The following is a 57,671-nucleotide window of genomic DNA, read 5'->3' as shown; positions in this document are numbered from 1 at the left end:
AGATATATCCCCATTATTGGTCCAGTGGCTATTGCGGGAATTTTGGCGAAGAAAAAGCATATCCCCTCTGGTGCAGGAACTTTACAGCTCGATACCTTGACGTTTGGGATACTAATGTTTGCCGTAATTCTAATCCTAGTAGCTCTTGCCTTCTTCCCAGCCTTAACGCTTGGTCCATTAGCAGAACATTTTTCTTTGAAATAAAAACTTGAGTTCAGATAAATGCTTTTATCCCAACACTCAATCGACAATATGAAAACGACATCCAATGCGCTTTTTACCCAAAAAATGGTAAAAGAAGCTCTATCAGCAGCATTTTCAAAACTCAGTCCCAAACAAATGTACCACAACCCTGTCATGTTTACGGTTGAAATCGGTACGGTGGTGATGTTTTTGGTAAGTATTTATAGTATTTCTCAACCCGACCAAGGTTCGTTTGTCTATAATGCTATTGTATTTTTTGTTCTTTTTCTGACCTTATTATTTGCCAATTTTGCCGAGGCTATCGCCGAAGCACGTGGCAAAGCACAAGCAGAGTCTTTGCGTAAAACTCGTGAGGAAACACCAGCCAAATTGCTCAAAAATGACCAAATACAATCGGTGAGCTCTTCAAGTTTGACCAAAGGGGACTTATTTATTTGTGAAGCTGGCGACATAATTCCAAGCGACGGAGAGATTATTGAGGGTTTAGCGACGATCGATGAATCAGCCATTACGGGTGAGTCTGCGCCTGTGATTCGTGAGGCAGGTGGCGATAAATCTTCGGTGACAGGTGGTACAAAAGTACTTTCTGATAAAATTAAAGTACGAGTAACCACACAACCAGGCGAAAGCTTTTTAGATAAAATGATTGCTTTGGTGGAAGGGGCTTCTCGCCAGAAATCGCCCAATGAAATCGCCTTGACTATCTTATTGGCTGGTTTTACCTTAATTTTTATCATCGTCTGCGTGAGTCTTAAACCATTTGCTGACTACGCCAATACGCCTATCACGATTGCGGCATATATCTCTCTTTTTGTTTGTTTGATTCCTACAACCATTGGGGGACTTTTATCCGCCATCGGTATTGCAGGGATGGACAGAGCTTTGCGTGCCAATGTGATTACCAAATCAGGTAAAGCCGTTGAAACAGCGGGTGATATAGATGTTTTACTGTTGGATAAAACTGGGACAATTACGATTGGTAACCGTAAAGCCACGCATTTTTATCCTGCTCCAAATCAAAAAACGGAAGATTTTGTGGAAGCAGTTGTGCTAAGCTCATTGGTCGATGAAACCCCAGAAGGTAAATCAGTCATAGAATTGGCTAGTCAAATCGGCTATACGATTCCTAAATTACCGATGGAAGCCAAAGCCATTCCTTTTACCGCCGAAACTCGTGCTTCTGGCGTAGATTTAGGTAATATTAGTATCAGAAAAGGTGCTATGGATTCTATCAAAAATTGGGTTGAAAAAGCAGGTAATTCTTTTCCTGACGAGGTAGTGGAAAGAACCAAAAGTATTGCCAGTAATGGCGGTACGCCTTTGGTTGTGGCTCAAAATCAGCAAGTTTTAGGTATCATCGAATTACAAGATATTATCAAAACAGGTATCCAAGAACGTTTTGAACGTTTGAGAAAAATGGGTGTAAAAACCGTAATGGTAACAGGCGATAACCCATTGACTGCTAAATATATTGCTCAAAAAGCTGGGGTTGATGATTTTATTGCAGAAGCCAAACCTGAAGACAAAATGAACTACATCAAAGCCGAGCAAGCCAGTGGTAAACTCGTGGCCATGATGGGTGACGGTACCAACGATGCCCCTGCCCTAGCCCAAGCCGATGTGGGTGTGGCCATGAACTCAGGTACTGCCGCAGCTAAAGAAGCAAGTAATATGGTGGATTTGGACAACGACCCAACCAAATTAATCGAGATCGTAGAAATCGGTAAACAGCTGTTGATGACTCGTGGTACGCTTACCACTTTCTCGATTGCCAATGACGTAGCGAAATATTTTGCGATTGTACCAGCCTTATTTGTAGCAAGTATTCCAGCTTTGCAAGCTTTGAATATCATGCGTTTGCATTCGCCTGAAAGTGCTATTTTATCGGCAGTAATTTTCAATGCCATTATCATCCCAATTCTGATACCATTGGCCTTGCGTGGCGTCAAATATCGACCAATTGGAGCCTCAGCTTTGTTACAAAGAAATCTCTTAGTATATGGCTTGGGCGGCGTAATTGTACCTTTTATCGGTATCAAATTACTTGATATGCTAGTATCAGTTTGGTTTTAAATATGAATGAAGAATTGTGAATTGTGAATGAGCAGTGTACGAAGGATTCTAAAAATAATTTAGGATATCGGATATTGGATTTCGGAAGTGTAAGCTTCTATATTTTGTAAAAATTAAGGTATTTTACTTTATTTCCGAAATCAGAAATCCCAAATCTACAATAGCTTGAAATCCTTAGTTCAGTGCTAATCCATACTTCTTCATTCTCCCTTAGCTGTTTAACAAACTCTAAACTTCAATTTCAGCCCTTCAACTGAAGTTTGAATATCATATTACTCATTGGAGTAGGCAAAATTTTGCAGGTTTCATCTTTTTGTCTACTCAGTTAAAAAATTATTACCATGAAAAATCAACTTTTCACAGCCATCAAATTAAGCCTTGCTTGTTTTATTTTGTTGGTAGTTATATATCCCTTGGCAGTTTTGGGAATCGCTCAACTTACACCTAATAAAGGTGATGTAGCATTTGTTAAAGTTCGTGATAAAATCGTTGGAGCTCGTCAAATAGGACAGGTATTTACCCAAAACAAATACTTTTGGGGTCGCCCTTCGGCAGTAAACTATGACTCAGGAGTATCGGGTGGTTCAAATAAAGGTCCTTCAAACCCCGACTATATTCAAACCGTTCAAGCTCGACGCGATACTTTTTTGGTACATAATCCAGGTATCAAAGCAAGCGAAATCCCAGCAGAATTACTGACAGCTTCAGGGAGTGGTCTGGACCCACATATTTCTTTACAAAGTGCTTTAGTTCAAGTCGCTAGAATCGCCAAAGCAAGAAACCATTCTACAGAAATTATTCAAAAAGTAGTGATGAATAGCCTCGAAAAATCTCCTGCGGGGACTCCTTTTGTGAATGTACTTGAACTTAATTTGGCTTTGGATAGATTGTAAGTGCTATTGTAGAATTGTGAAGGATTTCAACCAATTTCGGATTGGGGATTTCTGATTTCGGAAATAAGGTTAAATACCTTTATTTTTAAGAAATGTAGAAGATTACACGTCCGAAATCCAATATCCGATATCCGAAATATACCGTTTTTCTTATCGTTAACATTTCTGCAGTAGCGGCAACCCTTGCGGTTGCCCAGCTCAACATGGCAACCGCAAGGGTTGCCGCTACTGCAAATTCATTTTAAAAACAACCATGCCTTAGCCTTTGAGGCTAAGGCAATTTGAAACAAAACCATGAAAAAATTACTATTGATTTGCGCCTCAGTGCTAATGTTTTTGAGTAAAGGATTGGCTCAAACAAACAACTCTACCATGACTTGGTCGGGTTATGTAGATGCGTATTATGCCTATGATTTCAACCAACCCGACGACCATCTACGTCCTAGTTTTTTATACAATCATAATCGTCATAATGAGTTCAATATCAACCTAGCGTATATCAAAGGAGCTTATTCATCCAATCGTACTCGCGCCAATTTAGCCATTATGGCAGGTACTTATGCTCAGTACAATATGGCTGCGGAAAGTCCTTTGTTACAGCATATTTTTGAAGCAAATGTAGGGATAAAATTGAGTCAAAAACACGAAATTTGGCTCGATGCAGGTATTTTGCCTTCGCATATTGGTTTCGAAAGCGCTGTTTCAAAAGACTGTTGGACGCTCACCAGAAGTATCCTAGCCGAAAACTCCCCTTATTATGAGTCAGGTGCTAAACTTAGCTATGCAAGCCCCAATCAGCAATGGACAGCCAGCGTATTGGCACTCAACGGTTGGCAACGAATCAAACGACTAGATGGAAATCAAACTGTTAGTCTGGGAACACAAATTACTCATAAGCCCAATGAAAACTTAACCCTCAACTGGAGTACCTATTATGGCAATGAAGGAATCAATGGAATTAACCAAAAACGTTATTTCTCAAACCTTTACGCGATTTATCAACACGAAAAATGGGGATTCATCGCAGGTTTTGACTATGGTTCACAGCAAAAAGCAAATACAGATGTTTACAATAATTGGTATTCGCCTGTGGCGATTGTCCGTTATCAATTAGCCTCCAAAATGCGTCTAGCCGCTCGATACGAATATTATCAAGACAAAAATGGGGTAATAATACAAACCAATACCCCTGAAGGATTCCAAGTAACAGGTTATTCGCTCAACTGGGATTATCAAGTAGCCGAAAATGCTGTTTTTAGAATTGAAGCAAAAAATTATCATGCCAATTCAGCCATTTTCACCGAAAAATCCCAACCTAAAAATGACAATTTAGCTATTACCAGCTCAATTGCAGTGCAGTTTTAAAATAGGGTTCAGGCAAGAGGCACTAGGCAAAAAGGGAATTATTTAGGTTGACACTATTCCCTTTTTGCCTATCCCCTGACCCCTCAAAAAGCAACCTTTATGTCCGACTCAAATACTGCCGCCTATTTCTTGGAACTGATTAGGGCGTCGAAAAGAGGAAAACTCAAAATATACATAGGAATGTGTGCAGGCGTAGGCAAAACCTATCGTATGCTTCAGGAGGCGCATAGTCTTTTGAAAAATGGGGTAGATGTCAAAATTGCTTTCGTCGAAACGCACCTTCGTGTAGAAACCCATGCCTTGCTCGATGGTTTGCCAATCATTCCGAGGCGACAGCTATTTTACAAGGGCAAATTGTTGGAAGAAATGGATTTGGAAGGCGTTTTGCGTATTCATCCAGAAGTGGTGATTGTCGACGAACTCGCTCATAGCAATATAGAAGGTTCGAAAAACGAAAAGCGCTGGCAAGATGTGGTGCAATTGCTAGACGCTGGAATCAATGTGATTTCGGCAGTAAATATTCAGCATATCGAAAGTTTGAACCAAGAAATTAAACAAATTACCGAGGTTGAAGTCACCGAAAGAATCCCTGATGCGATTTTACAACAAGCCAACGAGGTGGTAAATATTGACTTGACCGCCGACGAATTGATTGACAGATTGAAAGAAGGAAAAATTTATGAACCTGCCAAAATAGAGACAGCTTTAAAAAACTTTTTCCAGTCTGCTCATATTCTTCAACTACGAGAATTAGCTCTCAAAGAAGTAGCGCACCAAGTAGAGCGAAAGGTAATCCATGAGGTAAGCACCACAAAACTGAGCCCTCAGCGATTTTTGGCTTGTGTTAGCTCCAATGCGCCAAGAGCCAAAATGATTATTCGCAAAACTGCTCGTTTGGCTTCATATTACGATGCCAAATGGTTTGTTTTGTATGTACAATCCGAAAGTGAAGCAGGCGATAAAATTGATTTATCCATACAAAGACATTTGATTAACAACCTTAAATTGGCAACTGAATTGGGCGCTGAGGTAGTCAAAATCAAACACAACGATGTCGGCTATACGATTATGAGTTTTGCCGATCAGCAGCAGATTACAACAATATGCTTGGGCAAACCAATTATTGAGGGTTTTAGAGGCTTAAAATCAGCCTACTTTTTTACCCAATTACTAAAAAAATTATCTTCGAGTCCGATTGATTTAATATTACTGTCATGACTATCAAAACCAAATTACAACTAGGGCTTTTGTTTTTATTCGGGGTAATTGTCTTGCTTGGAGGCATGGGCATGTATTATCTCAATCAACTCAAAGAAGAATCAGCCAATATCCTCACCGATAACTATGAGTCAATAAGCTATGTCCAGAAAATGCAGGAAAGTCTTGATCTCAACACCCAGACAGATAGCTTGGCGATGATTACATTTGAAAAAAATCTTCAACAACAAGAAAAAAACATTACCGAAAAAGGAGAAAAAGAAGAAACAATCGAATTGCGAAAAATATGGAGTTTGTACAAAACTCAGCATGACCCTCAATTTTTGCCTAGTATAAAAGCGCATCTTTTTGAAATAGCCACAATTAATCAAAATGCTATTTTTAGAAAAAATGAGGCCGCACAAATGATTTCTCAAGAAGCTCTTAACTATTTGAAAATCATTACTATTATCTGCCTTTTAATTTCATTTACTTTCGTCATCAATTTTCCTGCCTATCTAGCTAGCCCAATCAAACAACTAACCGAGGGAATTAAAGCGATTACTGCCAAAAATTATGAGCAAAGATTGCACTTTAGCTCGAATGATGAATTTGGAGCACTTGCGACAGCTTTTAACTTAATGGCTCAAAAACTCGATGAGTATGAACACTCTAGTTTGGCTCAAATTTTATCAGAAAAGAAAAGAATTGAAGCTATTATCAACAAACTAAATGATGCGGTCATTGGGCTAGACGACCACCAACATATTTTGTTTGTCAACTCTGTTGCTTTGGATTTGCTACACCTCAACCAAGATGAATTGGTGGGAAAATCAGCCTTGGATGTTGCACTTCACAGCGATTTGATGCGAAGCTTATTAAACCATTCTACTGATAATCAAGAAATTAAAATCTATACTGGCGGAAAAGAATCCTATTTTTCGAAAGAATGGATTTTGGTAGAAAATGAAGAAAAGCTTTTAGGGAAAGTGATTATTCTCCAAAATATCACCAAATATCATGAGCTTGATGCCGCCAAAACAAACTTTATTGCTACGATTTCGCACGAACTTAAAACACCTATTTCATCTATCAAAATGAGTTTGTCTTTGCTCGAAAATCCCAAAATTGGAGAGCTAAATGCCGAGCAACAAGGATTGTTACAAAATATCAAAGACGAAAGTCAGCGCTTATTGGGTATCACTGGCGAGCTTTTAGATTTGACTCAGGTAGAAAGTGGTAAAATCAATCTTGCTTTCGAAGCGGTTTCACCGATTCAGATTATTGATTATGCTAGCATGGCTGTAGGATTTCAGGCACAACAAAAATCTATTGAATTCCAAATCGACCTTGCTCCTGCCCTGCCTCAGGTATGGGCGGATGCTGAAAAAACCGCTTGGGTTTTGGTCAACCTACTGACCAATGCCATACGCTATAGTGAGGTACAAAGTAAAATTTTGATTTCTGTCGTTCAGGAACAAAATCAGGTGGTTTTTGGCGTACAGGATTTTGGTAAAGGGATAGATGCTAAATATCTAGATCGGATTTTTGATAAATACTTCCAAGCGCCTAATAGTCCCAAAGGTACAGGGTTGGGCTTGGCAATTGCCAAACAGTTTATTGAAGCACAACAAGGGCAGATTCAAGTAAAATCAGAGTTTGGACAAGGAGCTATCTTCCAATTTTCCTTGCCGATTTATCAAGGATAGATTGAGCGGTGATTTAGCGTATTAATAGACAGTTGTAGTCTAATCTGATAAAGTTGAGAGACTAAAAAAATAAGTCCAAGACTAAGTCTTGAACTAGTTATTTGCAATGAGTGATTATTATAGAATTAGCATTCTAGCTGTAGAGACGCAAAGTATTGGTCTCTACTAGAAAATGTAGATTAAAAATAATCACTCATTCGCTCAATCACAAATCACTCAATTTAGAATGACTCGTGTTTATCACTAGCGATACTATTTCTTTTCAATCAACTTTACTGCTGTCAAAAGCCCCGAAGGCAATAGAGGTGAGTTTGCTTGATAAAAAGGCATAGTTGTAAAAGTTGTTTTCACCTTTGTTTCAGGTTGAGCATCTCCAATCAGGCGATTTACCCAAAGGTTTGTTACCTTGATTGTCAGAGTATTATCCCCAACTTTTAAAGCCGAAGAAATATCCAATTTGAAAGGTTTTTTCCAAAGTAATCCAACACTTTTTCCATTAACCCATACTTCAGCTATATTTTTTACTTCACCCAAATCTAACCAATATTGAGACCCTGAGTTGATAGCAGAAACCGCCAATGTATTTTCATAAGTAGCAGTACCAGAGAAATACTTGATGTCATTGTCAGTATTTTCTGACCAAGAACCTAGTTGAGTGAGATTAACGTTTTTCTCTCCAAAACTTACTTTCCAAGGACTTGCGATAGTGGTCGAATGTACTTCTTTGAGTTGTGTCAAACTGTTTTGTGTTTGGTCTGTATTTTCTTTAAAAACAATAAAAACAGCATCCCATGACTCAAAATGGATAGGAATAATAGTTCTTCCCTCCTTGATTTGATAAGATACCTTTTCGATAGTACCTGTTTGGGCATTCCATAGTTCAGGCGTTTTTCCTGTTACTCTAAAGCTTATTTCGGCATCAGTTGGCTGTTCACTGCGATTGTTTAACCAATAAATCTCAGATTCGCCAGAACGGTGTCTAAACAAAATAGAATGGTTGGTTTGTGCAATACGAACATCTGCTTGAGGAAATGCTTGTTTTTGAGCAGCTTCCCAGTTTTCGACCACATTGTTCTTTTTCCAAATCTCATCTACCAATTTCTGGAACTCCAATTCACTATCCGATAAGGTTGGTGATTTCAAAGGTTTTTTGCCAATAATCAATACGCCAGCATCCGCCAATTGTTTGATTTTGCGAAGTGTTGCAACGGTTATATATTGAGCATTATCGTCAATCTTCAAGACCGAATATTGGTTTCCCGCCAAAGATACCAACTTTCCATTTTTAGCCGAAATAGCATCTTTTAGGGCTGAAGCATTCACAAAATCAAACTCATACCCTTTCGGAATAGTCGGTAATTGTTGTTGGCATACAGAGGTAACATTTTGATTTTCACCATAGAAATACAAGATATCTGCTATATTTCTTCCTTGCTGTAATAAATAGCAGCTTCTTCCCAAATATTCCATCCAAGCCTTACCACCTTGCTCTGCCCAAGTTTCGTGACGAGTAAAATATTGTCCGAATGGTCCAAGTGAAAACCCAGGTTTTTTGTCATCCAAAGGTTGGTGCACAGAGGTATGAATCACAAAGCGATTCAAGCCTGAAGCTAGTTCCAAATCAGCAGTTCGTTTTAATTTTTCAGGGTGAAAACTAAAAGCATTTCCAACCGAAGTCATAGATTCGGCAGCCACAATAGGTTTACCATAAATATTGGCCACCGATGCAGACTCACGAATATCGGCTTCGCTTCTCGGTTCTTCGTCGGAGCCTCCTGCCAAACTGCCTGGCGTCCACATAGCCGACATAGGAATATCTGCATTCTTTTTCACATCCATACCGTCTGCCAGATAAATACGCTTATTTTCATGCGATTCGGTATAGCGTTTCATTCCCCGCTTTTTTAGCTCCTCTCCTATCACATCATAGTGATTTTCAGCAATCAATTCTCCAATTGTTTTTCTAAAATCCCATAAAAATCTTTCACTTGCTTCAGCACTTTTTATTACACGACCTGTCAGCACTGGAAGCCAACTTTTGATATCATATCCTCTTCTTTTCTGAAATTCTTCAGGAAAAGCCTTTGTCCAAGTCATGTGTCCTGCTTCATAACTATCCAAAATCATATATTGCAAACCCTTAGCCCCCATCTGTCCGCCAGTAGCATCCTTATACATGTCAAGATAGGTATTGATGTATTGTCGAACGGCATCTTTATCTAATTTATCTACCTCCAAGCCAGTTGCTTCAGGAGAGGCTGGGTGATTCTGGCGACCTGTCAACGAATATCCAAACCTCATGATAACCCATTCTCCAGCAGGAACTTGCCATTGAATTGCTCCGTCACCTGTCATCTTTGAAGTCAAGTCTACTACCTCTGTTGGCAAAATTATATCTGATGCATTTTGGGTAGAAAAAGAGGTTTCTTTCCAAGGAGTAAAACCCGCTTTATCCTCAAATTGGTCGATTCTGTCACTGCTGTACAACACAAATTCAGCGAGATTTACCCCTTCTGGTTTAGCGGCTTCGGCACTTCCAAACATCCCTCCAAAAATATTAGGTGTTGGAGGCAAAGTTTTATAGGCTAATCTCCAATATTTGGCTGTAGTAGCAGGAAAAGCAATCGTGTTATGAGGAACAATACTTCCCGAAACTTTGGCAATTTCTTTGAAAGTAATACCATCTTGGCTCACTTGTAGACTCCTATTATTGGGACCACCTTCAAACTCCTCTAAAGGCGTATGTACAGCCCCTGATACCGAGAAAGCTTTAAATGTTTGAGGTTTTTCAAACTCATATTGTACCCACATATCTTGTCCAATCTCGGTAGGTGGCAAAAATGAATATTTATCTAAATCATTGTCGGTCAAATCTTTAAGAGAAAAACTTCCCCCACTAGACGTTACCTTTGGGTTCAGTTTTGTAAAATCAGCCTCTGCTTTGGGCTTTTTAAAAGCAATTACAAGTGCATCTTTATAATACTTGGGTAATACAGCTGGCACGCCTCCTGTCAACGAACTTACAGCGCTAGGCACGTTTCCAAATTTTCCTGTAATATCGGAAGGTTGTGGCAGTTTTCCCGTAAAATTCTTACCACCAGATACGGTTATTTCAGTCCACACATATTTCTTCATCCCATCCTCAGGTTTTACCCAAGGACCACCCGTCACACTCCAGCCTGGAGAGCCAGCAATCGCCATTTCAAGGTTGTTTTGAATCGCCAAATTGGTCGTAAATTGAAAAGCATCTTTCCACTCAGGCGTCATAAACACCAATTTTTGAGGTACGACTTGAGGAGTAAATAGATTGGCATCAAAATTTTGAAATCCCCCAATTCCTATGCGTTTCATCCAATCTAAGTCTTTTTGGATACCAGTATTGGTTACATTGCCATTCATCCAATGCCACCAAACTCTTGGTTTGGCATCGCTAGGAATGGTTTGAAAGTCAGCCTTGTTTTGGGCAAAAGAATCCCATGCACATAGTCCGAAGGCTATGGCCAGCATTTTACGATAATGATTCATAGTTCTATTGTTTTTGAAATTGTCAGGATTGACTTTTCAACATTAAGGTTTTATTCGGAAGAGTCTATTTTTAATTTTTTAACTCATTTTTTTAAACTTTTCTCATAAAAAAATAGATTAAAAGGGCAATGGTAAATAGTTTGTACCTTTTTAATCCATCGCCCTAAAGGTTTTTTATCAAGGTAAAGCAAAGGCTACATAGAGATTTCCTTTGGGTGTACCCAGTTTTGTGCCCCCACAGGCGAGAACAATGTATTGTTTTCCTTTCACCGCATAAGTAGAAGGTGTTGCAAAGGCAGCGGCAGGTAGTTGCGTTTCCCACAAAAGCTTGCCTGTATTTTTATCAAATGCCCTAAAATAACCATCTTTGGTAGCGGCGATAAACAACAAACCACTAGCGGTTACGACAGGACCACCGTAATTTTCAACACCCGTATTCTTGATTCCTTGTTTGGCAAGTAGAGGGTCAAAACCTAAAGGAATTCGCCACTTAAACTCCCCTGTATTCAAATCTATAGCCGTAAGTTGTCCCCAAGGCGGTGCAATAGCTGGCAAACCACGATTATCCAAAAATTTGTTATACCCATCACTTTTGAAAGGAATATAAGGCTCATTATCTGCTTGACTAGAAGCACTTACCTCTTTTTTCTCCTCTCCTACCAAAAACGAAACAATGGCTTGCTTGTCACTAGCCGAGATAGCCGTAAAACCGGGCATCATTCCTTTTCCAGTACTAATAATTCGGTTGATATAGGCTTTATCGTATTTCTTTTCAATACCCAACAAGGACGGATAATTACTCTGAGGATTCCCCATTCGATCTTTGCCATGACAAGCCGAACATTGAGCATAATATAATCTCTCTCCTGTAGTCATTTGACTCAATTGAGCTTTTTTGGGTGACTCAACCATTTTGAGAATCCATGCCATTTCATTAGAGTTGACATAAAGCGTTCCTTCTGGATCGGCCGCAGCGCCACCCCACTCAGCGCCTCCATCATAGCCGGGTAATAGCAATACGCCTGTTTTGTTACCGGGCTGATATATCGCTGTTTTGAGTTTTTTTAGCTCTTTTATTAACTCCGCTCGGTTTTCAGCATAAGGGCTAATCTGAGCTTCGGTAATTGTATTTGATTGTCGAGCGTATGGTTTAGGTTTGCTCGGAATCGGTTGGGTTGGCGATGTTATTTCTCCTGCTAAACTTGACTTAGGCACAGGTATTTCATTGATTGGAAAAATAGGTTTTCCTGTTTTTCGCTCAAACACATACACATATCCTTGTTTGGTTACCTGCGATACCACATCGATTTTTTTGCCTTTTTGCGTAATTGTCAACAAATTGGGAGGTGCTGGTAAGTCTCTATCCCAAATATCATGGTGTGTTGTTTGAAAATGCCAAATGCGCTTGCCTGTACGAGCATCTAGTGCCAATAAACAGTTTGAGAAAAGATTTTTTCCTTTTCTATTTCCTCCATAAAAATCATACGCCGCCGAGCCCGTTGGCACGAATAAAATACCATTTTCTTTGTCTACAGCCATTCCAGCCCAGTTATTGGCACCGCCAATTTCTTTATTTTGATAGGCATTTTTAGGAAAAGTCTGGTAGCCATATTCATTAGGATAAGGGATAGTATGAAATGTCCAAGCCAACGCACCAGTCTTCACATCAAATGCTCTGATATCGCCTGGAGCAGCATCTGCACCTTCCGATAAACGCACGGGCATAATAATCAAATCTTCGAAAACTGTCCCGGGAGTATTGGAAATGATAAACTTATTTTGGGCGATTTCTGGTAATCCTTTATGTAAATCGATTTTACCATTCTCACCAAAACTATCAATTGGTTTACCTGTATTGGCATCTAATGCCCACAAACTTGGTCCAGTGGTAAATAAAATTCTTTTGTCATCTCCTTTTTGCCAATACGACACACCTCGACTGGTACTTGACCAATGTTTGAGCGGGTCGCCAAATTTCCATATTTGTTTACCCGTTGAGGCATCTAAAGCAAAAGCTTGCACAGAAGCACTCACGCCATACAGCACCCCATCGATGATTAGAGGGTTTACCTGCATTTGTCCAGAGTCAGGAAGCGCATACGTCCACGCTACTTTGAGCTGACCCACGTTTTCAGGGGTAATTTGTCGTAAAGTCGAATAGTGATTACGATTGGCGCCACCGAGGTAGTCACTCCAATCATTTTCTGTTCCTTGATTTTTATTCATCCAAGCCCAACTTAGCATAGCTATAACCGAGAGCAAGGAAAAACTAAGTATTCTGATTTTCATAAATTTGATAGTAAAAACTTGGGGTTATTGATTATTAGATTACCAACAAAGGTAAATTTTATCACAAAAAAATTATACTTATTTGTTGGTGAGTTCTTCTTTAGCCAATAAATAACAAGTTTTTACCAACCCATATATGAATCAATCACCTAAAACAATTGTGGATTTGGGATTCTTGATTTCGGAAATATTGAAAAATACGTTCATTGTTAAAAAACATAGGGTCACACTTCCGCAATCCAATATCATTATGATTTTGAGCAACTTAAAACTATAAATCCAAACATATATCTATTTTTATAACTGAGGTTTTTCTTGTAGTTGAGTCACAAAAATTAACCCCAGCATTGCTAATAATCCCGAAACACCCAAAAATGCGCTAGCGTTGATTTGGTCAGAGAGAATACCTGACAAAGCTGGGATAAGCACACCACCTACAATTTCGCCTACCCCCATAATCAAGCCCATAGCTTTGGCTCTTAGGTGTGCTGGCACTGCTTCTGAAGGTATTACGGCGGCAACCATAGCCAAACATCCCATCATAAAATACGTGACAAACATAGCAGGCAATTGGAAAGCCGAACCAGCCAACGCATATACAGCAAGCGGGTACAATATACCCAATGCCATGAATACGAACATGACGGGCTTACGTCCTATTTTGTCGGAAAGAGCAGGTACAACAATCGACGATAGCAAGCCAGATACGCCCAAAAGTCCCATCGTTTTTCCCATTTCGTTGGGAGTCATGCCTTGAACGGTGACAAAGTATTTTGAAATAAAAGGCAAGGTAGCAAACCACCACCCAAATACACAACAGGCCACAGCGATACCCCAACGAACGTTGTTATACTGCCAAAGTTCTTGGATATTGATACTTTTCTCTTCTTTTACGGCAATACTCTCGGCGGTTGAAGCCTTGATATAACGCCATGCCAACAAGCCTAATACCAGCCCTGGTACACCTGCCACATAAAAAGCATCGCGCCAGCCGATTTGCTCGGCTATTTTTACCAATACGACTGGAGCTAAAATAGACCCAAACAAAGCTGAGCCTACGCCTTGTAAAATACCAGCATTTAGCCCCAAACGATGGGGAGACGATTCTTTTTCTACAAAATTTTGTGCTAAAGGTATCACAGCCCCTTCCGAAAATCCCATCAATAAACGAGCTGCAAACAAGGTGACAAAACTACTTGCCATCCCCGATCCTACCGAACACAAAGAAAAAACACCTACTGCTACTAAAAAAACGGTTTTCTTTTTGGCATTGGCTTCTGCCCAAGCTGTTGAAAAATAGCTGGAAAAAGCCCAAGCCAACGACAACGCTCCTGCCAACAGCCCTATTTGGGTATCGCTTAAAGATAAATCTTTGGCCACATAAGGAATCAAAAAGTTGAGGGCTAATCTATCAAAAAATAGACAGCCAAAGACCAAGGCCATCAAGGCTACTAGTCCGTTTTCATAGGTAAGTATTTTTTTCATGGTTAAAAAGAGATAGTACTACCCTGTCATTTATTCCGTTGGAAAATCGTACTCTCCTCCGATGACCTTAAACAGGGTTATTTCGGGTTTATGCTTGGTTTTGAAGGCCTATTTTTTCGATTATTTTGCCGTCATACTGGGCTGACTCGGTATCGCTGTGGCAGAGCCTTTTTAAATCCCTTTATACTTCTGAATCAATTTTTTGTATTCAAAAAAGCTTTGTTTGGGAATGCGTTCTTGTGTTTTGAAATCGACATAAATGAGTCCCAAACGCTTGGTATATCCCGACACCCATTCAAAGTTATCCCAACCACTCCAAACCATATAACCTCCTAGATTTACCCCTTCTCTTTTTGCTTTTAAGGCATAAGCCACATGTCGTTTGATATAGTCGATACGCAAAGGATCGTTTACTTTTCCGTTTTTCACAACATCTTCTCCTGCAAATCCTGTCCCGTTTTCAGTGATATACACTGTCGGATTACCATAGTCCTTCTTCAAGCGTATGAGCATTTTGTACAAATATTCAGGCATAACAGGACCAACATTCGACTTGATGGCATCAGGATTATTGTCTAGCCATTTCAATGACATAGCAGAATCTTCGCCCTTTACTACTGCTGGAGCATAGAAATTTATGCCTAAAAAATCAGGCTTATTCTGAGCAATGAAGGTCAAATCACTCGCACTTGGCTGAAAACTAGGGTTGTATTTTGCTAAAGAGTCCATCGCCATTTGGGGATATTTTCCTTTGTATAATGGGTCTAAAAACAAGCCATTAATCAGAATATCTTGAAAATTTGCGGCTTTTACATCGGCTACCTTACTGGCGTTCCAAGCAGCCCCAGGATTTACATTCAGTACGATGCCAATTTGCCCTTTCAACTGTAATGAATGATACAATTCAATGGCTTTAGCGTTGGCAATGAGTTGTCTATGAGCCTTTTGCATTTGGCTCATATAGTACTCTTTAGGAGGAATATGCTTGCTTTCTTGTTCGTGAAGCATATTTTCTACTAAAAAGAACTCAATGTAAGGCTCATTGAACGTAATAAAATGTTTGACTTTTTTACCAAATCGTTTCATGACAATCGACGCATAATTGATATACCAATCAACCATAGCAGGGTTACCCCAACCGTCTTTTTGCATCAAAACAACGGGATAGTCGAAATGATAAATCGTCACGAATGGTTCTAAACCCGCCGCAAGCACATCGTCAATCAATTGGTCATAATGTGCCAATGCTTTTTCATTAACAGCCCCCGTACCATCGGGAATAATGCGACTCCAATCCAAAGAAAAGCGGTAAGAGTTAGCACCAAGCTGCTTGAGCAATGCCAAATCTTTGAGGTATTGCGTGCGGTCATACATGTTGATGGACACATTACCCGTTTGTTTTTCCCCAATAGTAAATTGCGTTATACCCACTTTATTGGTCAAAAAATCCCATTTTGATTCTCCTTTACCATCGGTCTGGTAAGCACCTTCTACCTGATAAGCGGCCGTGGCTACTCCCCAAAAGAAAGGCTGTTTTTTTTGTCCAAAAACTAAAATATTCGTACAAAAGAGTAAAAAACTCAAACTTATTTTTAGTTGCTTCATCTTTCTAAACATTGATATAAGAAACAGGAAAGGTTAGATTAATCACATAGCTATATCATGCTGATTGTGAGTACTTTCAAATAACAGATATACAATTAACTAATACCATCTCCTTACTTAGTTGAAAAAGAGGTGCGTTACACCTCTTTTAAGAATCTTAGAATTTATAACTCGCCGTAATAAAATAGGCACGAGGCATCGAACCTTGGGTTGAATACACGGCATTAGGATTGGCAGCTACATACTCTTTGGTAAACCCTTGACGGTTTAGTGCCGCAGGAAACCCACCAGGACCAGACCAGCCCAATACACCATACACATTGGTTATGTTATTGATATTTCCCTGCAAACGCAATTTTGGATTAACATCATACCCAATGCTCCAATCCAATTGACCAAATGCTGGCATTTTGAAAGCATTCGGAATATTGGCTTGTCGTGAACCCATGTAGTAATAGTTGAACGAGGTATTAAATTTGCCTTTTTGATACATCGGCGTAAGACCAAACATGACTTGTGCATTGTTGTCTGTTTCGTTTCCTGAAAAATCTAATAGCACATCTTGACTAGCGTTTACACCGCTCGAAATCCATGTTTTATACTCGATAGCTTTAGAGTTTTGAAACGTTGCCTGAGCTCTAAGGCTAAGATTTTCGTTGAATGCCACAGTACCTTCCAATTCGATCCCGTAGGTACGATACTTTCCATATTGTGTGGTTGGATTATAGTTTTGTCCGTTCGAGTCTTGAAACGCAAATTGTAAGTTTGGCACATTGCTCAAGTAGCTATAAAATGGTGTCACATTCAAGCTAAAGCGGTTTTTCTTCAGTTTCAAGGCTGCTTCTATTTGTTGTATATGCTGTGCGTCGGTATTCAAACTGTTAATCAAAAACTGGCTAGTTGCACTGAAAAACTGACCTATTTCTGGGGCTTTTTTACCATCAGAATATCGTACATATACCGCTGCTCCCTCATTGATTTTATAGTTTAACCCAGCCGAAAAAGAGACTGTATTAATCGTTTTATCAAAAGGCAGTGGTGTTCCTGCCGTTCCACCGCCATTGTCATACACGGTCAATGGGTTGCCGTCTGTGCCACCCCAAGCAGGATTATTTTCGTTTGCATTTCGGGTAACTGGCGTATTTGAACCTTTGTAATTGGTATGTTCATAACGAAGTCCCCAGTCCAAATTTAGGTCTGGTGTAATAGACCAGTTATGTCCTAAAAACAAAGCCATTTGGGATTTTGTAGCATCTGAAGTAGTTACTCCTCCCCTTCCCAAATCCATAAATCCATTCGGGTCTGTGATTTGATAAGTTTTACCATCTAAACCATTCAATTTAATATCTACCAAATGTGGTTGGTCTTGGATAGTGCCTACACCTACTCCCGAATCCTCTTGTCCGCCCGCACGTGTTACATGGGATGATGCTGCAAATCCACCAAAGTTGAAACTCATATTGCTCAACTTCTTCGTGAAGGAAAATTGATCCATCCATTCATCGATTTTGATATCTTGATAAAATAATGGCAAAAAGAATAAGGAGTTTTTCTGTACGTTTGCACCAGGGAAATTATTATTAGCGCCTGGGATAAATTGAAAACCTGCAAAATTTCCATTGATAATATTGGGCACAACTGTCATTGTACCAAGGCTCTGCCCTGTTACTTTGTCAGTAAACACATAGGTTCCCAATTTGCCTGTTTGAATTAGGTGAGGTAAAGCGTAGAAAATAATTCCATCCGTTGCAAAAGGGGTCACAACCGCTGGCACGCTTCCTGTCATGTGTTTCGAAGATATCTTTCCATCATTCTTAAAAGTCCAATCATTACCCAAGTCCTGTACCCAGTTTACGCCAAAAGCTTTATCACGATTATAATATTTATCTTTCGAGTTAAATGTTGCCGTACCTGTATTATTGATAGGAATAGTTAAGGAAACGGCTGGCAAATTATAAGAATCTGTCGTAGAAAGCCCTGACATCACTTGTGGATTGTTCCAACCTTGTGTCGGAATAAACTCAGACTGCGCATTACGGTCGTCAAGTACCTTTACAAACATTTTCAAACTACCAGATTTGTAATTTTTTACCACATTTGCTCTCAATTGTCCACCGTTGTTGCTTGCATAACCTGGGTATCTTGCCCCATCCGAAACCCTGTAAAATCCACCAACTTGATAGGTCCATGAGCCATCTTTACTAAGTGGACCACCCATCGTAGCATCTATACGATAAAAAGGATTTTTGCCATTGCCTTCCAAACCAAGTTTGGTTCTTACTTCACCTTGAAAGGTACGACCTCCTGTTTTTGATACATAATTAAAAATACCGCCAGGGGCATTAGCGCCCAAAATTGAAGCCGTTCCGCCTCTTACTGCTTCCAAACGCTCGGTCATAATATCGGCTCTCAGGTAATTATCTGTTCCATAATTGACGTTCATCAATGGTAAACCGTCTTCTTGCATTGATACATAATAATACCCCGAAGCATTATCAATCGAGTTGGCAGCAATACCTCTTGAATATACCGTATTGGCAATTTCTCCTCTGGCATTGTTGACATATACGCCTGGGATATTTTTCAATAAATCTGCCGCACTGGTAATCGCCAAAGAAGATATTTGCTTAGCATTCATCGTAGAAATAGCGACAGAAGATTCCATCTTTGTTCTTTTGTCAAATACCCCCGTTACGATTACCTCATCGAGATTTTCGGTAGCTTCACTTAACGTAATATCTATCATTTGTCGATTGCCTACTTGTACAGATTGGCTTTGATATCCTACAAAAGAAAATACCAAAGTTTGGCTACTATTGGCTTCGATTCCAAACTTTCCATTGGCATCCGTAGTAGTACCTTTGCTGGTGCCTTTAATGGCAACGCTTACGCCTACCAATGCTTGACCTGTGGTCGCATTTATTGTTCCTGTGACTTTGCGCTGTTGTGCAAAAACCGATAGATTGATTAATGTCACCAGAAAAACAAAGAAAATTCTTTTCGTAAATGAATTATTTCCCATTTTTTTGTAATTGTGTTTGAGTACTACATGAACCAAACCGTTTGTCCTCTGCCACTTCCCACGGTATTGGAGGACTTCAAGCTGATAAAACCTGACCGTTTTATCAGCTTTTTTTGTGATTTAATGATTTACACATCCTAGTCACTTTATAACAGTTCGAATAATTTGTTGTACAAAACTAATTACATTAAAAAAGGAAAAATTAGCACAAAACGGTGATTAATATGCAAAATCCGTTATTTAGAAAGAAATTCTTTCCTTGAAGCGATTCTTTTGGAGGAATCTCCATGTTGAGCAGCGAGATTTTTTTTAATACAGTCCAAAGATGGTCATTATTCATCGTCTAGAAATATAAAAAAGCTCCGTAGATACCAGAGAACCCAACATGGTTTGTTCTCGTTGGTATCTACGGAGCTTTTCTAGTTTGTTGGAGACAACTTCAACAAAGGCTAAATCATATTTTACAAAAAACTAAGGTACTTTTCAATATTTCCAAAATCAGAAATCCCAAATCTGCAATAGCTTGTAATCCTTCGTACAGTCCTAATCCGACATAAATTACAACAACGATTGCCTAAATTCTTTGGGAGAAAGCCCGATTTTATTTTTGAAAAAACGACTAAAATCACTTGGATTTGTTTCTGAAAACTTAAATGCAATTTCACTAATTGACAAGCTTGTTTGCTTGAGCAACACCTTTGCTTCCAGAATAATCATATCGGCCAGAAGTTCTTGAGATGTTTTACCAATAGTAGCTTTTACACATTTGTTGAGATGATCGGGCGTAATTGCCAGCATAGAAGCATATTCCGAGACTTTATTGGTCTGGTAGATATATTGCGATAAAAGGTCTTTATAACGCTCGGTAACACGTAAAGCGGCGTTTTTGGAAGCAACCTTTGTACTTTTTTTAATAACGCTTAGTTCATTGAACAATGCCAAAAGATAAGCTGCTATCAATTGAGTATGAAAACTTTTATTGGAAAGATATTCTGCCTGCAATCGATCCAAGATATTCATAATCGGAGGAAGCATCTCTTCTGCCACTTCGATAATAGGGTCTTCGGCAAAATGCCAAAAAGAAAAATCTTCGTCGAATGGGCTGTGAGGAAATAATTTATTAAAAATTTCTGAGTCAAAATGGCAAAAATACCCTTGCGCATCTTCACTCATAAATTCGTGTGTGGAAATTTGATAGGCAGGTAAGAAGAAAAAAGTATTTTTACTAAACTCATATTTATGCAAGCCTTTACTTCTGACAGAATGCCCCTGAGTCAATAGAATAAAATCAAATACCGTTTTGCGGTGCGGCTGTAGCGGAAACTTGATTTTAGCACGCACTTCTTCTATTTTGTTGATGTGAAAAAGATGGTGAAACTCTGTCACATTCATTTTCCACTCAGTACCAAAATGATGAAGATTTAGCTCCCTTGGTGACATAGGAACTAATTTTTGTTTATTCTCTTGCATAGTTTTCAGGTTTGTGAGTTTAGCCAAAGTCAAAATAACAGGGATAAAGCGCCTTTGTGCCTTACCCCTTTTCTCTTACATCTATCTTTGATTAATTTGGGCATCAACTACCGCAATAGCCACCATATTGACAATTTCACGAGTGGTCGAGCCTAATTGTAACAAGTGAATTGGCTTGTCTAGTCCCAATAATACTGGACCTATTTTCTCGATATTGGCGATTTCTTTTACCAAATTATAGGCAATATTCGAAGCCGATAAATTCGGGAATACCAGTACATTAGCACCGCCGTCAACCAAGTCGCAGAACGGATGATTTTCTTTCAATAAATCCAAATTAAATGGCAAGTGCGCTTGCATTTCGCCATCTACAATCATTTCTGGATTACGTTCTTTCAAAATACCTAATGCCTTTCTCATTTTGATGGCATCGTCGCCATCGGCACTTCCAAAATTGGAATAAGTTAGTAAGGCAATTCTTGGCTTGATATTAAACTTTTCTACCTCTTTAGCAGCAAGTTCAGCAATCTCGACAATTTCTTCTGCCGTTGGATTAAAGTTTACCGAAGTATCTGTCAAGAATAACGGACCAAAACGGCTCATCAAAATGTACATACCTGATACTTTTTTGACTCCTTTCTGACGACCAATCGTTTGCAAAGCAGGGCGAATCGTATCTGGATAGTTACGTGTCATACCACCAACCATCGCATCGGCTTCACCTGTTTCGACCATCATACAACCGAAGTAGTTACGACGGCGAATTACCTCTTGTGCTTCTATCTTGTTAAAGCCTTTGCGTTTACGCTTGTTAAAAAACAACTCGCTGAATTTCTGTAAACGAGCCTGCTCTGTTTCTGTCTGTGGCTGATGCGAATTGATGATTTCGATACCTTCTAAGTTTAACTGGTTTTCGATCGCCAATTGCTGTATTTTTTCGACACTTCCTAACAAAATTGGAATGGCAATGCCTTCTTCTTTTACTTGTTGTGCCGCTTTCAGAACCGTCAAATTTTCGGCATCCGCCAATACTACACGCTTAGGGTCTGTTTTGGCTTTGTTGATAATGACTCTGGTCAAGGTATTATCCAAGCCCAAACGTTTTGACAAATGGGTTTCATACGCTTCCCAATCTGTTATAGGACTTTTGGCTACGCCTGTATCCATGGCTGCTTTGGCTACGGCTGGTGCTACGGTTGTCAACAAACGAGGATCTACTGGTTTGGGGATAATATACTCACGACCAAAAACGATATTATCTTTGCCATAAGCCATATTTACGACGTCAGGAACGGGCTTTTTAGCCAAATCAGCCAATGCTCTTACGGCCGCCAATTTCATTTCTTCATTGATTACTTTTGAGCGAACATCCAAAGCACCACGGAAGATATACGGGAATCCTAATACGTTATTGACTTGGTTGGGATAATCGCTACGTCCTGTCGCAAAAATCAAATCTGTGCGGGTAGAAGTAGCATCTTCATAACTAATTTCTGGAGTTGGATTAGCCATGGCAAAAACGACACAATCAGCACCCATACTTGCCAACATTTCCTTCTTTAAGGTATTTCCTCTTGAAAGCCCTATGAATACATCTGCTCCTTCCAAAGCATCTGCTAATGTGGTTGAAGCCGAAACTGTACCATTAGCAAATTCTTGTTTTTTCCCATCCAAATTATCACGGTCTGGATGAATCAAACCCTTTGAATCAAACATAAAAATATTCTCTTTCAAAGCCCCTAAGCTATGATATAAGCGAGTACAAGAGATTGCCGAAGCACCAGCACCATTTACAATGATTTTTACTTTGGCTATGTCCTTTCCTACTAACTCTAAGGCATTGATTAATGAAGCAGCACTGATAATAGCAGTACCATGCTGGTCATCGTGCATTACGGGAATATTCAACTCCGCTTTCAGGCGCTCTTCGATTTCGAAACAAGCGGGTGCTGAAATATCCTCTAAGTTTACACCACCAAATGTTGGTTCTAAGATTTTTACGGTTCTAACAAACTCATCTACATCTTTGGTATCTAACTCTATATCAAAAACATCAATGTCTGCATAAATTTTGAACAAAAGACCTTTTCCTTCCATGACAGGCTTTCCAGCCACAGCACCTATATCGCCGAGTCCAAGTACTGCTGTACCGTTTGAAATAACTGCCACGAGGTTTCCTTTTGCGGTGTATTTATAGGCATCTTCAGGATCCGCAGCAATAGCCAAACATGGCTCTGCCACACCTGGTGAATAAGCCAAAGTCAAGTCATGCTGTGTAGCAGTTTCTTTGGAAGGAATCACTTCAATTTTGCCTGGTCTTCCTTTTGCGTGGTAGTTAAGAGCTTCTTCTTTTAGGTTTTTCATTATAATAAGACTTCTATTGGTTATAGTGCAACAAAATAATTGGTAATTTTTTAAGATAAATTAGCACAAAACTGCATCTAATATGCAGAATCAGTGCTTTTTTACTCTATTATCTGCATAAATCTTTATAAAACATCCACTAATCTGTCTTTCATCAGATTTTAGTGTATTTATCTTAAAAAAGTCATATAAACAAAAGTGTTGCTATTTGGGAAAAAGAAGAGCTTTAATTGGTATTGGGGTGCACAATGCTAGTAGCTAGCGGTAGATGTTGTTGGAAGGGGTATTGAAGTAAATGGCGGTAAATGGAATATTTGGAGTAAAAACAATAGGTCTAACATCGTCAGCTCAGGATTGAGTTTTGCCTGAGCTGGTACATTTATTCTTTATATCCTAGAGCAGCGAGCTCTTCTCTTGTCTTCTTTACCTTAGCATTGAAATACTGGGTCATTGTATCATATTCTTTGGACATGGTGGATAGAATAGAAACTTTTAACCCTTGGATGATGTCTCGTTGTAAATTTTCTTCTAGGTTCTTTTGTGAGTCATAAAAGTTATTTGCCTGTATTCGCTGTACCAATTCGTCTCGTAAGGTCGAATTTTGACTTAATAACTTTTGTACTAACTCGGCTTCTTTAATTTTATACTCTTGCCAAATATGCTGAAACTCGGCTTTTTTCGCTTCAATCAATGCCGTATTTACTTGCACTTTTTTAGCTTCCTTTTTGACCTTTGTTTTTGTTACCTCATACTTATCATAAAGATTGGGAGTACTCACCATCGTATTGAGCATTCCTCCGATATTATTGACGGTATTGCCTGCCTTGATATAATTGATGGTATAGGCAATGCCTTTCTCGATTTGCTCAATCGGTAAATCCTTAAGCCATTTTTTTACTTTGGCTTTAGTAACATAATTGCTTACCGTTGCATAAATGCGTTCAAGCTCCTCGGCACTGGTGTCTATTGCCTTTACTTCTTTGGGCTTGATTTTCTCTCCTACTTTTTCTCGCTGATTGTTAGGATTATCAAAAATATTGAAGGTAATGGCAACCACTTTCTTTTTCAAAATATCTTCTTCAAAAGTAAAATAAATGTCAGTATGCTTCAATAAGTCTTTTTCTGCTCTTTTAATCAAACCTTTGAAATGGCCATAAAGTTGGTATTCGTTGGGCTCGATCGAAAGAAGCGTTTTGAGTTCGTCTACCCTAAATTTTCGCTTTCCAATTTTTTGATATTGCTTCAGTAACTCAAATAAACGAACCGAGTAAATACTCGACAAGCTCAGAATATTTCTGATATCATATACCAAATATCGTTCTTTTAATTCGAGTAAGAAGGGTCTAAGGGCAGGGTGAAAACTCAGCTTGATGTAATCTCCTCTCCCACGCTCTTCAGGGGTAGCTGTGGAAGCTACGAGGTGGGTTGTAAATTGTTCTTTGCGTCCATCATCTAGCGTTCGGATAATACCTACTTTTTTGTCTAATAGCTTTTCACCTGCCGATTTGATACTATCATAGACTTGTCCAGAATCGTGTAATCCAAACTCTCGCACAATATCTCCTGCATTGATTTGATATTCTCTAAAGTCTGTATCTTCATGCTTAATCAGAGTAAGCATAAATGCAAATACTCTTGTCTCCCAGATATCAAACTTATATCTAGCCTCTACAAGCTCATTAGCTTTTCGGATGAGCTTAATATCTGAATCAATGATGGGTAATTCTTTCTTTTTAGGTGGCATATCTAATATTCCAGAAATATATAGCAATACAAATATATCTATCATAGCTAATTTTACAACTGATAGATACTCTTTATTTTTAGATCAAAAGTTGTTTTCTGATAAAAACTCCGAACTTTTTGTGATAGTTGTGCAAATTTCAAGCATATAAAAAGCCTCTAAAACACCTAAAAACGGCATTCTCAAAATGATTATGAGCGCAAAAAAGTTTTCCGAATTATTTGTGATAGTTGTCCTAAAACTATGCTCTAAAAGACCTTGAATAAATGCAAAAATATTTCAGTATTAGCCAATTTTTATCTTCCGAATTATTTGTGATAGTTCCGAATTATTTGCGATACTTAATTCCATTTTTTTCCGAATTATTTGTGATAGATAAGGGGTATTTTTGCTCCGAATTATTTGTGATAGTTCCGAATTATTTGTGATAGATTTCCGAATTATTTGTGATAGATGTGGATAACTTTTCCGAATTATTTGTGATAGTTGCCGAATTATTTGTGATAGATGACCTATTTAATAAGATGATTTTCAATTAGTTATGAAGCCTGAAAGTATTTAAATATTGTTGTTTATTTTAAAAAACAACAACAATAGTGTTTGTTGTTTCTATTTTAATTTTTCAAAAACAATAAAAAACAAAAAAATTGTACTAGAAAAAAAACTTTCCTTTATCCCCCAGTTGCGCGCGCCCCCCTTAATGGTTTTCACTCACAAAAGGTCTCTAAAAGCCAAGATGCTCAGACAATGTATGCCTGTAATTTGAGGAAGTTGCATAAAGTGTTGATATAGCATACCACTGAATGAATAGAGGATAACAAGGATATGTTTGTTTAGTTTTTCAAACAAAATTATACAATATGTTTGAAAAGTTAAGCATGGTAAGTAATTTAGCATCGTACAAAACTTCAAACCGATGCTTACACAAGAAACATTACTTAAGTTTTTGAAAAGACGTTCAGCTTTATCGATTGCTACCCTAGAGAGAGAAGCCTCATTACCCAAGAACACCCTTTCGGCGGTTCTTAATGGCTCGCGCAATCTGAATGAAAAGCACTTGGCTGACCTCTATCCTGTTGTGACACAATACGGTTTTAACCCTGAGGTTTTTGAAAAAGCACGCGTAATTTCAATCATCAATCATAAAGGCGGTGTAGGAAAGACCACAACTACGGCTTATTTGGGCGAAGCTTTGGCGAATAAGGGCTTTAAAGTGCTCTTGATAGACATTGACCCACAAGGAAGCCTAAGCGAGGTTCTAAACGTAAATGTGGGCGAAACACAGGTGTATCATTCCTTACTTAATTTGGAAGTTCCGCTCGCCATTCAAAATGTACTGCCCAATCTTGACATTTCGCCGAGCGATATTGAGCTGAGTACTGCCGAAAAAGAACTTTCCAACAAGATAGGTGGCGAACTACGTTTGCGAGTGGCAATCAATAAAGTTTCGAAAGATTATGACTTCATTTTGATAGATTGCCCGCCTTCGCTCAATATTTTGACCATTACGGCGATGCAAGCCTCGAACAGCTGTTTGATTACGACCCTACCAGAACAACTTGCTTACAAAGGACTTGTGGTGTTGTTGGAAAGAATCTCGGAAGTAAGAGCATTGTTAAACCCTTCGCTAGAATTGGACGGCATTGTATTTACGATGGTAAAAAATAATAGCATCCACCGTGAGTATAAAGAGCTCATGAGACAGCAATTTTCGGGACTGAGAGTATTTGACTCAGAAATAAAACATTTGATTGATTTTCAAAAAGCTATGGTTGAGCATCTGACTATTAGTGCTTTTAACAAAAGTTCGGAAGCTGCAACCTCCTATCAAAGTCTCGCTGACGAGTTTTTACAATCATTGTACAGTCGTAATTAATCAATTCTCTTAACCTATGGCAAAGAAATCTTTAGCAGAAAAGATGGCTGAAAATAGTCAGGCGCTTCTTCAAACCTTAAAACCCAATACCATCAATAGTTTTAGTACTACCGAAACTATTAAGAAAAATATTGTTGTCCTCGATGAACTACGCGATCTGATTCCTCCCTTGTTAGAAGTAGAATATTTGGCGCTGAAAGACAATTTGATAAAACATGGTTGTAAAGACCCTTTAAAAATTTGGCGTACCACCAAACACGTGGTAGGACAAACCAATGCGCCAGATGATGAAATATATGTACTGATTGACGGACACAACCGCTACAAGTTGTGCACAGAGCTGGGGATTTCTTTTAATATTCAAATTGACAATTTTGAATCGCTAAAAGAAGTACGAGATTTTATGATTGACTTCCAGTTGAGTCGTCGTAATATTACTCCGCAGCAAGCGTCATATTTGAGAGGATTACGCTATAATTCAGAGAAAAAAGAACTAGCTGATAACCTCAAAGGAGGTATTGTCCAAAACGAAAATTTGCCTAATGGGCAAAATGTCCATCTGGGAGAAAATCCTAAAAAAACCACTGCTCAAGAGCTTGGCGAGTACTTCAATGTGGATGAAAAAACGATTCGAAGAGATGCTGAATTTGCCAAAGGTTTAGAACGACTAGACCCTGTATTTCGCAAGGAAGTGTTGAATGGAAAAGTCAAAGTTGAAAAAACAAAGATTCAAAAACTAGGCAAAGCCAGTGAAGAGCTTAGTCCAATTACCAGCGTAGACGATGTTATTGCGGTTTATAATCAAATGGTAACAACAGAGCAGAGTAAGGGCGAAGAAACTCCAGTAAAATCTAACTTGGAATTACAATATGAAAAGCTCAATAAACAGCTTTTAAAGGCTTGTAAAGCGAAGAAAGTAGATAAAGGTAGTGTGCAAAAATTGAAAGAAACATTTGAAGCATTTATTAACTCAATCTCACAAGGATAGGTGAATGCAGAATGGAGAGTTAGTAGTTTACGAAGAATTTTAAACTATTGCAGATTTGGGATTTCTGATTTCGGAAATGTAATCCCTAGTTTTTGACCAACGATTCCGATTAGTAGGTGAATTTATTCACCCTTGACTATCATTTGAGAGTAACGAGATTTATCTATTTCGTTACTCTTTTTTTATATCTGTACACCTAAAAAATTTAACTGTAAGTAGAATTTGTATAACTTTCCCTTTTTTAATAACTTAATTTTGATTAGCTCAGCAGAGCCAAATCACTGACTTAACTGATTATACAGACCAATTATTTTTACTTAATATATCCAACCTTTTAACAGAACAATGAATAGAAGAGATGTTATAAAAAATGTAGCCTTGATGTTGGGCGGTGCGTTTTCTGCTCCTACACTCATGGCGATGAATCATTGGGAGAATCCGACCAAATCTTATCCTAGCGGGGCTACTTTTAGCTTGACTCAAACACAACGCAGTATCGTAGCCGAAATCGCAGAGTTGATACTTCCCAAAACTACAGCTCCCAACGACGTTTCACCTGGTGCAAAAGATGTTGGTGTTCCTGCTTTCATCGAAATGATGATGAAAGACTGCTATTTGCAACCCGAACAACTGAGTTTTATGGAAGGTTTGGAAAAGATGGAACAAGTGAAGTTTTTGGAGCTCAACGATAATGAGCGAAAAGGCATACTCAAATACTTGGAACAGGAAACCAAAGCTGAAATGAAAGCCCGCCAAATGAAACAAACCAAAATGGGAGACAACGACGATCATGAAGATATTAAAAAAGTAGCGAAAGGATTACCGTTTTGGCGACTCATAAAAGAGCTGACACTTTTGGGATACTTTACTTCAGAGGAAGGAATCAAAGCTTCTTTTGAGTATGTACAAATACCAGGAAAAGTGGAGAATATCAAGTTGAAACCCAATCAAAAATCGTATGCTTACTAGGTGAAAATAATAGAAATGTGATTCATAAATGGTGAATTGTCATGACCTAAAATAGGGTGCCAGTCAACAATATCGAGTTCAATTCTATTCTTCTGATAAAGCATTTTTAACTGTTAAATCGCTGAAAATAATGTATTTGAATATAAAAGCTACTAAAAATAACACCTTTGATGCAATCGTGGTTGGCTCGGGTATGACGGGTGGGTTTGCTGCTAAGGAATTAACTGAAAAAGGATTAAATGTATTAATGATTGAGCGTGGTCGTGAAATAAAACACCCGCAAGATTATGATACTGCCATGAAACAGCCTTGGGAAGTAGAACATAGAGGTAAGGTTACGGCGCATTCGGCTGAAGAACTTTGGGCAAATAAGCGCTTTGGCAATTTGGCTAATGATGAGTCAGGTCCGTTTTTTACAAATGATAAAGACAATCCATACATCGAAAAACGTCCTTTTGACTGGATTCGTGCATACCATACAGGCGGAAAATCGATGCACTGGGGACGACAGTCGTATCGTTTCAACAAAGAAGATTTTGAGGCTAATGCCAAAGAAGGCATTGGTATCGACTGGCCTATTCGTTATGATGATTTGGCTCCTTGGTACACTTACGTAGAAAAATTTGTAGGCGTTAGCGGACAAAAAGAAGGGCTTGATGTATTGCCTGATGGTCATTTTTTGCCAGCTATGCCACTATTTGCTCCCGAAGTGCATTTCAAGAAAATGATGCTTGAAAAATTTAATCGTCCTGTAACAGTTGGACGTGTGGCCAATCTCTCTCAACCACAAGAATGGCATACCAAACTGGGGAGGGCTTCCTGTCAATATCGTAACAAATGTGTGCGTGGATGTCCTTATGGAGCCTATTACAGCTCACTTTCAGGAGCAATTCCAGCCGCTAATCTGACCAAGCGCTTGAGTATGTTGCACGATACCATTGTAGCCGAGATTCTTTATGATGAGCAAAAACAACGAGCTACGGGTGTACGTGTAATCAATCAAAAAACAAATCAAGTAGAAGAGTATTTTGCTAAAATTATCTTCTTAAACGCTGGTGCCATGAACACAGCAGCCTTGATGCTCAATTCAAAATCAAACCGTTTTCAAAATGGTTTGGGAAATGACAGCGATCAAGTGGGGCGTAATATCATGGATCACCATTTGGGCGTAGGAGCTACAGCAACGGTAGAAGGTTTCTTGGACGAATATGTCTATGGTCAGCGACCTAATGCACTTTACATCCCTCGTTTCCGCAACTGGGGCAATGACAAGCAATCTTATCTGAGAGGTTTTGGCTATCAGGGTGGAGCAAGCCGTGAAGGTTGGAGCAGAGGCGTAAATGCCGATGGTTTTGGTAGCGACTTCAAACAAAGTTTGACCAAGCCAGGGCAGTGGACAATTGGTTTTGGTGGTTTTGGCGAAGTGTTGCCCAATCCCGAAAATCGTATGTATCTCGACCCAACCAGAAAAGATAAATGGGGCGTTCCGATGATTGTGTTCGATGCAGCTTTTGGTGAAAATGAAATTGCAATGCGTAAAGATATTATGAACTCCGCTATGGAAATGATGGATGCCGCAGGCTTTAAAAACATTGCAGGATATAACCGACCAGAAGTACATTTAGGATTAGGAATCCACGAAATGGGAACAGCACGCATGGGGCGTGATGCCAAAACTTCTGTTTTGAATGCCTTCAATCAAGTACATTCGGTAAAAAATGTTTTTGTGACTGATGGCGCAGCAATGACTTCGTCATCATGTGTAAATCCATCGATTACCTATATGGCTCTTACTGCTCGTGCAGCCGATTACGCTGTCAAGGCTTTGAAGAAAAGAGAACTTTAAGAATAATTTAAATCAGGTTTTGAAAGGCACAAAGAAGACACTCACTTTGTGCCTTTTTTTATTTCATTTTCGAAAAAATTAATGGCATACTTTTAGCATCAAGCGTGCTCATTTCTACCAATTTAAGAGATTTTACCATGTGTAAAGTTGCCTTTTTGTAACGTAGAAAATGAGGCGTTTTCAAGTGAGCTTCATACGCTTCTCGGCTGGCATATATTTCCAAAAGTCGGAAAGTGGTAGGATGCTCTTTTTGAAACATCGGAAAAATTGAAATAACGCCCGTTTCCAACTTGACAGACATAGATGATTCTTCTTTCAAAATAGCCATATATTCTTCCAAATAAGTAGAGTCAATCTCTATTTCGGCAATACGAACCATCATGCTTGAAGAGGGCGCCGTTTGTGCATTTACGGCTAAATGGGTCATTAATGCGAGGGCTAGTGTTAAACAAAATGTTCTCATATTTACGTTGTTTGATGAATACAAAATTCGATTAAATTTTAGCGAAACTCTTATACAAATTACACCACTTCTTACCAAAATTCCTGATTCACTAGAAATAACTCATAGAACAATTATCTTGGACTTATAAAAAATCAAGATATGGAAAAACTGACCAGTGTAACCCAATTCAATACCATTAGAGGACAAATAACGCACCACCCGATGATGACGGTTTTGGACCAATCACAATCTTGTATGGTATGGTCAAAGCCCTATTTGTCGGAGTTATTTATCATCTTTTTGAAAGATATTCGTTGTGAGGATTTCAAATATGGACGTACCCATTATGACTATGAAGGAGATACGTTATTGTTTATTTCGCCAGGACAAATATTTGGTATTGAGTCAGTTGAAGAAAAAATGATTCAGCCAACAGGATGGGTGATAGCCTTTCATCCCGATTTTATCAGAGGGACACATTTAGGAAAAACGATTTCGAGCTATCCTTTTTTTCATTACCATTCTCATGAGGCTTTGCACGTCTCATCGCTTGAAAAAGAAATGATTGTCGACAATATGCAAAAGATAAGACAAGAATTGGAAGGACGAATCGATAAGCATAGTCGCATGATTGTGATTAATGCAATTGAGCTATTGCTGAGCTATTGTACACGCTTTTATGATCGCCAATTTATTACACGAGAAAACCTAAATCGAGATGTTTTAGCCAGATTTGAGCACTTACTTTTTGAGTATTTTCAATCCGAAAAGCCACAAATAATCGGAACACCAACGGTAAGTTATTGTGCAGAGCAACTACATTTTTCAGCTAATTATTTTGGAGATTTAATCAAAAAAGAGACGGGAAAGACAGCGCAAGAATATATCAAAGACAAAATTATTGAGATTTCAAAAGAGCGGATTTTAGATATATCTCAGTCAATCAGTGAAATAGCCTATGAGCTAGGTTTTAAGCATCCACCACATTTTACTCGATTATTCAAACAGAAAGTAGGTATTTCGCCTGTCGAATATCGGTCTATTTCTGTGTGATTACTCTTTTTCCAAAGTAAACTGAAGCATTTGTTTGCTTTGGAAAAAGAGTGAAATTTTAAACAGCATTATTCTTAAATCGATACAAATAAGGGGCTTTATTTTGGGCTCCTGTAAATTTCTTTTCCAGACGCTCCAACACATCAAGATCAAGGATTTTCTTTTGAAAGTTGCTAGCAGTGAAGGCTTTAGCATATACCGCTTCATATAATTCTTGAACTTCCTTCATGGTAAAAGTCTCAGGAAGAAGATTAAAGCCTATCAGTTTTTCATCCAAATTTTGTCTTAACGACTCCAAGCCATAGCGTAAAATTTCGTTGTGGTCATACACCATTGTAGGAATATCGTCGATACTTCGCCATTCTAATCGCTCGTCGAATTCGCCATTTTTGGGACTCACTTTCTGAATATCAACCAATGCGTAAAAACCAATACAAACAAATCGACCAGTCATCCAAGCAGTAACTTCTGGGTCAAATCGCTCGGCATCAAATTTGGGTAACTCGTCCATCATGACCGCATTGAAAGGATGTCCCACAATGCGATGGTCGTCACCAAAAACTCTAAACTGCTCCAAATAGATATTTTCAAGCCCTGTTCGCTCTTTGAGAACTCTTGTGGCAGCGCCATTGATACTTTCTGTTTTTCGAATATACCCTCCTGGTAACACCCAACTCTCTTTTCCAAACTTGAACTTAGAAATGAGCACTTTTAAGGTTTTTTGCTCATAGCCAAAAATTACGCAATCCATCGATAATTGCGCTATATAGTTTTCAATATCAAATCTCTTCATCAACAAATCATTTACTTCATTCTCTTTCTGCAAAGGTAAAGGTATTCTGAAAATTAAAATAGTCATTTTCAAATATTAGATATGAATATTTTTTATTATATATTTTTTATAAAATAAAAACTTTCTATACATTTGCTCAAGAATCAGAGATTGATTTCTCCTTCAAATCATTTTTTAGATCCATTTATTAATAACTATGAAAAAAATAAATACACTTCAAATTGCTGTAAATCAGACAAAAGCCTTTGCTATTGCCATGATTTTAGGAAATAGTACTCTTCTCTTTGCACAGAACAAAGTCGATACGACAAGCTATGTGCATACTTTGGATATTCAAACAGGAAAAATTGATACCCTTTGGTCTGCCAAAGCTCATTTTGAGGCGCCCAACTGGCATCCAGACAACTATCTGGTGTTGAATAGTAAAGGGAAAATATACACTTTTGACCTTGCCTCTAAAAAAATGAACCGACTCAATACGGGCTTTGCGACAGCTTGTAACAATGACCACGGTATTTCGCCCGATAAAAAATGGTTGGTAGTGAGTCACCATGACCAGACAGACCCTTCCACAAAGCCGTACAAATCAGCTATTTTTATCCTACCAATAACAGGAGGTACGCCCCGAAGAGTGACTTCTGAAGTGATGTCTTTTTGGCATGGCTGGACACCCGACGGGAAAACGCTGGCTTATTGTGGTGAAAGAAATGGAAACTACGATATATATACGATTGGAATTGAAGGAGGAACAGAAAAACGCCTAACCAGCACAGAAGGCTTAGACGATGGACCCGATTATTCGGCTGATGGGAAATACATTTATTTTAACTCATACCGTACTGGGCACATGCAAATTTGGCGAATGCTTGCCGATGGCACACAGCCAGAGCAATTGACTTTTGATGAAAACTCGAACTGGTTTGCTCATCCATCACCTGATAATCAATGGATTGTGTATATTGCCTATACTTCAGACGAAAAACAAAATCACTTGTTTGGCAAAAATGTCAAACTGCGTCTGATGAATCTCAAAACCAAAGAAATTAAAGATATAACACCTGTATTTTTTGGTGGACAAGGTACGATTAATGTGCCTTCATGGAGTCCAGATAGCAAGAAAATTGCTTTTGTGAGTTATAAAGTTCAATAATTTTTGAACTGCCCTTGTTGGAGACAACTCCAACAAAGGCTAAGAACTAATCATTCATTCCCTCAATAACAAAATAACCCCAAACATATTCCTATTCTATGAAAAATAACAATGATGCTGCTTCGAGAAGAAGATTTTTGCAACAAATTGGTGCCACAACCCTCATTTCAGCTGCTTCGCCATTTGCTTCACTGGCTAATCAAGGCAAAGCCGAAGAACGTATTTTGCAGTACAATAAAAAAATTACTGCCAATGACAAAATCCGTATTGGCGTAATTGGCTATGGCGTACAAGGACATTTTGATTTGAGTACCGCACTCAAAGTGCCTGGTGTTGAATTAGCTGGTATATGTGACTTATATACAGGAAGAATTGAAAACGCTAAAGAGCAATTCGGCAAAGATCTTTTTACCACTCGAAATTATAAAGAACTTTTAGATAGACCCGATATTGATGCCGTTTTGATTTGTACGACAGACTGTTGGCACGCGCGCATTACCCTTGATGCCCTTGCTAAAGGTAAGCACGTCTATTGCGAAAAACCGATGGTGTACAAAATCAGTGAAGGTCATCCTGTGATTGAGGCGAGCAAAAAATCAGGAAAAGTATTGCAGGTAGGTAGCCAGCGTGTGAGTAGTCTTGGTTATGCCAAAGCTAAAGAATTATTGGCGGCTGGTGAAATCGGAAAGCTCAATATGGTAAATGCCGTTTACGACCGCCAAAGCTCGATTGGTTCGTGGGAATATACCATTCCCAAAGATGCGGATGCCATGACCACCAACTGGGATAAGTTTATAGAAGTAACTGAAAAAATGGCATTTGATGCTAAAAAATTCTTCTGGTGGCGAGCCTTCAAAGAAGTTGGAACGGGTGTCGCAGGAGACTTGTTTATTCACCTGTTGAGTGGTACGCACTTGATTACCAACTCAAAAGGTCCTGAAACTATTTTTAGTACAGGACAATTTAGCTACTGGAAAGATGGTCGTAATATGCCAGACGTAATGTCGGGTGTGATGCAATATCCAGATTGTGCTGAGCACGATGCCTTCCAGCTGACTTTACAGGTAAACTTTATCAGCGGTACAGGAGGACAAGAAATTATAAAACTCATTGGTTCTGAAGGAGTTATTGAAGTAATGGGCAATAACATTACCATCAAACATAGCATCATGCCAGAAGCACCAGGCTTTGGAGGTTATGATTCGTTATTTACTTTTTCAAAAAGTATGCAAACCGAAATGCAAGCCGATTATGATGCTAAATGGACAGCCGAACAGCGCAAAAGAAAAACGAAAGACGATATTGTTTTCAAAGTACCAGCAGGCTACAGCGACCATCTCGACCATTTTACCAACTTCTTTGATTCGATTCGTACAGGTAAACAGGTAGTCGAAGATGCCACTTTTGGGTTTAGAGCGGCAGCTCCAGCGTTGGCGTGTAACGAAAGTTATTTCTCGAAAAAAATCATTCAGTGGGATCCTGTGAAAATGAAATTAAAATAATCTATGAAATCATATTTAGTCTTAATCTGCTTGCTTTTACTCTCCTTTGGCACTTGGGGACAATCGAAAAAAGACTCTGTAGCCATTCGTGAACTTCTTGAAAAAGAAGCTTCTACATGGCGAGAGGGTAATGTTAAAGCTCATGCAGATTGTTGGGCAGTAAAACCCTACAGTCGTATTTTGATTTCGACCAAGGAAGGAAAAACCATTGACCTTGACCCAAAAATCATTGTTAATCCTCCTGCCAACTTGATGGGCAATGGCGGTCATGCGATTATTTCCAACGTAAAAATGAGTATCATTGGGAATAGTGCTTGGGTAAATCATGACGAAGAATCCGTTTCAAAAGACGGTCAAAGTAGCTTTTCGTATGAGATGCGACTTCTCGAAAAAATCAATGGTGCTTGGAAACTCGTGGGACAATCAGTGCATTCCTATAAGTAAAAAAAGAAGTACTGAGCTGGCTAAACAAAAATCTTTGTTAGTAATATTTTAGAGTATTTGAAGGCTCTTCGGAAAGAATCATTTTTCGAAGAGCCTTCAGTTTTTACAGTGCTAAAAAAGTAAAGAGACCAAATAGCTTTATCTTTGTTCCGATGACTAAACTATTCCCATTTCTTACTTTTAAACAAACTGAAACGATGAAAAAAACGAATACTTTTTCTCGAAAAGATTTCCTTAAAAACTCTACTTTAGCCCTTACGGGACTTTCAATGACGCAAGAATTTTCTCAACATAAAATATCTTCCGACAACACTGCCCAGCTATTAGGAAGCAAATTGACTTATAAAAATGTTCGACTAGAAATAGGATTTGAGTACGAAGAAGGAGAGGTGATTGCGACCAAAACGGATTTATTTTTAGTTGAAATTGAAAACGGAAAAATCAGTAAAATAGCGCCCAATCAGCCCCAAGCAAAGGCGATTGATGCCAAAGGACATTTGATGTTACCTTCGTTTCGAGACATGCACATTCACTTGGATAAAACATTTTATGGAGATAAATGGCAGGCTACTCGAAAAAGAACCAATGGCGTAAAAGGAATGATTGCTTTGGAACAAAAAATGTTGCCTGAACTTCTAAAAACGTCTACCCAAAAGGCCGAAAAACTCATTGAGCTGTTACAGTCAAAAGGAACTAATTTTGCCCGAAGCCATGTCAATATCGAACCTACCTCAAAACTTCAATCTTTGAAGAACTTACAAAAAGCCCTTGAAAATAAGAAAAAAACCTTTGGTGCTGAGCTCGTTGCTTTTCCGCAACATGGGGTATTTTATACTGACTCGGTGCCTTTTTTGAAAGATGCTGCTCAAATGGATATTGATTTCATTGGTGGCGTTGACCCTTATACCATTGACGGAGCTATCGAAAAAACCATTGATTTTACCGTTCAGCTAGCCCTTGACAACAACAAAGGAATCGATATTCATTTACACGAATCGGGCGAATCGGGACTCAAAACTGTTGAATATTTAATCCAAAAAGTTAACGAAAATCCTGTGCTCAAAGGCAAAACTTTTGTCAGTCATTGTTTTGTTTTAGGAAAATTAGAAAAAAACAAACAAGAAGAAGTCGCCGAAAAGTTGGGAGCTTCTCAAATCGGTATTGCCTCAACTATTCCTATTGGGTCGTTGATAATGCCTATTCCAACACTTTACAAATATCAAGTCAATGTGGTGACAGGAAATGACAGTATCGTGGATCATTGGAATACCTATGGTACAGGTAGTGTTTTACAAAAAGCCAATCTGATGGCGCAATTGTATGGTTATAATACTGAATTTTTGCTATCAAGAAGTCTCAAGTTGGCCACTGGAAACATCCTTCCACTCAATGACCAAGGTCAACAACAATGGCCAAAAGTAGGCGATAAAGCCAATATTGCTTTTGTCGATGCCAGTTGTTCAGCCGAAGCAGTCTCACGAGTATCACCTGTTACGTCGTTGGTGTTTGAAGGAAATGTGGTGTATTAAGTATGAGTGCTGAATTGTGAGTGTAATTTTATGATTACTAATATTTTACTTTGGTACTTTTTTAAGAAATGGCTTTCACGTATGATAGGTATCACTAAAGACTAATGATTCTACAAGAAAACTATGTTTATCGGTATAAGCTACAAGAATGCTCATTTCGAAAACGTTTGCGATAGTCAGTTGAAAAAAAATCCTGAAAAATCTTTGAAAATCGTGACTACATAGTGCTACCTTGATGGCACTATGTAGTTTTTAGCACTTTGCGAGAAGTCTTCTTTTTGAACTATTCTTAGAAATATTCCATCACCCATCACAAACCTAAATAGCCTTGAACAATTTTAACATACTGACAAAACTTTGTATTTCGGCACTCATTGTGGGTGCTCATTCCTACAGCTTTTCCCAAACGCAAGGACTCAAAGATTACTATCAATCATACTTTCCTATTGGTGTAGCAGTCAATCAAAAAGTACTTACTAACGAGCCTGAAAGTAAGTTGATTGCCCAAGAATTTAACAGCATTACGCCCGAAAATGCCATGAAAATGGGACCAATTCATCCTTCAGAGAATGAATATAATTGGGCTCCAGTAGACGAAATGCTCGGATATGCCAAGATTCATGGTATGAAAATGCGAGGTCATACTCTTTGCTGGCATAATCAAACGCCTACATGGTTTTTTATGAAAGACGGGATGAAGGTCAGTAAAGCCCTTTTGCTGGAGCGCTTAAAGGTGCATATTGGGATGATTATGTCACGCTACCGTGGACAAATTTATGCCTACGATGTAGTCAATGAAGCTGTGCCCGATGCAGGTACAGAAATGCTACGTCCGAGCCCATTTTTAGAAATCATTGGAGAAGAATACATCGCCAAAGCCTTTGAGTATGCACATACTGCCGACCCTGCGGCACAGCTTTTTTATAATGATTATAATACCGAAAACCCTCAGAAGAGAGAAAAAATCTACCAATTACTGAAAAAACTACTAGCTCAAGGTGTACCTATTCATGGCGTTGGCTTACAAGGTCACTGGTCTATTTATGAGCCTTCATATCAGGCATTAGAGGAGTCAATTAAGAAATTTTCCTCTTTGGGATTAAAGGTTCAAATCACAGAAATGGACGTTTCTGTTTTTCAAAAAGAGCATGAAAGTCGTGAAAAAACCGCTAAAGATAAGCTGGTGCTTACGGATGCTATTTTGCAAAAACAAGCCGAACATTATGGTAAAATGTTTGAAATATTTAGAAAATACAAGTCGGTCATTACGGGTGTTACCTTTTGGAATGTCGCAGACAATCGTTCTTGGCTAGATAATTTTCCTGTGAAAGGCCGAAAGGACTATCCTTTACTTTTCGATGAAAACTTCAAACCAAAACCTGCTTATTTTAAGGTGATTGACTGGAAAAAATAATGTCTATACTAGTCAAATAAAAGTAAAGAAACATAGATTAATTGAAGTCAGGGATAAATTCAATTAATCTATGCTTGTATGCAATAGCGTTTATCTTTTCAACTTATTCAATCGTGTTTGGTAAGCTTGCCAATAGTTCCGTTTTGTTTTTTCAGGTAAAAAAGAAGCTTCAATCAGCGGTAAAACCTTTTCAGACTGATTGAGCATAAAAGTAAAAATCCGTTCTATGGTCTTTTCTGGAATTTGAGCTTCTTGAGCTAGTGTAAAAAACTGCTCATGGATTTTTCCTTTTGCAATAGTTTTGGGTAAAAGTCCCTCTTCCAAGGCAAAGTCGCCATCGTTGATATGCAGACGGCTATTTAGTAAATCATAAGCTGGGCTAAGTCTAAAATCCCCTAGTTCAGTTTCAATAAGGGAGAAGTTTTTATAATGTGCGTCTCCGTTTGAAAACAAATAATTAAACAAGAGGAGTTTCCAGAGTTTGGGAGCTTCGATACTGTAGGCTGGCACATATTTTTTTAGAATAGCAAATAGCTCCAGGTAATTACCTTGGTATTTATAGTGAGTTCCGTGGGTTTGTGGGGTTCTTCCAGCCAAAGAGGCAAAGTCTTCTTTAGCCCATTTACTACCATCTTTTTTCAGGTCAAACCTTTTAGTCAAGTAAGCAGGTTGTTCATTTTGGAAAAAAATTAAGGCATTTTCTGCTGTTTCTATTTCAAAAACTTGTCGTGCCATTTGCATGGTCAAGTGCTCGTTGGCAGGCATTAGTACCGTATTTTTCCCTGTCGACGGAATAGGTTTTAAGATATAAGCTCCTCGTTCACCCTCATTTACTAGTCGTAGACGGTTTTTCTCTAACAATACCGAAAACTTTTCTTGTACTCCCGATACCGATATTCTGGTATGATTTTCTTGAAAAAGCTCATCTGTTTCAAGATTACCCACGGGAGATAGATAAGGAAGAATCGGAGAAACTTTCCGACCCTCAAACATCCGATTCAAACACGTTTTGCTGTAAGTGTCGTATCCTATTGCCAAGGTTCCTGGGCATCTGTCGAGTTGCATAAAATTGGAAAAGATATATGGTTGGTTTATGTCATTTATTGTAGCTCTTGCACTGTTACAGCCCCAATGCTATCGTGTCGTGCTGTAATCAGTAGCAACCCAAAATAATCATCAGGGTCTATACGCATGAGTTGACAAACCACCTGTTTATTTACACCTTCTGGAAGCATATTGTAAAAAAAAGGAAACAAAACCTCCGAGGCATGACATTGTGCCGTTTTGGGCAAAGTCAAACTCACAGCAGGTTTGCTATTATCCGTAAACCATACATCTAGATAGCAAAAAGTAAAATTGCCGTCATCCTCTTGAGTTAAAATTCCCGCGAGCTGATTTTTATAAAAAACCTGTGCTTGTCTCATACATTACTACAATTCTTTTATTCTGAAACACAATTCTAAACCCAAAGCATTACCTAATTTTTGGAGCGTATCGGCAGTAGGGTTTCCCTTACCACTTTCAAACTGCTTGAGAGTGCGCAGTCCTACCCCAGAGAGTTCTGCCAAAGTCTCCTGAGTGACTTGCAGCATTTCTCGTCTTTCTTTAATAGTCTTAATTAATAGTTGAAAGTGCATTATATAGCTCTTTTAGGGGTTTTTGTTTTAGTTTAAGCAAAAATAATTAAAAAAGTGTATTGTAGTGCACTTTTTGAAGGATAAATAAAAAATGCTACTATCGAAGGTATAAGTGTACACTATTACTCAATAAAGAGGTGTTTAAAATACTTTGAAAAAAGGTACAAGATAATGGTATAATGATATGATTTTAAAAAAGAGAAAGATAGGATAGGGGAGGTTGTATCCGAAATGGAGGGTTTTAAGAAGCATTTACGCAGGATATCTGACTTTGTATATCGGAATTAAAATCCTCATATTGAAATCATATTTTAAAAAATAGATAAGTGTAAATATATATCTGAAATCAGCAATCCTAAATACTTGATTATTCCAAATTAATTGTTGGGTGAGTTTCGTATGCTGAACCTATTTCACAAAGTCTATCCATAATTTCAGCAAAAAGCTTAAACATATTTTTGAGCGTTACTAAATCTTTGATTACGCCTAGTGCCTCTAAGTACAATTCGTCAACATCGTCTGGAAAGCTTTGGCTCCAAAAACCTTCATCATCTTGTACCTTTACTTGAAACTGGGATAGATCCGCCAATGCAAAAAAAGCATTTTTGATATTGTTATCGTTAAACAATGTCTTGATTTTATCAGGATTTTCACTTTTCAGTACAAAGGTATCGTCAAAGATTTTATCTTCTATTTCAATATCCTGCATCCCAAAGTATTTAGCGAGGTCTGTAAAAAGTCCTTCTGGATAAATGGTAAACCTAAAATCATCTTTGTTGATATAAGCACAACGCATCCGAGTATAAGGAGTTGAACTTTTCCCAGACGAATGATGAAAGACATCTAAAATGATAGTCCAGTTTTTATGTTCCAGTACCACTTTTGAATCATGCCAAAAACTATCTTTGTTGATTAATCTCGCATTAATTTCTTGCTCTAGCTGCACCCAAATTTCTTCCTTGCTAGGTCCGAATATGTTTTTTAAGAATCCCATCGTATTGAAGTTAATAGATATATCAATAAAGATGAGAAAATTCTCAGAAGATTCCTTTCTATTATGATAAATGGCAAAAATCCGTTTATCAAGATATTATCAGCCTTACACTTTCGGTACTTTGAGTTACGGAGTTATTCTATAAAAAAACACTTAACCGACATAAAACAGCCAGTTAAGTGTTTTCAAAAATCCTAAAGTATCTTTTTAAGACTTCGACATTTCGCTAGAGAATGGCTGGTTATAAAAACGCTTTCCCATGCTTTTATACAAAGCATTGGCAATAGCCCCGAACACAGGAGGGAAAGGAGGTTCGCCAAGACCCGTCGGGTCGATGTTGTTTTGTACAAAATGTACGTCTATGTCCTTGGGGGCTTCGTTATGACGAATGATGCGGTAATTATGGAAATTACTTTGTTCGGCTGCTCCGTTTTTGTGGGTCAATGCCCCATAAAAAGCATTACCGATGCCGTCCACGACTGCCCCTTGCACCATATTTTTGGCAGCATCGGGGTTTACGACAATACCGCAATCAATGGCACTGGTTACTTTTTCAACATAAGGCTGACCGTCACGCATGACTATATCCACCACATGACCAGCGTAAGAAGCATGACAGAAATAAGCGGCTACACCACGTTTTTTATCTTTATTTTCGGGTTTATCCCAGCCCGATTTATCTCTGAGTAATTCCAATACGCCAGCGTAGCGGTCGGCATCGTATTCGTTGTTTTTGCCTACTGGATTTTCTTTGGCACGTTTCAACAAATCAAGTCGGAAGGCGATTGGGTCTTTGCCCATTGCTTCGGCTACTTCATCTAAAAATGATTGTTCGGCCGCAGCATTGAAGTTTGAACGAGGTGCTCGGAAAGCCCCAATGGTAATATTAGAAAGAATTTCCCAAGCCTCAGCCAAGTAATTATCCACCGCACCAGCAGGGAAACGATTGGCATGGATTGGGTTTTCAGGGATACCGCCACCTTTTACATGAAATGCAATCAGGTTTTTGTTTGCGTCTAAAGCTGCACGGTAAGTAGCCGTGTACATCGGGCGATAGATGCCGTAAGTCATGTCGTCTTCACGGGTATAAATCAATTTGATAGGTGCTTTCAAGCGTTGAGAGATGCGAGCCGCTTCATACACATATTGCCCGTAAGCTCTACGTCCAAAACCACCGCCCATACGAGTCATTTGAATTTCGATTTTATCGGCAGGTAAATTCAAGATTTTGGCAAGTGTGGGTTCCATCCAACCCGGTGCTTGTAAGGGTCCAGCCACCAAAGCTTTATCTTCAGAAACGTGAGCGAAGAAATTCATCGGCTCCATGGTATTATGGGCCAAAAATGGAGCATTATAAGTACGTTCAATCACCAGAGCGGCATTTTTGAAAGCCGTTTCGGGGTCGCCATCTTTTCTTAATTGCTGTGCAGGTCTTTTTGCATAATCAGCCATCAATGCCAATTGGTCGCTTGTGGTTTCTAACCTGCCCGGAACGGTCACTTCTCTTTTCCCGCCTCGTCCCATCATGGTTTCTTTGGTGTCGCCAGCTGCTTCCCATTGAATTTTGATTTTTTTACGAGCATTCATTACTTCCCAAGTGGATTTGCCAACAATGGCAATCATTTCATTGAAAGTTCGAGTATCAAAACCACCTTGTTCAAAACCATCATCATAGAGTTTGAAGCTAAAAATATCTTTGATTCCTGGCATTTTTAAAGCTTGCGAAGCATCGAAAGATTTTAATTTCATACCAAAGGCAGGCGGATGCTGAATCATGGCAATGAGCATTCCATCAACTTTATAATCTATTCCAAAAAGTGGTTTTCCTGTGACAACTTTTAAACCTTCTGTATTTTTCTTTGAATGACTAACAATAGAAAAATCTTTGGGTGTTTTGAGCTTTACGTCTTTCGGAACGGGAATGGTAGCCGCCTTGCTCGCCATTTCGCCATATTTCGCCGATTTACCGCTTGAATGTGAAAGAACGCCCGCTTTGGTCGTAATTTCACTGGCTGGTACGCTCCATGTTTGAGCCGCTGCCTCGATAAGCATTTGTTTTGCCGAAGCCCCTGCGTTTCTCAAAGGTTTCCAGTACATTCTTACAGAATTACTACCGCCCGTAAATTGTGGCCCTAACTTTACGTTGTCGTGTGGTCCCATTTCTACGACCACGTTTTTCCAATCTACATCCAATTCCTCAGCTACCATCATCGGAAGCGAAGTCATAACATTTTGACCAAATTCGGGGTTTGGACAAATAATTTTGATAACATTATCAGGCGTAATTTTGATATATCCGTTGAGCTCATTCCATTGTTCTGGCAAATTCAATGCAGCCATTTTGTCGGTAGCTTGAGCATTGGCAAGCCAACTAAAACTCAACATCAGTCCACCGCCTGCAAGAACGGAAGACTTTAAAAATGAACGACGATTTTGTGTATTTGTATTTTCCACTTCCAATCAGGTTTAAAGTTAATTACTTTTTAGCAGCCGCTTTGATTGCCTCTTTGATACGTAGATAAGTACCACAGCGACAAATATTTCCGCTCATATAATTATCAATATCTTCATCTGAAGGATTTGGATTATCTTTCAATAAAGCCGCCGCACTCATGATTTGTCCAGCCTGACAGTAACCACATTGAGCCACATCGTGTTCAAGCCAAGCTTTTTGTACTGGATGAGTACCGTTAGCAGATAAACCTTCGATAGTAGTAATCGCTTGTTTTCCAACAGCCGATACTGGCAAACTACAAGAACGCACTGCAGTGCCGTCCAAATGAACTGTGCAAGCACCACACATAGCCATTCCGCAACCAAATTTAGTTCCTGGCATATTAAGGTGATCTCTCAAAACCCAAAGTATTGGCGTTGAAGGGTCAACATCTATTAGTTGCGTTTTTCCGTTTATTTTTAAAGAATATTTTGCCATAATATTGTATTAAATTTATTACTAATATTTAACTATAATATATAAATAAATCAATAATAAAGGATGTTTTTCAAATAATAACTTGCGATTTTCAAACATTATTATTTTTGAAATTACAAGTTGTCGCTGAATGGTTGATTGTAAAAACGCTTGCCCGTTGCTTTGTATAAGGCATTTGCCAATGCCGCATACACTGGTGGATAAGCGGGTTCGCCCATACCCGAAGGGTCGAGCGTGTTTTTTACAAAATGTACTTCTATTTGTTTGGGAGCTTCATTGTGGCGAATCATGCGATAATTGTGAAAATTATTCGCATCTGGAACGCCCTTTGTAAATGTCATTTTTCCATACAGGGCTGCACCAAGGGCATCTACAATTCCACCCTCAGCCATATTTTTGGCAGCATCTGGATTGATAACAATACCGCAGTCAATGGCACACCATACTTTGTTGATAACGGGCGTGCCGTCTTTTACTTCTAAATCAAGAATATGAGCAGCATAGGAATCATGACAGAAATAGGCCGAAAACCCTAATTTTTTGGTCATTTTGATGCTTTCCCAATGGGCTTTTTCTTTGACTAATTCTAATACTTTGGCAAAGCGTTCTGGCTCGTATTCGTTGTTTTTGCCCACAGGTTTTTCTTTGGCTCTGTTCAATAAGGCTAAACGAAAATCAATGGGGTCTTTTCCTGCGGCTTCGGCTACTTCATCTAAAAAAGATTGTTCAGCCGCCGCCATAAAATTGGAACGTGGTGCACGATACGAACCCACGGTAATATTTGAATCAATGGTAAAATCTTCTGCTAAATAATGATCGACTGCTCCAGCGGGAAAACGATTGGGATACAAAGGAGATTCGGGCGTGCCTCCTGCTTTTACATGAAAAGCGATTAGGTTATTGTCGGCATCTAACGCCGCCCGAAAATAGGCTGAGTACGTAGAGCGATAAATTCCCGCAGTCATATCGTCTTCACGAGTATAAAGTAATTTTACAGGGGCTTTTACTTTTTGTGAAATCAAAGCGGCTTCAATCAGCCAATGTGCATAAGAACGGCGACCAAAGCCACCGCCCAAACGAGTCATTTTAATATCAATTTTTTCTAAAGGCATTCCCAAACGAGCCGAAAGGGCTTGTTCTGTAAATTCTGGTTTTTGTAATGGCCCTGAAAGTTCAGCTTTTTCATCCGTCACGTGGGCAAAGAAATTCATAGGCTCCATGCAATTATGTGCCAAAAATGGGGCATTAAAAGTGCGTTCTATGATTTTTGTGGCAATTTTAAACGCCGTTTCAACATCTCCATCTTTGCGACGAACCGTAGCAGGTTGAGTGATTCGTTCAGCCAATTTAGCCTTGTGTTCAATGGTATCTTCTAAGCCAGCAGGAATTTTCTCAACTATCTTTCTACCCAACATATTGCGGTTTTGAGTATAGCTTTCGATAGGTTGCCAAGTAACTTTCAAGGCCTTTTTTGCCTGCATTACTTCCCAAGTACTGTTGCCGACAATAGCCACTACTTCGTTGAAAGTGGTCGTATCAAAAAACGTTTTTTCGTAGTCTTCATTGAAAATTTTAATGGGGAAAATGGCTTTGATTCCCTTCATTTTGCTAACAGCTACTTCGTTCTGAATCGACTTAAATTTCAAGCCAAAAGCTGGCGGATGCACAATCATGGCAATTTGCATTCCCTTAACTTGGGTATCTATACCGAATAAGGGTTTTCCCGTTACAATTTTCGCTAAATCAACATTGCCCTGACTTTTCCCAATAATTTTGAAATCTGGAATGCTTTTTAGTTTTACCTCTTTCGGAACAGGAATTTGTGCGGCAGCCGTTGCCATATCACCATAGTTGGCTGATTTTCCAGAATTTTTGTGATACAAAACACCCGACTGAGTACTTATTTCGTCCACAGGAACATTCCATTGTTTGGCAGCCGCTTCCCTGAGCATTTGACGAGCCGTAGCCCCAGCCAAGCGTAGCGGTTGCCAACTTAAATGTATTGCCTGACTTCCTCCAATAAATTGACGAGTAAAATGTTTGGTATCTAAATCGGCTTGTTCGATAATGATTTTAGAAAAATCAACGTCTAATTCTTCTGCCACAATCATCGGCATTGAGGTTTTTACACCTTGCCCGCCTTCGGGATTTGGCGACATGATTTTGATGACATTATCGGCAGTAATTTTTACAAAACCATTGAGTTCGTTGAAACCAAGAGGTAAATTAGCAATTGGCTCATTTCCAAAGGATTTGAAATTTGACAAAAAACTAATACCCAGCATAAAGCCCCCACCAGAAAGGGCAGAAGCTTTTAGAAATGAACGACGACTATGAGTTTTCATATTTTTTGAATTTGGGATTAAAGGTATTGATTATTTATCTAATCCTTTTTCTTTTAACCATTTAGAAAGCAAATCAGCAATTTCTACATTATTCAAATCAGAAAAAGGGAAATGGGTATTACCTTTGATTCCAATTTCTGGCAAGTGAACAACTCGAACATCGCCACCATATTTATTAACTACATCACGCCATTTTTTAGCCATTTCCATTCTTGCTCTCCAACCGTCAGCACCGGGATTAGGGTCTGGTTTTTCAGGAATAAAATCACCATAATAAATGATAATTGGAATTTTGGTGAGCTTCAAAAATTCAGCCATCGGCACACCGATGGCTGCAACAGGGCCAGCCGAACTTGCCACAGGAGCAGGCACTTCATTGTCTGGAAAGAGAAAACCGCTACCCGGTTCATAAGAGGCAATTGCTTTGATTTTGTTATTTTTTACCGCAGTAGCCCAACCAAAACCTCCTGAATGAGAGTGTGTTACGAGTACTCCTTCCCCAATTTTATCAAAAAGTTTTGAAGTAGCATTGGTTATAACTTCCGTATCAAAACCGCCGATATTGGGTACCATCTGACGAAAATACTGATTTAGTGTTTCTTCGTCTTTGGCAAATTGTACTCCTGGAAAATAATCATAACCAATGCCTACTCTAAACGTTCCAAACCACATTTGTTCGTCAGGTGTTGGTTCAATAGTAGCTTTTACGGTACTTCTGCTGGCATTGCCCCGACGAGGTTGGTCGATTAGATAAACGCCAAAACCTCTTCTCAGAAAAATATTATTAAATCCTTCACGACCATCGGGCGTTGTTTCCCAAGTTTTAGAAAACTGTCCGATGCCATGCCAAAAAATCAAGGGTAATTTTCGGGCTTTTGCAGGAATCTGATACGTAATATAAGCGTGGTCGCCATGAAAAGTTTGTCCCTCTGGTGTTCGCTTGATGGGGTCAAATGTTCCTTCATTTTTGATTACCGAACCGCCAACAGCAAAGCTGCCTTGTTCTTTAATGACCAATAAGCCCTTATTAGAAACACAAGCAGTAATAAGTAATGGAATACTTATTACCGCCAACAAAAAGCTATTTTTTCTAAAGCCAATCATGTTTTCTTTGCTTTTACTATTTCTTAATCTGATGCGTATCACGTACACTACTAAAGGTTAAGGCTAACATCTTCCACGCTTTGCCTTGTTTTTGATACACTTCTGTTACCGTAAATTCAGTTACAGCTACATTGCCTCTAACTACTGCGTCAAGAGTAATTCTATTCCAAACGATTGCCGTTTTACCAGACATTTCTATGGCAGTATCATGCACTTTGGCTTGTTTGTACCAAATACTGCCAGTTTTGATAATTTCGAGTTCTTCGTCTGTTTTCCAAGTACCGCTCATGTGTACAAACTTTGCCTTGGCATCAAATAATTCTTTGAGCTTGTCCACGTCTTTATCGGCCATCCATTGCCACTTGTCTTTGGATAGTTGTAATACTGTTTGTTCGTCTTTTGTTGACTGAGCAAAAGAAAATTGAATTATCAATAAGCTGATTGATAATAAAGAAATTATACGTTTCATGTTGAATTAATCTGATTTTAAATGATACAACTTATTAAATACCTCTTGATTGAATCTTACCTCTATTCTTAAATGCTTTTTCAACAACATCAAATCTTGCCTTGCGAGGGTCGGGTTTAGCTACTATTTTGCCGTCAAGCTCCACATCAAGCATATCTTGATTTTGGTTGTTGTAAATTGGCCAATTAGGCAAACCAGCACCATTTGGATTTCCTGTTTTCGCAAAATTTGCCCAATAAGCATTCATTTTTTTGGCTAATTCGTATTCTGACTCAGTTGGCTTAGAAGGAGGACCAAAACGTGGAGCATCGAGTGTATTGAAAACAAACGAAACCTCTGAGCCATGACCAGCACCGTAAGGCGACCTTTGCTGTGCAGCCGCAGGCACATATCCAAACTGATACATATAAGTAGGTGCGGCTTTTGCCAAAAATGTTCTGGCGGTCATTCGAGCAGGCTCTCCCCAAACCCAGTCGGTATTGAATTTGGTGATTACTTCATTAAATGTTTTGCTACCATCTGGGTCATAAGCGGCTTTTGCCTCAGCTTCTAACTCTCCGAATGAAGCAAACAATTCTTCTTTTGTTTTGGCATTACTCACAAACGCACCACTAATTTCGGCACTACAATTACCAATCATTAAAGGCATTTGGGGTTGTCTGCCAGCCATGTAAGCACTTTCGGCTGTTTCTACTACTAACTTTCCGTCGAGTATTGGGCCTGAATAGGTACGTGGGCCATTTGGCCCATCGGTTTCTTGTCCTCCATCTACAATTTCTTCTATACTTAATGCTCGCAGTTTTGCCAAAGCATCGGCATCAGTTCCTTCTATGCCTTTACTTTTGGCAAAGTTCAAACCGATAGTTTCGGCAGAAATATTATAGAAAACATCTGCATTTTCTTTGCCTATTGGTCTTCCTGTAAGCACACCATCTCTGCCACCACCCGACTCACTGATTAATTTATGAAAAAGCCCTTTGGCTGCTGGAATCGTCAATAAAGAGTGTACCGAAACACCACCTGCCGAGAAACCGAATATTGTCACATTTTTAGGGTCGCCACCGAAGGCTGCAATATTTTTTTGAATCCATTGCAAAGCTGCTATTTGGTCCATGTAGCCATAATTTCCTTTGGGTTCGTTCGGAAATTCTTTATTTAAAGCAGGATGAGTAAAAAAGCCTAAACGTCCCAAACGGTAATGGATATTAACCAAAATAACCCCTTGTTTGGTAAATTCATGTCCAAAATTTTGAGGCGTTGAACCACTTCCACCAGTAAATCCACCCCCGTGAATCCAAACCATTACAGGTAATTTTGCACCTTTTTGGGCATTGGCAGGTTTCCATATATTCAAGGCAAGACAATCTTCTGAAACATTGGGAGCTATTTTTTGTCTTCCACCTTGTCCCCAACCTGCTTGTCCACAATCTTTACAAAAAGTGGTGGCATCACGCTCACCTGTCCAAGGCTTTACGGGTTGTGGTGGTCGCCAACGGAATTCACCAACGGGCGGTGCAGCGTAAGGAATGCCTTTAAAAATCGTCACATCACCTTCGGTAACACCTTTAACCATTCCTGCATTCGTTTTTACAAGCTGGGCATTTGATGAAACGACAAAAAACAGAAACATAAAAGCAAAGCCAAAACTATTTTTTTTCATGAAGATTGAGTTTTTTAAATATTGAGAATTACTGATTACAAAGTTCAGTTTAATTGTAGCTTGTATTAGTATAAAAATTACTGGTATTTCTACCATTTTTACTGATTGAAGAATAGGCTTGAAAATTGTTGTTTCAAAACGTTTAAATTTGACAACAATTCAAATGAAACAGACATGGAAAAGATTGTAAACGTTCATAATATAAGTGAATTTAACGCTGCCAATAATCACAAAACACTCCATCCGTTGGTTACGGTGATTGATTATTCAAAGGCTAATCCGAGAGATTGGGGCGATGTGGAAAGCATCAAATTTCAGTATGGCTTGTATAGTATTATTTTAAAAGATGTGGTTTGTGGTGACATTCGATATGGTCGCCACTACTATGATTATCAGGCAGGTACATTGGTATTTTATGCTCCAGGGCAGTTTATAAGTATAGAAAACCCAAAAATTGTTTATCAGCCAATGGGTTTTGGCTTACTTTTTCACCCTGATTTATTAATTGGAACGCATCTTGGTAAAGTGATAAGCCACTATAAATTTTTTGATTACCAAACCCATGAGGCTTTACACTTGTCGGATGATGAGCGAAAAATGATTCTTGATATTTTGGCTAAAATAGAATTTGAACTACAACAACCCATCGACAAACACAGCAAGAAACTGATAGCCAGTCATATTGAATTATTTTTGGATTATTGCCAACGATTTTATGACCGCCAATTTATTACTCGTGAAGTTGCTCACAAAGGTATTTTAGAGAAGTTTGAAGCGTTGCTGAATATCTATTTTGCATCAGATAAGCCACATATACTTGGCTTGCCTTCGGTGGCATATTTTGCAGATGAACTGAATTTATCGGCCAATTATTTTGGTGATTTAATCAAAAAAGAAACGGGGCAATCTGCCAAAGAATTTATTATGAATAAACTCATTGAAACTGCCAAAAATAAGGTTTATGAAGGAGAAAAAACCGTGAATGAGATTGCTTATGAACTTGGCTTTAAATATCCGCAGCATTTTTCGAGGTTGTTTAAAGAAAAAGTGGGCGTTTCGCCAAGTGAATATAAATATTTAAACTAAAATTATGCAAACAGTACAACTAAATAACGGAATCGTAATGCCTATTTTAGGCTTTGGAGTGTTCCAAATTCCAGATGCCAGCGAATGCGAAAAATCTGTGATTGATGCCATTGAAACGGGCTATCGCCTGATTGACACTGCGGCATCGTACATGAACGAACAAGCCGTAGGCAATGCTATCAACAACTGTGGCGTAGCCAGAGAAGAACTTTTTATTACCACCAAACTTTGGGTACAAGATACAGGTTACGAAAAAACAAAAGCGGCGTTTCATAAATCTTTAGAGCGATTACAATTAGAGTATCTGGATTTGTACCTGATTCATCAACCTTATGGCGATGTTTTTGGCTCGTGGCGAGCGATGGAAGAACTCTACAAAGAAGGCAAAGTACGAGCCATTGGCGTTTCTAATTTTCAGCCCGATAGAATTATGGATTTATTGATGTTTGGAGGAGAAACGCCACCAGCAGTAAACCAAGTAGAAACGCATCCATTCTGCCAACAAATTGATAATCAAGTATTCTTAAAGGAAAACAATATTCAGATAGAATCTTGGGGACCATTTGCTGAAGGGAAAAACAATATTTTCCAAAATGAATTATTGCTTGCTTTATCGGCAAAATATCATAAAAGTGTAGCTCAAATTATTCTGAGATGGCTTACCCAAAGAGGCGTTGTGGTCATTCCAAAATCGGTGCGGAAAGAAAGAATGACGGAAAATTTTAACAGTTTAGATTTTGAACTTGATGAAGCCGACATGGAAAGCATCAAAAGTTTAGATACCAAAGCAAGTCTCTTTTTCGACCATCGAAACCCAGAGATTATTAAATGGATGGGCAATAGAACGCTAAACTATTAATAGACCTTATCACGGTTTGATATAATAGAAAATCAAACCGTAAATTCATGATTTTGAATCATGTGATAATTCTCATTTTACGCAGAAATTGACATATTAAAACTAGGGCTGTACGAAGGAATATAATACCCATCCATTTCGGATATTGGATGTTGAGTTTCGGAATAGTAATCTTCTATTTTTGTGAAAAATAAAGGTATTTTACTTTATTTCCGAAATCAGAAATCCTAAATCTGCAATAGTTTGAAATCCTTCATACAGTCCTATATTAGAGCTACAAATTGAATTGTAAAATATCAATACATAATAAACTGTGATAAAGTCTACTGTTTAAAAATTAAGATTGGAGAAGATGTTTAACATTTAATTCCTACTATTTGGGGGGAATCTTACATTATATCGTTTTGATAGGTAATTGAATATAAGAATCGTGTCTTCCACCAGTATGTATGATATGTTGTCCTTTATTTTCTGGAACAAAACCAGGTGTACCAGGCATAATCGCCCCCAAATCATTCTTTGAGCTAATGACAAATCGTAATTGTTCGCCTTCATAAAATACTATACCAATGGGCAAAAGGTCGATTTCGATTTCCACAATTTCATCAGCTTTTAATTTTTCAACTCTATCAAAGCTGTGTACTGGAATTTCATTTGTTGATAATTCTTTATCCAAATGACGTGCAGAAACACGTAAACGACCACTAGATCCCTTGTATCTTAATACAGAGCTGCCTCGTTCAGTAAGGTCTTGCATCAAAGCACCCTGATTAGGCACCACAAATTGTTGTAAATGATTGCCGTGCTTATCCAGTTTTTGAATATTAACAAACAAATCCATATCATCGGCTCCTTTAGCTTCTACCCATAAGTGTGCTTTAGGATAACCTACCATCACTGTGTCTTTATCAAATCGGATGGTGAATGATGCTAAGCCATGCTCAGATTCGGTATCGTAAACTACTGGAATCTCATGTGATATTTCATCAAGTTTTAAACTACGAGATTTGCCATCGAGGTAATACTTTTGATAATTAATCTCTTTAGGCGGAAATTGGTCTGCTATTTGATTGATGCGGTCGCCACCTTCAAAATCATGTATGGCATAACGAACACGAGGTGTTGTCCTCCAACCATTGTCGATCCCTTTTAAATAGTGATCAAAGAAACGCAGCAAATCTTCTTTATTCGTTTCTTCATAGTAATCAGGCCATTCTTGTGTATTATGAATGCGTAACCATTTTTCTTGAGAAGCCATTTTGCGCCATGCACGGAAAGTTCCTGTGGTATGCAATGTATTGGAATAGCTCGCAACTACGAAAGCAGGTACTGTAATCTTGTCAAATTTAACAATCTTGTCTTCCCAAACTTCATTATTAGCCAATGGATAACACAGTGCTTCGGCGTAAACATCTTCACGCTTTCCGTTACCCACGTGGTTTACTTGTAATCGCTTAGTGAAGTGTAAATCTGGCATTCCTCCCTTCATTACCAAATCACGATAGGCATCACTTAATCCCTCCCAAGGATTTATGGCAGCCAAATGCGGGGGCTGTTCAGCAGCAGTAAACCATTGAGAAAAAGCAAGGTATGAAGTACCACTCATGGCAACTTTGCTATTACACCAATCTTGCATAGCAAGCCATTCTATCAAATCATGGCAATCTCTTCCTTCTTGTGTGCCAATCATCGAAATATCACCTTCTGAATGGGCAATACCTCTTGGGTCAGGGTTACAAACTGCATATCCATTTGCACACCAATAGGCTGGGTCGGGCCCTTCAAACTTTGCTAAACCTGAAAGCATAGCATTATCAAGCCCTAACATATCAAAAAGACCGGTAGTCTTAGGTGCTGTACCACCACTTTTGCCGTAAGGACTCCATGCTATAATAACAGGAATTTTCTCCTTCGTAGCGGGCCTAAAAATATCCACATAAATTTTTACACCATCACGCAAAGTAACTGCTACGTCTTTCTCAAAAACGATTTCTACTGGTAACTTTTTGAATCTTTCACCAACTTGGTAATCTTTTGGCAAAATACGTGTGCTTGGTTCAAAATCACTAAGCATTCCATGTTCAATTCCTGCATTGTAGGTATATGCTGACTCAAAAATCGGCATTACCTTTTCTGTTTTTTTTTCTGAGTTATTCATGATATTTGAATTGAATTATTCTTTTTCTACTGTTGAGTTAAAACAATATAAGTTTCGACTCATTCAGTAATACAAAGGTACCTGTCGTAGTTCCCAAAAGAATAAATGATTCAATCCAAAAAGTATAAAATTCAAACCTGATTTGCTCGATAAAACTTAGGCGAGTTTCCTGTTGCTTTTTTTAGGAAATTGCTGAAATAGTTAGCGTATTCAAACCCTAATGCGTAAGCAATTTCGGCAATATTCCAATCTGTATATCGTAATAAAGTTATCGCCTCTGCAGAGATTCGCTCTGCAATAATAGTGGTAGTAGATTTTCCTAATATTTCCTTTACGGCACGGTTTAGATAATTTACATGAATAGAAAGCTGATTTGCGTAATCCTGAGCAGTTTTTAAATGGATAGGGTTATTCATATCTTCAATTGGAAATTGTCGCTCAAGAATTTCCATAAATTTGGTTGTTATTCGTAACGAAGCATTATTGAATTGAGTAAAATGCTCATCTGGTTGCATTTGTAACGTTTCATGAATAATTAATTGAATATAATTACGCATCATATCATCCTTGTAGAGATAATCTGTTGTATCATTGGCAATCATCGTTTCAAATATTCCAGTTAATTTAGCCTGTTGTTCTGTGTTAAGTTTAAAGGCTGGTGTTCCATTTACTTTAAATAATGGAGATTGTTTGATACTTTCAAGTCTTGCAAGAGGCTTAATGAATTCTTCTGTAAAAACGCAAGAGTAGCCTGTATGATTATCAGACAAAATTTCGGTAGCGTAAGGCACACGAGAGTTAGCAAAGAATAAGTACACGCCATCAAGGTGGAAAACATGGTCGTTAAAATGTATTTTACTATGCCCAATACTTAGAAGAATTAAATTGAAATGGCGACGACCAAATGCCGTAGGGCTGCTCTTTTGAAGTGTGTTCCAACTTACTTTGAAGCCTCGTTGTTTTAAGACTATATTTAACGCTGGATTAGGAAATTCGTGAGATGCTTTCATGGTGAATAAAAGTACAAAAAACAACACAAATATCTCATAAAACGCGCGGAGTATTATAAAACGAGACTAATATTAATCTTAATGGGTCGTTGATATGAATATATCTGTTTTCTTAAGCTACAATGGCTACTTTCACAAAGTAGCCATTGTAGCCTAAGAATTAAATCTTTGACTCAAATTAATCCAAGTAACTATTAGGATTAATTATTTTAATTTAACTAGAAAATATAATACGAATGTGCTCACGAATCCCCAATTCATCGCCATCTTCATCAAGCAAATCTATAACCCGTTGATGTCCCTCTTCAAGCTCAGGGTTGGAATAGTGACGCTCAAATGAAGCATCGTCGCGGTAGAACTCAAATGCCCACAAAAGGTCTGGGTCTTCAATTGAACGAGCGAGAACCCAATTGACAGGGCCATCCGGATCGCCAGTGAAGTGTAGGTCATTACATAACTGGAATAATTCTTCCCCTTTACCGGGTTTCGCCTTAAAACGCAATACGTAACCTGGCTGGTTTACTTTTGATGTTTCCATATTTTATACTTTTATAATTTTTGAAAGTACAAAACTACAAGGTACGCAATGGCTCCACAAGGTCAATATAGGGTAAGTATAGGACTAATCGAGGTTTTTGCTCCTAAATGCTACAGGAGTCATTCCTGTAAACTTGGCAAATAATCGTATAAAATAGGAATAGTCATCATAGCCCAGTTCATGGGCAATTTCTTTTATAGATTTATCTGAATAATAAAGCAGGCGTTGTGATGCCAATATAACACGCTGATGTATATGATATGTAACGGAATGACCCGTAGTGGTTTTGACACATTCGTTTAGGTAAGAAGTTGATATACTTAACTTTTTTGCATATTCGGCTGGTCGTTTACTTTCTATATAATTTTGTTCCAAAGATAATTTGAAGGCCTTCGTGATAACTGCAAAACGTGACACTTGGTCGGACGATTTGGCTAATGATAAATATTGCGATATAACTAAAGCTACCAAGGTGTTACAACTTTCTTTGAGAATGGGATAGTAGAGCTTTTCATCTTTCCGCTCTGATAGTTTTATGCTTAGAGAAGCAACCTCTGAAATAATTGCAAATACCTCTTTGTTTAACGGAAGAATATTGGCTGGTACGAGCTCTTCTAATAGTTTCAGAAATTCGGGCTGTATATTTTCACTGGTAATTATCCAACCACTAAACGTAGCATTTTCAAACAAAATCAAACGATGAACTTGATTAGGATGAATATAAATAATGGAAGGCGCATCAATTTTATGTTTTTGAAAATCTATTTCAATATACGTAGTTCCTTTTTCCTGTAATATAAATAAATGACCGTCGTCCCTATGAGATTGCCCTACATCGTTTGAATCAGGGAAACCATTAAAGTTTGCCTGTATAATGATTAAACCGTCATTATATTTATCCTTGATGCTATTGATAGAAATGATTTTTTTCTTTTTCACATTAGTTTATGAATTTTTATAAAAGTTCAATTATAATTTAGAGTCTGACGACTGAATTGAGAAATGGACAGATTTGCTATGAATGAGTCATCAGTTAGCCAACCTATTGCCGATACGATGTTAGCACTATTTTTTATCTTGCAGTTCCGATATGTCTCATAAAACCTGTCGTGTAACCATAAACTCCTGTTAGTAACAGCCATTTCTTTTTCTGAACCAAAGAATTGGAAAGGAAAAGCTTAGTACTATTAAAATTAACAATCTCTAATGTTCGTTGCTTTTAAAAAAATATACAACATAAACATCTAACATAAACCAATGTTTTCAAAATTTATTTCAATCATAACGACAGTAATACTATCAATATCCAATCTTTATGGACAGCAAACACTACGAAGAGCATTCCAGCCAGCTAATGTAGTAAATAAAATTCCGTATAGAAATAACCCTCAAGTAGGGCATTATGTACAAACAAAAGATGCTAAAATTTATTATGAAGTCTATGGTAAAGGTCAACCAATCGTGTTGTTGCATGGAGGTTTATTTGGCTCAATCATTGAGTTTGCTGATTTTATAGACCAACTGAAAGGACAATATCAAGTGATAGCTATTTCTAGCCGTGGGCATGGTAAATCAGAATTGGGAACAAAACCATTAACATTTGAGCAAAGAGCCAATGATGCCATGACTGTTATCAATGCTGTTACTAAAGATAGTGTCATCGTACTTGGCTTTAGTGATGGTGGGTATTCGGCTTATAAATTCGGCGCCATGTATCCAGCAAGAGTAAAGAAAATGATTGTCATTGGTGCTGGTGAGATTCGTCCGGGATTAAGAGAGTTTAAATTCACGGCAAAGATGGCAATGGAAATGGATAAACCTTTCTGGGAACAACAACTCAAATTGATTCCAGAACCCAACCGAGTGGAAGATTTGTTTACACAAGTAGCCAACTGCTATAATAATGTTACGGTGAGTAAAGAATT

Annotated in this window: 43 protein-coding genes (1 of these 43 running past the window's edge); 19 read left to right on the top strand and 24 right to left on the bottom strand. The window is 38.5% G+C overall.

Annotation, left to right across the window (positions count from 1 at the left end; translation table 11 throughout):
* The 6 genes from kdpA to GVN22_RS18340 all read left to right on the top strand — a co-directional run.
* Positions 1 to 204 carry the 3' end of a potassium-transporting ATPase subunit KdpA gene (gene kdpA, locus GVN22_RS18365; RefSeq protein ID WP_166552466.1) on the top strand. It extends 1,494 nt beyond the left edge of the window, so the window shows 204 of its 1,698 coding nt (coding positions 1,495-1,698); the start codon falls outside the window, past its left edge; it ends in the stop codon at positions 202 to 204.
* Between the two features lie 48 nt (positions 205 to 252).
* On the top strand, positions 253 to 2,277 hold the full coding sequence (kdpB, locus tag GVN22_RS18360; RefSeq protein WP_166552465.1) for a potassium-transporting ATPase subunit KdpB: 2,025 nt from the start codon (positions 253 to 255) through the stop codon (positions 2,275 to 2,277).
* 341 nt (positions 2,278 to 2,618) lie between these two features.
* Entirely contained in the window at positions 2,619 to 3,170 is a 552-nt protein-coding gene (kdpC, locus tag GVN22_RS18355) for a K(+)-transporting ATPase subunit C (RefSeq protein ID WP_166552464.1), read from the top strand.
* A 294-nt stretch (positions 3,171 to 3,464) separates the two neighbouring features.
* A complete protein-coding gene (locus GVN22_RS18350; protein ID WP_166552463.1) occupies positions 3,465 to 4,535 on the top strand; it encodes a porin in 1,071 nt (356 codons plus the stop codon).
* Positions 4,536 to 4,634: 99 nt separating this feature from the next.
* Positions 4,635 to 5,753, top strand: coding sequence for a sensor protein KdpD (locus GVN22_RS18345; protein ID WP_166552462.1), 1,119 nt, complete (start codon positions 4,635 to 4,637; stop codon positions 5,751 to 5,753).
* A complete protein-coding gene (locus GVN22_RS18340; RefSeq protein WP_166552461.1) occupies positions 5,750 to 7,441 on the top strand; it encodes an ATP-binding protein in 1,692 nt (563 codons plus the stop codon). The genes GVN22_RS18345 and GVN22_RS18340 overlap by 4 nt, the downstream gene beginning before the upstream one ends.
* Positions 7,442 to 7,693: 252 nt before the next feature.
* Here the strand turns inward: GVN22_RS18340 and GVN22_RS18335 are convergent, their stop codons facing one another.
* The 8 genes from GVN22_RS18335 to GVN22_RS18300 all read right to left on the bottom strand — a co-directional run bounded on the left by GVN22_RS18335 (position 7,694) and on the right by GVN22_RS18300 (position 24,990).
* Positions 7,694 to 10,966 carry a glycosyl hydrolase gene (locus tag GVN22_RS18335; protein ID WP_205690951.1) on the bottom strand — a complete coding sequence of 1,091 codons (3,273 nt, stop codon included), beginning with the start codon at positions 10,964 to 10,966 and terminating at the stop codon, positions 7,694 to 7,696.
* 177 nt (positions 10,967 to 11,143) lie between these two features.
* Positions 11,144 to 13,255, bottom strand: coding sequence for a PQQ-binding-like beta-propeller repeat protein (locus tag GVN22_RS18330; protein ID WP_166552460.1), 2,112 nt, complete (start codon positions 13,253 to 13,255; stop codon positions 11,144 to 11,146).
* Positions 13,256 to 13,552: 297 nt separating this feature from the next.
* Positions 13,553 to 14,740 carry an MFS transporter gene (locus GVN22_RS18325; RefSeq protein ID WP_166552459.1) on the bottom strand — a complete coding sequence of 396 codons (1,188 nt, stop codon included), beginning with the start codon at positions 14,738 to 14,740 and terminating at the stop codon, positions 13,553 to 13,555.
* A 171-nt stretch (positions 14,741 to 14,911) separates the two neighbouring features.
* Entirely contained in the window at positions 14,912 to 16,345 is a 1,434-nt protein-coding gene (locus GVN22_RS18320; protein ID WP_166552458.1) for a glycoside hydrolase family 1 protein, read from the bottom strand.
* Positions 16,346 to 16,502: 157 nt separating this feature from the next.
* Positions 16,503 to 19,367 (bottom strand): TonB-dependent receptor domain-containing protein, encoded by a 2,865-nt coding sequence (locus GVN22_RS18315; protein ID WP_166552457.1) that lies wholly within the window; start codon positions 19,365 to 19,367, stop codon positions 16,503 to 16,505.
* A gap of 558 nt (positions 19,368 to 19,925) precedes the next feature.
* Complete coding sequence (locus GVN22_RS18310; protein WP_166552456.1) at positions 19,926 to 20,837, bottom strand: AraC family transcriptional regulator; 912 nt, start codon at positions 20,835 to 20,837, stop codon at positions 19,926 to 19,928.
* 81 nt (positions 20,838 to 20,918) lie between these two features.
* Positions 20,919 to 23,201: an NADP-dependent malic enzyme gene (locus GVN22_RS18305; RefSeq protein ID WP_166552455.1), complete on the bottom strand. Its 2,283-nt coding sequence runs from the start codon at positions 23,199 to 23,201 to the stop codon at positions 20,919 to 20,921.
* Between the two features lie 379 nt (positions 23,202 to 23,580).
* Positions 23,581 to 24,990, bottom strand: coding sequence for a replication initiation protein (locus GVN22_RS18300; protein ID WP_166552454.1), 1,410 nt, complete (start codon positions 24,988 to 24,990; stop codon positions 23,581 to 23,583).
* Between the two features lie 871 nt (positions 24,991 to 25,861).
* Between GVN22_RS18300 and GVN22_RS18295 the strand changes: the two genes are divergently transcribed.
* From GVN22_RS18295 to GVN22_RS18280, 4 genes are all read left to right on the top strand, one after another.
* Positions 25,862 to 26,821 (top strand): ParA family protein, encoded by a 960-nt coding sequence (locus GVN22_RS18295; protein WP_166552453.1) that lies wholly within the window; start codon positions 25,862 to 25,864, stop codon positions 26,819 to 26,821.
* 16 nt (positions 26,822 to 26,837) lie between these two features.
* On the top strand, positions 26,838 to 27,809 hold the full coding sequence (locus GVN22_RS18290) for a hypothetical protein (RefSeq protein ID WP_205690950.1): 972 nt from the start codon (positions 26,838 to 26,840) through the stop codon (positions 27,807 to 27,809).
* Positions 27,810 to 28,154: 345 nt separating this feature from the next.
* On the top strand, positions 28,155 to 28,778 hold the full coding sequence (locus GVN22_RS18285; protein WP_166552452.1) for a gluconate 2-dehydrogenase subunit 3 family protein: 624 nt from the start codon (positions 28,155 to 28,157) through the stop codon (positions 28,776 to 28,778).
* A gap of 130 nt (positions 28,779 to 28,908) precedes the next feature.
* Complete coding sequence (locus GVN22_RS18280) at positions 28,909 to 30,624, top strand: GMC oxidoreductase (RefSeq protein WP_166552451.1); 1,716 nt, start codon at positions 28,909 to 28,911, stop codon at positions 30,622 to 30,624.
* Positions 30,625 to 30,682: 58 nt separating this feature from the next.
* Here GVN22_RS18280 and GVN22_RS18275 read toward each other — a convergent pair whose 3' ends face one another.
* The gene (locus GVN22_RS18275) at positions 30,683 to 31,087 is read right to left on the bottom strand and encodes a putative quinol monooxygenase (protein ID WP_240915702.1); all 405 of its coding nucleotides are present in this window, start codon (positions 31,085 to 31,087) and stop codon (positions 30,683 to 30,685) included.
* Positions 31,088 to 31,228: 141 nt separating this feature from the next.
* On the opposite strand from GVN22_RS18275, the gene GVN22_RS18270 reads away from it, so the two are divergent.
* Positions 31,229 to 32,122 (top strand): AraC family transcriptional regulator, encoded by an 894-nt coding sequence (locus tag GVN22_RS18270; protein ID WP_166552450.1) that lies wholly within the window; start codon positions 31,229 to 31,231, stop codon positions 32,120 to 32,122.
* Positions 32,123 to 32,180: 58 nt separating this feature from the next.
* Here the strand turns inward: GVN22_RS18270 and GVN22_RS18265 are convergent, their stop codons facing one another.
* Entirely contained in the window at positions 32,181 to 32,981 is an 801-nt protein-coding gene (locus tag GVN22_RS18265; RefSeq protein WP_205690949.1) for an NUDIX domain-containing protein, read from the bottom strand.
* A 130-nt stretch (positions 32,982 to 33,111) separates the two neighbouring features.
* Here GVN22_RS18265 and GVN22_RS18260 point away from each other — a divergent pair, with 130 nt between their 5' ends.
* The 5 genes from GVN22_RS18260 to GVN22_RS18240 all read left to right on the top strand — a co-directional run bounded on the left by GVN22_RS18260 (position 33,112) and on the right by GVN22_RS18240 (position 38,954).
* Positions 33,112 to 34,065: a PD40 domain-containing protein gene (locus tag GVN22_RS18260; RefSeq protein ID WP_166552449.1), complete on the top strand. Its 954-nt coding sequence runs from the start codon at positions 33,112 to 33,114 to the stop codon at positions 34,063 to 34,065.
* 98 nt (positions 34,066 to 34,163) lie between these two features.
* Complete coding sequence (locus GVN22_RS18255) at positions 34,164 to 35,567, top strand: Gfo/Idh/MocA family protein (protein WP_166552448.1); 1,404 nt, start codon at positions 34,164 to 34,166, stop codon at positions 35,565 to 35,567.
* Between the two features lie 3 nt (positions 35,568 to 35,570).
* Positions 35,571 to 36,011 carry an endo-arabinase gene (locus tag GVN22_RS18250; RefSeq protein ID WP_166552447.1) on the top strand — a complete coding sequence of 147 codons (441 nt, stop codon included), beginning with the start codon at positions 35,571 to 35,573 and terminating at the stop codon, positions 36,009 to 36,011.
* A 197-nt stretch (positions 36,012 to 36,208) separates the two neighbouring features.
* Positions 36,209 to 37,540 carry an amidohydrolase gene (locus GVN22_RS18245; protein ID WP_166552446.1) on the top strand — a complete coding sequence of 444 codons (1,332 nt, stop codon included), beginning with the start codon at positions 36,209 to 36,211 and terminating at the stop codon, positions 37,538 to 37,540.
* A gap of 328 nt (positions 37,541 to 37,868) precedes the next feature.
* A complete protein-coding gene (locus GVN22_RS18240; RefSeq protein WP_205690948.1) occupies positions 37,869 to 38,954 on the top strand; it encodes an endo-1,4-beta-xylanase in 1,086 nt (361 codons plus the stop codon).
* A gap of 90 nt (positions 38,955 to 39,044) precedes the next feature.
* Here the strand turns inward: GVN22_RS18240 and GVN22_RS18235 are convergent, their stop codons facing one another.
* The 10 genes from GVN22_RS18235 to GVN22_RS18190 all read right to left on the bottom strand — a co-directional run bounded on the left by GVN22_RS18235 (position 39,045) and on the right by GVN22_RS18190 (position 50,095).
* On the bottom strand, positions 39,045 to 40,019 hold the full coding sequence (locus tag GVN22_RS18235; protein WP_240915700.1) for a type II toxin-antitoxin system HipA family toxin: 975 nt from the start codon (positions 40,017 to 40,019) through the stop codon (positions 39,045 to 39,047).
* A 35-nt stretch (positions 40,020 to 40,054) separates the two neighbouring features.
* Positions 40,055 to 40,378, bottom strand: a complete 324-nt coding sequence (locus GVN22_RS18230; protein WP_166552445.1) for a HipA N-terminal domain-containing protein — start codon at positions 40,376 to 40,378, stop codon at positions 40,055 to 40,057.
* 6 nt (positions 40,379 to 40,384) lie between these two features.
* Positions 40,385 to 40,591: a helix-turn-helix domain-containing protein gene (locus GVN22_RS18225; RefSeq protein WP_166552444.1), complete on the bottom strand. Its 207-nt coding sequence runs from the start codon at positions 40,589 to 40,591 to the stop codon at positions 40,385 to 40,387.
* A gap of 367 nt (positions 40,592 to 40,958) precedes the next feature.
* Positions 40,959 to 41,585: a DUF3137 domain-containing protein gene (locus tag GVN22_RS18220; RefSeq protein WP_166552443.1), complete on the bottom strand. Its 627-nt coding sequence runs from the start codon at positions 41,583 to 41,585 to the stop codon at positions 40,959 to 40,961.
* A 207-nt stretch (positions 41,586 to 41,792) separates the two neighbouring features.
* Positions 41,793 to 43,970 (bottom strand): xanthine dehydrogenase family protein molybdopterin-binding subunit, encoded by a 2,178-nt coding sequence (locus GVN22_RS18215; RefSeq protein WP_205690953.1) that lies wholly within the window; start codon positions 43,968 to 43,970, stop codon positions 41,793 to 41,795.
* A 91-nt stretch (positions 43,971 to 44,061) separates the two neighbouring features.
* Positions 44,062 to 44,517, bottom strand: a complete 456-nt coding sequence (locus GVN22_RS18210; RefSeq protein WP_166552441.1) for a (2Fe-2S)-binding protein — start codon at positions 44,515 to 44,517, stop codon at positions 44,062 to 44,064.
* 113 nt (positions 44,518 to 44,630) lie between these two features.
* The gene (locus tag GVN22_RS18205) at positions 44,631 to 46,862 is read right to left on the bottom strand and encodes a molybdopterin cofactor-binding domain-containing protein (RefSeq protein WP_166552440.1); all 2,232 of its coding nucleotides are present in this window, start codon (positions 46,860 to 46,862) and stop codon (positions 44,631 to 44,633) included.
* 30 nt (positions 46,863 to 46,892) lie between these two features.
* Positions 46,893 to 47,966: an alpha/beta fold hydrolase gene (locus GVN22_RS18200; RefSeq protein ID WP_166552439.1), complete on the bottom strand. Its 1,074-nt coding sequence runs from the start codon at positions 47,964 to 47,966 to the stop codon at positions 46,893 to 46,895.
* A 16-nt stretch (positions 47,967 to 47,982) separates the two neighbouring features.
* Positions 47,983 to 48,435 carry a nuclear transport factor 2 family protein gene (locus tag GVN22_RS18195; RefSeq protein ID WP_166552438.1) on the bottom strand — a complete coding sequence of 151 codons (453 nt, stop codon included), beginning with the start codon at positions 48,433 to 48,435 and terminating at the stop codon, positions 47,983 to 47,985.
* Between the two features lie 34 nt (positions 48,436 to 48,469).
* Positions 48,470 to 50,095, bottom strand: a complete 1,626-nt coding sequence (locus tag GVN22_RS18190) for a carboxylesterase/lipase family protein (RefSeq protein WP_166552437.1) — start codon at positions 50,093 to 50,095, stop codon at positions 48,470 to 48,472.
* A gap of 174 nt (positions 50,096 to 50,269) precedes the next feature.
* On the opposite strand from GVN22_RS18190, the gene GVN22_RS18185 reads away from it, so the two are divergent.
* Complete coding sequence (locus GVN22_RS18185) at positions 50,270 to 51,181, top strand: AraC family transcriptional regulator (protein ID WP_166552436.1); 912 nt, start codon at positions 50,270 to 50,272, stop codon at positions 51,179 to 51,181.
* 4 nt (positions 51,182 to 51,185) lie between these two features.
* Positions 51,186 to 52,040, top strand: a complete 855-nt coding sequence (locus tag GVN22_RS18180) for an aldo/keto reductase (RefSeq protein WP_166552435.1) — start codon at positions 51,186 to 51,188, stop codon at positions 52,038 to 52,040.
* A gap of 394 nt (positions 52,041 to 52,434) precedes the next feature.
* Here GVN22_RS18180 and GVN22_RS18175 read toward each other — a convergent pair whose 3' ends face one another.
* The 4 genes from GVN22_RS18175 to GVN22_RS28430 all read right to left on the bottom strand — a co-directional run bounded on the left by GVN22_RS18175 (position 52,435) and on the right by GVN22_RS28430 (position 56,685).
* A complete protein-coding gene (locus GVN22_RS18175) occupies positions 52,435 to 54,198 on the bottom strand; it encodes a CocE/NonD family hydrolase (protein WP_166552434.1) in 1,764 nt (587 codons plus the stop codon).
* A 131-nt stretch (positions 54,199 to 54,329) separates the two neighbouring features.
* Positions 54,330 to 55,208, bottom strand: a complete 879-nt coding sequence (locus GVN22_RS18170) for an AraC family transcriptional regulator (protein WP_166552433.1) — start codon at positions 55,206 to 55,208, stop codon at positions 54,330 to 54,332.
* Between the two features lie 214 nt (positions 55,209 to 55,422).
* A complete protein-coding gene (locus GVN22_RS18165; RefSeq protein ID WP_166552432.1) occupies positions 55,423 to 55,746 on the bottom strand; it encodes a putative quinol monooxygenase in 324 nt (107 codons plus the stop codon).
* 84 nt (positions 55,747 to 55,830) lie between these two features.
* Entirely contained in the window at positions 55,831 to 56,685 is an 855-nt protein-coding gene (locus tag GVN22_RS28430; protein WP_166552431.1) for a helix-turn-helix domain-containing protein, read from the bottom strand.
* A 318-nt stretch (positions 56,686 to 57,003) separates the two neighbouring features.
* Here GVN22_RS28430 and GVN22_RS18155 point away from each other — a divergent pair.
* On the top strand, positions 57,004 to 57,671 hold a 668-nt coding region (locus tag GVN22_RS18155; protein ID WP_166552430.1), incomplete at its 3' end, for an alpha/beta fold hydrolase.

This window comes from Cellulophaga sp. BC115SP (assembly GCF_009905545.1).
Lineage (GTDB): Bacteria > Bacteroidota > Bacteroidia > Cytophagales > Spirosomataceae > Flectobacillus > Flectobacillus rivi.
This window is presented reverse-complemented; position numbering and strand designations above follow the sequence as displayed.

Excerpts from the sequence above, each read along its gene's own strand:
- GVN22_RS18330 (WP_166552460.1), bottom strand. The coding sequence starts at position 13,255 with ATGAAAATCAGAATACTTAGTTTTTCCTTGCTCTCGGTTATAGCTATG.
- GVN22_RS18225 (WP_166552444.1), bottom strand. The coding sequence starts at position 40,591 with ATGCACTTTCAACTATTAATTAAGACTATTAAAGAAAGACGAGAAATG.
- GVN22_RS18220 (WP_166552443.1), bottom strand. The coding sequence starts at position 41,585 with ATGGGATTCTTAAAAAACATATTCGGACCTAGCAAGGAAGAAATTTGG.
- kdpB (WP_166552465.1), top strand. The coding sequence starts at position 253 with ATGAAAACGACATCCAATGCGCTTTTTACCCAAAAAATGGTAAAAGAA.
- GVN22_RS18255 (WP_166552448.1), top strand. The coding sequence starts at position 34,164 with ATGAAAAATAACAATGATGCTGCTTCGAGAAGAAGATTTTTGCAACAA.
- GVN22_RS18230 (WP_166552445.1), bottom strand. The coding sequence starts at position 40,378 with ATGAGACAAGCACAGGTTTTTTATAAAAATCAGCTCGCGGGAATTTTA.
- GVN22_RS18175 (WP_166552434.1), bottom strand. The coding sequence starts at position 54,198 with ATGAATAACTCAGAAAAAAAAACAGAAAAGGTAATGCCGATTTTTGAG.
- GVN22_RS18295 (WP_166552453.1), top strand. The coding sequence starts at position 25,862 with ATGCTTACACAAGAAACATTACTTAAGTTTTTGAAAAGACGTTCAGCT.
- GVN22_RS18205 (WP_166552440.1), bottom strand. The coding sequence starts at position 46,862 with ATGAAAACTCATAGTCGTCGTTCATTTCTAAAAGCTTCTGCCCTTTCT.
- GVN22_RS18305 (WP_166552455.1), bottom strand. The coding sequence starts at position 23,201 with ATGAAAAACCTAAAAGAAGAAGCTCTTAACTACCACGCAAAAGGAAGA.
- GVN22_RS18335 (WP_205690951.1), bottom strand. The coding sequence starts at position 10,966 with ATGAATCATTATCGTAAAATGCTGGCCATAGCCTTCGGACTATGTGCA.
- GVN22_RS18265 (WP_205690949.1), bottom strand. The coding sequence starts at position 32,981 with ATGACTATTTTAATTTTCAGAATACCTTTACCTTTGCAGAAAGAGAAT.
- GVN22_RS18235 (WP_240915700.1), bottom strand. The coding sequence starts at position 40,019 with ATGCAACTCGACAGATGCCCAGGAACCTTGGCAATAGGATACGACACT.
- GVN22_RS18170 (WP_166552433.1), bottom strand. The coding sequence starts at position 55,208 with ATGAAAGCATCTCACGAATTTCCTAATCCAGCGTTAAATATAGTCTTA.
- GVN22_RS18195 (WP_166552438.1), bottom strand. The coding sequence starts at position 48,435 with ATGAAACGTATAATTTCTTTATTATCAATCAGCTTATTGATAATTCAA.
- GVN22_RS18190 (WP_166552437.1), bottom strand. The coding sequence starts at position 50,095 with ATGAAAAAAAATAGTTTTGGCTTTGCTTTTATGTTTCTGTTTTTTGTC.
- GVN22_RS18215 (WP_205690953.1), bottom strand. The coding sequence starts at position 43,970 with ATGTTGAGTTTTAGTTGGCTTGCCAATGCTCAAGCTACCGACAAAATG.
- GVN22_RS18285 (WP_166552452.1), top strand. The coding sequence starts at position 28,155 with ATGAATAGAAGAGATGTTATAAAAAATGTAGCCTTGATGTTGGGCGGT.
- GVN22_RS18280 (WP_166552451.1), top strand. The coding sequence starts at position 28,909 with ATGTATTTGAATATAAAAGCTACTAAAAATAACACCTTTGATGCAATC.
- kdpC (WP_166552464.1), top strand. The coding sequence starts at position 2,619 with ATGAAAAATCAACTTTTCACAGCCATCAAATTAAGCCTTGCTTGTTTT.
- GVN22_RS18350 (WP_166552463.1), top strand. The coding sequence starts at position 3,465 with ATGAAAAAATTACTATTGATTTGCGCCTCAGTGCTAATGTTTTTGAGT.
- GVN22_RS18275 (WP_240915702.1), bottom strand. The coding sequence starts at position 31,087 with ATGAGAACATTTTGTTTAACACTAGCCCTCGCATTAATGACCCATTTA.
- GVN22_RS18185 (WP_166552436.1), top strand. The coding sequence starts at position 50,270 with ATGGAAAAGATTGTAAACGTTCATAATATAAGTGAATTTAACGCTGCC.
- GVN22_RS18300 (WP_166552454.1), bottom strand. The coding sequence starts at position 24,990 with ATGATAGATATATTTGTATTGCTATATATTTCTGGAATATTAGATATG.
- GVN22_RS18250 (WP_166552447.1), top strand. The coding sequence starts at position 35,571 with ATGAAATCATATTTAGTCTTAATCTGCTTGCTTTTACTCTCCTTTGGC.
- GVN22_RS18260 (WP_166552449.1), top strand. The coding sequence starts at position 33,112 with ATGAAAAAAATAAATACACTTCAAATTGCTGTAAATCAGACAAAAGCC.
- GVN22_RS18165 (WP_166552432.1), bottom strand. The coding sequence starts at position 55,746 with ATGGAAACATCAAAAGTAAACCAGCCAGGTTACGTATTGCGTTTTAAG.
- GVN22_RS18315 (WP_166552457.1), bottom strand. The coding sequence starts at position 19,367 with ATGGGAAATAATTCATTTACGAAAAGAATTTTCTTTGTTTTTCTGGTG.
- GVN22_RS18310 (WP_166552456.1), bottom strand. The coding sequence starts at position 20,837 with ATGCAAGAGAATAAACAAAAATTAGTTCCTATGTCACCAAGGGAGCTA.
- GVN22_RS18325 (WP_166552459.1), bottom strand. The coding sequence starts at position 14,740 with ATGAAAAAAATACTTACCTATGAAAACGGACTAGTAGCCTTGATGGCC.
- GVN22_RS18290 (WP_205690950.1), top strand. The coding sequence starts at position 26,838 with ATGGCAAAGAAATCTTTAGCAGAAAAGATGGCTGAAAATAGTCAGGCG.
- GVN22_RS18180 (WP_166552435.1), top strand. The coding sequence starts at position 51,186 with ATGCAAACAGTACAACTAAATAACGGAATCGTAATGCCTATTTTAGGC.
- GVN22_RS18210 (WP_166552441.1), bottom strand. The coding sequence starts at position 44,517 with ATGGCAAAATATTCTTTAAAAATAAACGGAAAAACGCAACTAATAGAT.
- GVN22_RS18200 (WP_166552439.1), bottom strand. The coding sequence starts at position 47,966 with ATGATTGGCTTTAGAAAAAATAGCTTTTTGTTGGCGGTAATAAGTATT.
- GVN22_RS18320 (WP_166552458.1), bottom strand. The coding sequence starts at position 16,345 with ATGAAGCAACTAAAAATAAGTTTGAGTTTTTTACTCTTTTGTACGAAT.
- GVN22_RS18245 (WP_166552446.1), top strand. The coding sequence starts at position 36,209 with ATGAAAAAAACGAATACTTTTTCTCGAAAAGATTTCCTTAAAAACTCT.
- GVN22_RS18270 (WP_166552450.1), top strand. The coding sequence starts at position 31,229 with ATGGAAAAACTGACCAGTGTAACCCAATTCAATACCATTAGAGGACAA.
- GVN22_RS18340 (WP_166552461.1), top strand. The coding sequence starts at position 5,750 with ATGACTATCAAAACCAAATTACAACTAGGGCTTTTGTTTTTATTCGGG.
- GVN22_RS18345 (WP_166552462.1), top strand. The coding sequence starts at position 4,635 with ATGTCCGACTCAAATACTGCCGCCTATTTCTTGGAACTGATTAGGGCG.